This window comes from Streptomyces sp. NPDC096205 (assembly GCF_044763135.1).
Classification (GTDB): Bacteria; Actinomycetota; Actinomycetes; order Streptomycetales; family Streptomycetaceae; genus Streptomyces.
On sequence record NZ_JBIWFS010000011.1, the window covers coordinates 147,097 to 203,950 of the forward strand.

Here is a 56,854-nt window from a genome sequence, read left to right on the forward strand (position 1 = left end):
TGCGCCTGTTGCGTCTCACGGTCGTACTCCTACGTCGGTCGGCCCCGGGTCCTGTGTTCCCCTGGGGTCCCTTACGCAGCGAGAGGCCCGTGTGTTCAACGGGGAGCCTTCTTGTGGCGTACAGGGTGGTCAGCTGCGCCGGGCGGCGTCCTGCAGCAGCCTGTCGGTCATGTCGGTCGTCTGCCGGGCGGGAGGCGCCTCGGTGTCGACGTCGGTGCCGAAGTCGGAGTACTCCATCACGGTGCTGACCTTGGCCTGCCGTGCCGCCGGGCTTCCGCCGGGCTGCCCGGCGCCCTGGGCGGGGACGGTCATGTCGATCTGCTGGCGGCGGATGCGGCCCTGGTCGTCGAGCCAGAGGTGCATGGGCAGTGTGGGGCCGAGCTGCTTGCGCAGCGCCGCGCCGTTCGGCAGCCTGCCGAGGTCGACGGTGACCCGGTAGTGGGTGGTGTCGACGTCGTCGATCTTCTCCGTGCCGAGGGCGGTGACGTCCTTGTCGGTGATCGCCTTGGCATAGGCGGCGGACTGGGCGGGGTCGCCGATCGCGCCGTCGCTCACGTTCTGCTGGGCGCCTGCCTTCCGCAGGTCGACCTTGATCCAGGGTTTGCCGCCCGGGGTCTTCTGGCCCGGTGCCTTCAGGTAGAGGTTCTGGTCGATCACGCGCTGTTCGATGCGCCGGCCCTCGGCGGTGACGGTCATGACGCTGTCGCCCTCGTCGAAGTCGAGCGCGCCCCGGCCTTCCAAGGTCGCGGTCCGGCCGGCGCCGGCGGCTTTCACCTGCATCGTCATCCGCGCCGTCTCGGCCTCGGCGGTCCTGTCGTAGGCGGTACGCACGTCCGCCGTGCCCTGCTCGCGGGCGCCGGGGCTGCTGTCCGACGCCTTGCCGTTCCGGGCGTCCGAGTCGTCGTCGCCACCGCAACCGGCCAGCGTGGCGACCGCCGTGACGATGGCTAACGCGACCAGGCGGGTACTCGTTCCCTTGCTGCGCATGGGGTTTCCTCGCTCTCCTCACACCGGTCGGCCGCCTGTCGACCGACCGGTCTGTGGCTTCGGATTCCCCGCACATAAGTGAACACACCTACAGAAAAGGGTTGTTCGGCGTACGACGTTACGCGGCGGCGGTGAGAACCCAGGGTGCTCACCGCCGCCCGGGCGCACGGCCCGCAACCGCCTCAGGAGGCCGGGACCTCGTCGACGAAGGTCGTGCCCGCGCTGCGGTACGCGGCGACCTTCGCGGCGACCTGCGCCGGGGTGAGGACCTGGTTCTTGACGTGCAGGACGTAGTCGACGCGCTGGTCGTAGGCGCGCGCTGTCGTGGAGGTCTGGCCGCCCAGGTCGATCAGCCACTGGTTGAAGTTGATCGACATCGGGCGTTCGGGCAGGTACTGCGAGCCGTGGGTGCCGAAGAGCTGTCCGTCGATGTAGTAGGTGATGGCGTTGCCGTCGATGGTCACGACGAGGTCGTGCCAGCCCGCGAAGGACCGGCGGCTCTCGCTGTGCTGGTTGACGGCCTGCCAGGGGTCGGGGTTGTAGGTCTCCCAGGAGGTCGTGTAGAGGATGTTCGACGGCTCGCCCCAGCCGCCGTTGGGCAGGTACTCGAAGTCGTACTCGGCGTAGTCGTCGGCCATGGGCGCCTTGAGGTCGTTGATGGTGAAGAAGGTCTGGACGATGTGGTCGCCGTCGGGGCCGTACTTGGGCGCGTCGGAGAACTTCACGCGGGCCGCGTAGGTGCCGTTCTTGAACTTCATGTCCTGGGTGAGGACTTCGGTGTGCGTGGTGCTGGAGCCGGTGCCCGCGCTGGAGGTCTCCAGGTTCATGACGGAGTTGCCGCCCTCGGTGGTGAAGGTGACCTTGGAGGGGTCCCAGGCGGCGCCCGGCACGCCCGGCCCGCCGGAGTTGGAGCGCACCCGCCAGCCGTGGGCCGCGAGGGCCGGGTCGGTGTGGGAGGTGTAGCCGAAGTCGTCGAAGAGCGTGGCCCCGGACGGCCCCGGGTCGGTCGGGGTCGGAGTGGGCGTCGGGTCGGGGTTGTTGCCGCCGGGCGCGGTACCCCACACGGTCTGGCCGGCGAGCTGGGCGGTGACCTTGGTCCAGTCGCCGTACGAGGTCTGGGTGGCGCCGAAGGAGTAGTCGTCGCTCTGGGTCAGCGGCTGCCAGGTGGACTGGTAGAAGCGCAGCTGCATGTCCCCGGTGTCGGCGCCCGGGGCGAGGGACCCGGCCGCGGGGGTGAACCCGATCTCCAGGTAGCGGTCGGCCGTGGGGGTCGGGTTGGCGAGCGTGCCGAAGGTGCCGGTGATCACGGAGCAGCCCCTCACCGCCCAGGAGCAGGCGAAGCGGTACGAGGCGCCCGCGGAGTCGGCCTTGAAGTAGTACCGGATCTTCACCTGCGCCAGGTCGACCGCGGCCGAGCCGGTGTTGCGCAGCTTCAGCCACGGCTCGCTCTGGTCGGCGGTGGCACCGGCCGCCCTGGTGCGGTACTGGACGGCGAGTCCGTCTGCGGCCGCGGACGCGGTCGTGAGCGGCAGGGCGGCCAGCGCGGTGCTGCCCAGCAGGGCGGTCACGGCCAGGGCGGCCTGGGTACGGCGGCTGGTGGGACGGTTCCGCATGAGTTCTCCTCTCGGGAGGCCCCCGCGGGATGCGGGAGCCTTTGGGGGTGGCGAGTTATGTGCGCGAGGCGTGGTGCGGGCCGGGTGAGTCCGTGTGGTAGGTCGTGGGCGGCGCGACGCGAGGGACCGCCTCACCCCCGTCGCCGGTCGCCCGGCCCGCCTCAGCCCGCCGCGCCGAGCGACCGCCCCGGCGGACTGTCGTACGGCACGCCCAGAGCCCTCAGCCGCGCCTGGTGTCCGGTCAGACGGCGGTGGAAGTCCTGCCAGTCCCGGGCGGGATGCCAGACGCGTTCGGCCAGGGCGCACAGGCGCGGGTAGGTCAGGTACTCGATGTGCTCGGGTGTGGTGACGAACTCGGTCCACAGCTGCCCCTGCGCGCCGAGGACCCGGTCGGCGAGGGGCGCGAGGTCGAGCTGGTGCACGGTCCGCAGGTCGACGACGACTCCGGGCTGGGCGGGAGGTTCCTGCGGGCCGGTGCTGCGGGCGTAGTCGAAGTACGTGGTGCGGTGGTCGGCGTGCACGACCTGGTGTCCGCGGCGCGCCGCGGCCCAGGCGTGTCCGGGTTCGCGCCAGGTCATCACGGTGCAGTCCAGGGGCAGTTCGGTGCCGTTCTCGGCCCAGGCGACGGGGCGCCGGCCCGCGCGCACCACATGGTCGGCGATGCGCCCGAGGAACCAGCCGTGCAGGGCGCGGGGCCCGGGCAGTCCCTCGTGGGCGGCGCGGGCGAGCGCGGCCGGGCTGCGCTCCCACTCGTCGGTGGGGCACTCGTCGCCGCCGACATGGACGTACGGGGCGGGGAAGACGTCCATGACCTCGTCCAGGACCGTACGGAAGAAGTCCAGGACGTGGTCGCCGACGCCGAGGACGTTGGGGCACACCCCCCAGTGCGTCCAGACGTCGAGCCGCCGCTCGGGGTCGTTGCCGAGTTCGGGGTGGGCGGCGAGCGCGGCGCGGACATGGCCGGGGACGCCGACCTCCGGCAGGACGGTCACCCCGCGCCGGGCCGCGTGAGCGACCAGGTCGATGAGTTCGGCGCGGGTGTATGCGCCGCCGTGCGGCCTTCCGTCGAAGCGGGTGCTGCCCGCCGGTCCGACCATCGACTCGGCCCGGCGGCCGCCGACCTCGGTGAGCCGGGGGTAGGCGGCGACCGGCATCCGCCATCCCTGGTCGTCGGTGAGGTGCAGGTGCAGCACGTTCAGCTTGTGCAGCGCCAGGAGATCGACGTACCGCCGCAGGTAGGACACCGGCTGGAAGTGCCGGGCCACGTCGAGCATCGCGCCGCGCCACGGGTACAGCGGTACGTCAGTGATCTCCACCCCGGGCAGTTCGAGGGACGTGACGCGCCGCGGTGCGGCGGACAGAGCCTGGTACGGGAGGAGTTGACGGACCGTCTGCACCCCGCGCAGCAGGCCCAGCGGGCGGGCGGCGCGCAGCAGCACGCCGTGCGGTCCGACCGTCAGGCCGTAGCCCTCTTCGCCGAGCCCGGCCAGGGTGGGGTCCACGGCGAGGACGAAGGCGCCCTCGTCGGAGTGCTCCAGGCGCAGCCCCATAGGCGGCTCCAGATAGCCGCGCAGCAGGGCGGCGGCCGGTTCGGCGCCGGGCGTGACGCGCAGCCGGGTGCGGGCGTCGAGGCGGAAGCGGCCCGGGCGCGGGGAGAGCTTGCGGGGGCGGGGTACCAGGGTGAACTCGGGCCGGTGGCTTGGGCGTTCCACGAGAGAGGTCTCCGCTCGGCAGGGGACGGTCAGACGGGGTTCAGCCCTTGACGGAACCGGCGGCGAGGCCGCTGGTCACATGGCGTTGCAGCGCGAGAAACACGACGAGCGCGGGCAGCGCGAAGAGGGTGGAGGCGGCCATGGTGGCGCCCCAGTCGGTGCCGAACGTGGACTGGAAGGAGGAGAGCCAGACGGGCAGGGTGCGGCTGTCCTGCTGCTTGATGATCAGGAAGTTGGCGTACGTGAACTCGTTCCAGGCGGTGATGTATCCGAACAGTGACGTCGCCATGAGGCCCGGGGCCAGCAGCGGCAGGGCGACCCTGCGGAACGCGCCCGGCCGGGTGCAGCCGTCGACCTGCGCGGCCTCCTCCAGTTCGGGCGGGATGGCGGCGATGAACCCCCGCAGCACGACCACCGTGAACGGCAGGGTGATCATGAAGTAGACGAGGGTGAGGGTGGGCAGCCGGTCGAGCATCCCGGTGTCGCGGGAGATGATGTAGACGGGGATGACGAGGGACTCCCAGGGCGCCATCTGGGCGATGAACACGGCCAGAATGAACTGCCGTCGGCCCCGCCAGCGCAGCCGCGCCACCGCGTAGGCGGCACCGAGGGCGACGACCAGCGCCAGGAGTACGGCGCTGAGGGTGACGAGGACGCTGTTGCGCCAGAACAGGGCGAATCCGTCCGCCTCGACGGCCCGGCGGAAGTGGGCGAGGGTCCATTCCCGCGGGATCAGGGTCGGGTCGTAGGACTGGATGTCGCGTGACGGCCGGAACGCGGTCGCCACCATCCAGTACACGGGGAACAGGCAGAGCACGACGGTGAGGGCGGCGGCCGCGTTCAGGGGCAGTCTGCGGATGTGGCGCCGGGTCGTGGTCACAGGTGCTCTCCCTCCTGGCGGAACAACTGGCGGAAGTAGAAGGCGAGTACGCCGCTCATCAGCAGGACGGTGAGCATCGAGGCCGCGGAGCCGAGGTCGTAGCGCTGGCCGGCGAGCGCGGTCTGGACGGCGTACACCGGCAGGATGGTGGTCGCGTCGCCCGGTCCGCCGCGGGTCATCACCCAGATCTGGACGAAGGCCTTGAAGGTCCAGATGACCTCCAGCGACAGCACGAGCATGAACAGGGGCCGGACCAGCGGGAAGGTGACCGAGCGGAACACGCGGACTGCTCCGGCGCCGTCGATGCGCGCGGCCTCGTACAGCTCGCCCGGCACCGTCGTGAGGGCCGAGTACAGGGTGATCGCGGCGAACGGCACGGACTGCCAGACGATGAGCAGGACGACGATGGCGAACGCGGCGCCGCCGTGCGCGAACCAGGGATAGCTCTCGTACGACGTGAAACCCAGGCCCGTCAGCAGCTCGTTGACGATGCCGAACTCGGAGTGGAACAGCCACTGGAACACGGTCGTCGCGGCCACCACCGGCACCGCCCAGACCAGGACCAGGCTGCTGAGGACGGCCGTCCGGGCGACCCTGCCCAGGCGCTCGGCCATCAGCGCGACCAGCGTGGAGAGAACCATGATGGCGACGACGTTGACGGCCATGAACAGGAAGGTGCGGCGTACGACGTCCCAGAAGCGCGGATCCGACAGCAGGGTCCGGTAGTTGCGCAGACCCACGAACTCGGCGTCACCCAGGATCAGTTGCCGCAGCCGGAAGTCCTGGAAGGAGATCACCACGGCGCGGGCGAGGGGGTAGAGCAGCAGGTACAGCATGCCCAGGACCGCGGGCGCGACGAGGAGGTACGGCCACGCGGAGGCGCGGTCGGCGGCGGCCCTGCGGCGCGGGGCGCCGGCCCGAGGGGTGCGCCGTACGGGAGAGCGGGGCGCGTACCGCTCGCGGACGGTGGACACGGCTTCTCCTTGCGGTGAAGGGGAGTTCAGGAGGCGCTGTTCAAGGTGGTGGTGATGGTCCGGGACGCCTTGGCGGCCTCGGACCGCGCGTCGCGGCCGGTGAGGACGGCCGTCATGTAGTCCTTGATGGGGTTGCGCGCCTCCACGGCGGCCCACTGGGGCGTGTTGGGAGTGGCGTGGCCGTTGGCGGCCCCGACGGCCATGGCGGCGGCGCCGGGGTCTGCGGAGACTGCGCCGGCCAGGGTGGTCTTGTTGGGTACGTAGCTCATGGCCGCGGCGAGCTTCTTCTGCCAGGCGTCACCGGTGAGTTCCTCGATGAAGGTGTACGCCTCGCTCTGGTGCCGGGCGGCGGCGGGCACGACGAGGTCGGAGCCGCCGGTGAAGACGGCGCCCGGGGTGTCGGGGGTCTTGCCGGGGATGGGGAAGAAGCCCAGTTTTCCTTCGAGTGCGGGGTTGTTCTGCGTCACGACGGCGGCGCCGCCGGGGGCGGCGATGATCTGGGCGATCCGGCCCTTGGCCATCACCTCGGCCTGGGGCGGCTGGGCTTCGTCGGAGTCCTTGGGGCCCTTGCCCAGGGCCTGGAGACGCCGGTAGAAGGCCATGGCTCGCAGCGCCTCGGGGCTGTCGAGCCCGCCCTTCCAGGTGCCGCCGGACTCGACGGCGAGGTCACCGCCCTCGTCCCAGATGAACCCGGCCAAGGCGTACCAGTTCTGCCCGGGCAGGTAGATGCCCTGCGTCCCGGCGCGGTCGAGCTTCTCGGTCGCGGCGATCCACTGGTCGCGCGTCCTGATGCTCGCCGCGTCCACTCCGGCCTTCTGGAACAGGTCGGCGCGGTAGATGACGACACGGTTGGCGGCGTAGTACGGAATGCCGTACTGCCTGCCGTCGTACGCGCCCGGCTCGGCGAGGCCCTTGAGCCAGCTCTCGCCGCCGAGCTCCGGCACCTTGTCGGTGAAGTCGGTCAGGCCGCCGCTCTGGGCGTACTGGGCGACCTGGGTGTTGCCGACCTCGATGACGTCGGGGGCGTCGTTGCCTGCGAGGGCGGCGGTCACCTTCTCCCCGATCCCCTCCCACTCCTGGATCTGGATCCGGACGTCGATGTCGGGGTGGGCCTTCTCGAAGCCCGCCTCGAACTCCTTCTGGAAGGCGTCCGAGACGCTGTCACGCATCAGCCAGACGTCGAGGGCGGTCCTGCCGCCGCCGGCGCTGTCCGACGTGCTGTCGGAGGAGGAGCAGGAGACCAGCAGGGTGCTCAGCAGCAGGGCGCCGAGCAGGACGGGGGAACGGTGACGCACGATTCACCTCGGGGAGTTGACCAGTTGACCACTTGGTGTTGACCAGTCGCGACGAGAAGGAAAATGGCATGGACCAATGAGGGCGTCAACCCCCTTGCAGCCAAGGGCCTTTCACCGACGAGTGGCACAATTCAGCCCCGATCGCACGGCCGCTCAGCCCACAGCCCCATTGACCAGCAGACCAGTTAAGATGACCAGTACGTGTCAGGGCCGGTCAGTCCGCCGAACGAGAAGGAAAGGCGCCCATGGAGATCGACGCCTCCGGTGCGATGCTGAAGCGCGAGCGGGTCCGCGAGGCGATCCTCGAGCTCATCGAGGCACGCCGCCCCGGGGACGCCATTCCCTCCGAGCGCGTGCTGAGCGCGGAGCTCGGGGTGTCCCGTCCCACGCTGCGTGCCGCGGTCGACGAACTCGTCGTGGCCGGACTGCTGGTGCGCGAGCACGGCAGGGGCATGTTCGTCGCCGAGGCCAAGATCACCCAGGAACTGGTCTCGGACCGCAACGCCTTCACGCTGCCGCAAGCCGGCGGCACGTGGACCAGCGAGCTGCTGGAGTTCCGCACGGTGGCCGCCGGGGCCCGGGTGGGACGCAAGCTGCGCATCTCACCGGCCGCGGAGATCCATTACGTGGCCCGGCTACGGCTGGTGGACGGCTCCCCCATGGCCATCGAGCACCTGCATGTACGGGCCGACCTGGTGCCCGGCCTGAGCCGGGACGAGCTGGAGCAGGGCGACCTGTACGAGCACCTTCGGGACCGGCACGGCGTCCAGGTCAGCGAGGCCGTCCAGTCGATCGAGCCCACCGTCGTCACCCGCACGGAGGCGGACCTCCTCGACGTGCCCGAGCTCTCCCCCGCCCTCCTCTTCGAACGCCTCACCTCCGACACCCGCAACCGGCCCGTGGAGTACGTCCATTCCGTCTACCGCGGCGACCGCTACCGCATCGTCTCCCGCCTGTCCCTCGGCCCCCGCACCCAGACCCCGGCCACCGGCGAAGGCCACCACCCGGGAATCCCCCCGGGCGACTTCGCCGGCGGCGGCGCGGTGAGCTTCTCGACACACGGCGTCGTGCAACAGGGACTTTGACGGCGTCGGCCCGGCGGAAGAACACACGCCCAGCCGGGTCCCTTGCCCCCGAGTGCCCCCAGGAGGGGCCCACCACACGCGCCGCAGTCAGACCAACGCGGCCAGCGCCGCCGTGGTGACGGCCGTGTCCGCGCGGGCGTGGATGATCAGGTGGGTCCCGGCGGAGTCGGCGTTGGCCTCCAGCACGCGTCGGGCGGGGGCGCTGGAGGTCACGACCGACAACAGCACACCCAGCGCGGTGCAGGTCCGGTGGACGAGGAGGACGGCGCTGAGTGCGGCGCCGGTCGCGGCCCGGTCCTCGAGGATGATCACGACGGGCGCCGGGTGATAGGCACGGACGAGCCCGTCGATCTCCGTCACCAGCTCGGCCCGCCCGTCCGTCCCAGGGTCGCTGTCCACCCTGATCACGAGCACATGCTGGTCCAACGTATGCGACAGCATCCCGGCCTCCGGTTCACGCCTTCGACACCTCTGTCCACAGGCCGACTACCCCGCACGGCCGCCCGATCACACGATCACGTCCAGCACCTGGAGATCTCTTGACCTGGAAAAGAGACCAGCGCCCGCCGCACGGGCGACGGCAGGCGCTGGTCTCCTTCAGCCGGGAGTCGGCCCCCAGGTCAGCAGGGGTTGATGTTCAGCTTGAACGTGCTGGTGGTGTTGCGGATGTCCTGCGCGTTGTCGCTCAGCCGCAGACAGTTGAAGGTGGCCTCCCCGACGGCCGGACCCTGCCCTTCCTCGGGCTTCTCGTTGGCCCAGAGGCCGAAGCCGGACTTGGCGTCCCAGGTGTCGCCGCTCTTGCGGGCGCCGGTGATGGAGATGTCGGTGAAGACGGTGTCCTTGATCGGGAACTGGGGTTGTCCGCCGCTGTAGTTGGTCTGGAACATGATGCCGCTGTAGGTGGGGTCGACGATGTCGACGTCGTTCACGCGGATGCCCTGGAAGACCTTCGAGGCGGAGAAGATCCAGATGCCGGGGAAGGTCTGGTTGCCCCAGAAGTGGCCTCCCGCGCGGACGATGGAGATGTTCTCGAAGGTCGTGGGGTCGGTGCCGAAGCCATTCATCGGGTAGCCGAAGTCCAGGGAGGAGATGGTGATCCCGGAGTAGACCAGCGTGTCGGCGACGTGGATGTTGCGGAAGGTGTTGTTGTAGCCGCCGTACACGGCAACGCCCGCGGCACGCCAGGTCAGGGTGGTGCTCAGGTTCTCGTAGACGTTGTTCTTCATGTCCGCGCCGCCCGCGTCGATCGCCGAGAACAGCGCGAAGCTGTCGTCACCGGTGGCCCGGGCGTCGTTGTTGACGACATGGTTGTCGGTGGAGCCGTTGGTCATGTTGATGCCGTCGGCGAACAGGTTGCGGATGCGGGAGTTGCGGATCGTCATCCGGTCGGTGTTGGCGCCCCAGTACAGGCACACCATGTGCTCGTTCCAGATGTCGTCGATCGTGATGTCCGAGACGTTCGAGAAGTCGAAGACCTTGCCGGGCCCGTCGATGCGGGAGGTGTAGTTGCCGAAGTAGGCGAAGCCCTTGAACAGCGAGCCCTTGGCGGTCGCGTCGGCGCGGAAGCCGATGTCGGTGTTGCTCTGGGTGCTGGGGGCGTGGAACTTCGTGTACCAGGGGCCGGCGCCGACCACCTGCACGGGCTTGCCGTACACCTGGAACTTGCTGGAGGTCTGGTAGTCGCCCGGCGGCAGGTAGACGCCGACGAGTTTGCCGGTGGTGTCCATGCGCACCCGGTCGAGCGCGTTCTGCACGTCCTGGTGGGTGAAGCCGGCCGGGACGGCGTACGCGGCCGGGTCCGGGTTCGCGACCGGGGCCGTCTTCTCCAGGTCGACGAAGTCGATGGCGTAGTGGGCGGCGCTGTTGGCGGCGTCCTTCTGCAGCCGGATCCTGCTGCCGGCGGGCACGTTCTCGTCGAGCAGGATGTGCGCCTCGTCGTAGATGTGCCGCGGCGCGCCCGCGCCCGGGTCGTTGCCCGGCCCGGTCTCCGCCCCGTACAGCCAGGCGTATTTGGAGGTCAGCGGTACGGCCTTCTTGAACACGCCGTCGACGTACAGGTTGAGGGTCGTGTCGATACCGCCGCCGCCCGGGGCGTCCGGGACGGAGAAGCGGGTGACCAGGGTGTTCGTCTCGGCGCGGGTGGTGAACTCGACGTACTCACCGGTCGCGTCCAGGGTCACCGCCTTGCGGCCGGAGGCCTCACCGGCGATGTCGCCCACGGTCCGGTTGGGTCCGACGATCCTCGCGCCGCCTCCGACGGTGCCGTCCTCCGCCTCGTACGTCGTGTACGGCATGTTCGCGCCGCGGCCGACGAACAGGGGCTGTGTGGAGGTGTTGTTCTCGCGCTTGACCGGCAGTTCGTTGGTGTCGGCGGCGACGGTGGTGCGCACGGTGTACGAGCCGTTGGCCGCGGTCCAGGGACCGAGCGTCACCTCGGCCGTGGCACCGGCCGCGATGGTCCCGGAGTGGGCGCCGGTCAGGGTCCTGACCGTGGCGCCGCTGCCGTCGACCAGGGTGAGTGTCACGCCGTGGCTACCGGCGGCACTGGCCTCGGTGCCCTGGTTCCGCACCGGCACCCTGAAGGTGACGGCGTCACCGGCGCTCGGGCTGGACGGGGTGGTGCTCACCGGGCCGACCACCAGGTCAGAACTGGCCACCGGCTTGACCACCAGGGCGGTGGGCCGGGTGTAGGTGTTGTTGGTCTCGTTCTGCTCGACGACCACGTTCGCCTTGTCCGCGACCGCACTGAGCTCGTACGAGCCCGCGTCACGGGTGCCCAGTGAGGCCGTGACCGTCGTCTGCGCTCCCGCCGCCAGGGCGCCCACCTGCGCGGTGGCCACCTCGGTGCCGCCCAGGCGCACCGCGAGCGTGCTCGCCGGAGCGGCGGCCGGACCGTCGTTGCGTACGGTCGCCGATACGGTGATGTCGTCCGACTCGACCGGCGCGGCGGGGGACGTGGTCAGGCCGGTGACGACCAGGTCCGGGTTGGGTGCCGGGACGCCGACGACCTGGAACTCGGCGAGCTGGCCCGCCGGGGCGCCGGTGTTGGCCGTGAACCTCAGCCGGACGTCGGCCACACGGCCGGTGACCGGGACGGTGACCGTGTTGCCGTTCGCCGGGCTGAAGTCGTAACTCCTCGCGGCGACAAGGCTGGTGAACCCGGAGGCGTTCTGTTCCCGGCCGAGGACCTCGATCGTCTGGGAGCGGGCGGACCACGCGTTGTCCGGGTTCAGCTTGAGCACCAGCCGGTCGAGGTCGGCGTTGGCGCCGAGCTTGACGGTGAGGGTCTGCGGGTAGCTGCCGCCCGCGCCCTCCCAGTAGGTGGCGGTGTTGTTGTCGTTGGCGTTCGCGGCGACGTAGGTGTGCACCGTGGAGGAGGCGTCGATGGGCTTGCCGACGGCCAGGTCGGAGCCGGTGCCGCCGGTGCCGTTGCGGGTCACGCTGTTGCTGTCGCCCGAGCGGTTGCCGGCCGCGTCCTTCGCCCGGACGCGGTAGGTGACCGTGCTCGTCACGGGCTGGCTGTCGGTGTACGTGGTGACGTTCCCGGCCACGGTCTCGCGCAGGACGCCGTTGGCGTAGATCTCGTAGCCGCTCACCCCGACGTTGTCGGTGGACGCGGTCCAGGTGAGTCTGATCTGGCCGCTGGTCGGCTCGGTGAAGGCCAGGTTCGCGGGCGCGGTCGGGGCCTGGGTGTCGCCTGAGTCGCCGATGCGGGTGACGGTGTTGCTGTCGGCGGACTGGTTGCCGGCCGCGTCCCGCGCTCTGACGCGGTAGGACACCGTCTGGTTGGTGGGCCGGTTGTCGGTGAACACGGTGACGTCACCGGCGACGCTGGTCAGCAGCTCGCCATTGGCGTAGATGTCGTAAACGGTGACGGCCACGTTGTCGGTGGCCGCGTTCCAGGTGAGGCGGATCTGGCCGGTGGCGGGCTGCGTGTAGGCCAGGTTCGCGGGCGCGGTCGGGGCCTGGGTGTCGCCGGTCGCCGGGCCGTAGATCTCCAGCTCGGACAGCTGGGCTGCGGGCTGGACGGTGTTGGCGGTCACCAGGACGCGGACGTAGCGGGTGGTGGCCGTGTCGAGGGTGATGGTCGCGGTGTTGTCGTCGGCCGCGTTGAAGGTGTAGGCCTGCGACGCCTTCAGGTCGGTGAAGTCGGTGCCGTTGGTGCTGCCCTGGAGCTTCAGGGTCTGGCTGCGGCTCTCCCAGCCGGCCGGCAGTTTCAGCACGACGCGGTTGACCGCCCGGGTGACCCCGAGGTCGGCCTGGATCCACTGCGGAAGGGCGTTGTTGGCGCTCTCCCAATAGGTGGCCCGGTTGCCGTCGTTCGCGTTGCCCGCGGTGTACACCTGCGTGTAACTGCTGGCTGTCAGCGGGCGGTTGGCGGCAAGGTTGGTGGAGGACTCGTCCGCCGAGTGCACCTCCAGCTCGGAGAGCTGGGCCGCCTGCCAGCCGGTGTTGGCGGTGATGTCGACACGGACGTACCGCGTAGACGTGGCCGGGAACGACACGGTGACGGTGTTCCCCGTGCCCGGGGCGAAGGCGTAGGTGGCGGAGGTCTTCAGCGTGGTGAAGCTGGTGCCGTCGGCGCTGCCCTGGACGGAGAGCGTCTGGTTCCGGCTCTCCCAGCCGGCCGGCAGCTTCAGGACGACCTCGTCCACGCGGGCGGCCGTCCCGAGGTCGGCCTGCACCCACTGCGGCAGGCCGGACCCGGAACTCTGCCAGTACGTACCCTGGTTGCCGTCGGTGATGTTCGCTGCGCCGTACTCGGAGTGGGAGCTGCTCGCCGACGCGGTGTCGCCGAGCGCGATGTTCGCTCCGCCCGCCGCATGGGCGGTCAGCAGCGGACCGCCCAGTGCCAGCAGGCTTGTCGTGATCGCGGCGCTGAGCCACCGGGATCTCCATATGCGGGTGTTCATCGGACCTCGCAGGGGGTGGGGTTCCATCTGGCAGTGATGGTGCAGAACTTGCGTGCGATCGCTCGGAAAATTGCGGGAGCGAGCCGGCGATGTCACCAAGGGGAGGGGGCCGGCGGTGTGACCACCGGGGGCCGGTCCTCGCAGGTGAGGGTGTTGGGCAGCAGCCGGTCGGTGAGCCAGCCGCCGTCGTTGCCGCCGAGGTCGGTGAGGCTGAACTCCGAGCCGGTGGGCGGGAAGTTGAACGAGCCGCAGTTGTTCACGCCGACGGCGCCGACATTGCGGGCGTCCACGTTCTCGAAGGTCGCGGAGCCCTTCACGCGGGCGCTGACGACCGAGGTGCCCGTACCGTCGACACGGATGTCCTTGAAGTGGACCGCCGGGATGCCGTACCGGTCCTTCACGCCGTAGTCGCTGACCAGCATGATCGCGTTGTACATGCTGTCGAGGTAGTGGTCGCCGGTGACCCGGACATCGGCGTCGATGCCGCCGTCGAGGGCGTAGAGCCAGAGCGCTCCGAGTCCGATCCGCCAGTTGAGTTCGAGGGTGCCCGCCCGTGCCGTGGTGTTGTCGGTGAAGCGGAGCCGGCCGGTGAACGGTTCCGCGCCGAAGCGGGACCCCGCGTGCAGCGCGCTGCCCTCGCGGACGGGGTCGGCGACGAGGTTGCCGCTGACGGTGTTGTCCCGGCCGCCGTAGATCGCGATGCCGTTGGCGAGGGTCGGCGACTGGACGGTGTTGCCGGAGAAGACGTTGTTCGTGTCGGCAGTGTGCTGCGACCACATGGCGAGGCCGTCGTCACCCGTGTTGCGGACGAAGTTGTTGTGGACCAGCGAATCGGTCACGCCGGTGTGGAAGTTGAGGCCGTCGGCGATCTGGTCGGCGATGACGTTGTCGGTGATCCGTGTGTTCGTCATGGGGCCGTCGAACCACAGGCCCACCTTGGTGTGGTGCAGATACAGACCGCTGACGGTGGAGTCGCTCAGCGCGCCGCCGATGGCGTTGACCTGGTCGTCGTCGATGCGTTCACGGACGTCGCCCTCGATGGCGAAGCCGGACAGATGCACGTTGCGGCTGCCGCCCTGCTCCGCGCTCCTGCCGTACAGGCCGACTCCGGTGTGGTGAGAGCCGTCGAGGGGGATCTCGCGGCCCTTGAGGACGGTGTGCCAGTTGCCTGCGCCGGTGAGGGTGACGTCGTCGACGACGATGTGCCGGTCGACCCGGTAGGTGCCGGGCGGCAGGTACACGGGCCGGTCCGTGCGACGGGCGACAGCGATGGCGCGCTCGATCGCGGGCGCGGCGTCCCGCCTGCCGTGCGGGTCGGCGCCGAAGGCCCGGACGTCGATGCCCCCGGGCACGGCGCGGGGCGGTGCGACGAGTTCGGTGTCGAGCAGGTCGATCACCGTCCAGGCCGCGTGGCTGTCGACGGGCATCGTCAGGCGTACGCGCTCGCCCGAGCGGTAGGTGCGGCCGAGGTGCAGGCGCTGTTCGTCGTAGAAGTGGGTGGGGCGGAAAGGCTTGCTGATCTGCGGAGCCGGCGTGGTCCCGGCGGGGACGCACGCGCACTCGGTGATCCACCAGTCGGGGTGCAGCAGGTCGGCCTGGGGGTCGTTGGTGAACGGGTACTGGTTGTACAGCCAGGAGTACTGCGAGGTCAGCGTCATGGTCCGGCGGTGCCGCCCGTCGACGGAGACGTCGAGCGGTGCGGTGATGCCTCCGCCCTCGGGGGCGTCCGGGATGCTGTAGCGCACGGTGAGCGCATTGGTGGCGCGCGGCAGCACGAACTCGACGTACTGGCCGGGCGTGAGCCGGACCGCCTTCCGCCCCGACGCCTCCGAGGGGAGGGTGTAGGGCGTGCGGTCGGGGCCGATGACCCGGCCGTCGGTCGTGGCGTTCTCCGCTTCCTGTTCGTCGAAGGCCACCTGGGCACCGCGTCCGGCGACGAGCGCCGGGTCCAGTGCGGCCCGGGTGACGACAGGCTGCGGGGCGGACGCGGCAGCGGTGCTGAACGCGGTGCCCAGGCAGACAAGGGCGCAGGCCAGGGCGGTGGCTCTGACGGCTGTGCGGGCGCGGCTCGGGGACATCGGGGCTCGCTTCTGTCTCGTGGGGGAAGGAGGCCGTCGCAGGTCAGGTGCGCAGCCAGACGGCGGTGTCCGCGGGCAGCGTTCCGTCGGCGTGCAGCGGCCCGCTGGCCAGCAGCAGACCGTCGTACGGCGGTAGCGGTACGGGACCGTCGGAGAGGTTGACCATGCACACCAGGCCGTGCGGGCGGGCGAAGGCGAGGACGCCGTCGGGTGCGGCAAGCCAGGTCAGGGGCCCGTCGCCGAAGCCCGGCGCGGTGCGGCGCAGGGCCAGGGCCTGCCGGTAGAGGGACAGCATGGACTGCGGGTCGGCGCTCTGCCGGTCGCGGGCGTACGCGGACCAGCCCTCGGGTTGCGGCAGCCAGGGTTCGCCCTGTGAGCCGAAGCCGGCGTACGGCGCGTCGGCGTTCCACGGCAGGGGCACGCGGCAGCCGTCGCGGCCGGGGTCGGTGCCGCCGGAGCGGAAGTGCATGGGGTCCTGGATGCGGTCGAGGGGGATGTCGGCCTCGGGCAGGCCGAGTTCCTCGCCCTGGTAGAGGTAGACCGAGCCGGGCAGGGCGAGGGTGAGCAGGGCGGCCGCTCGGGCGCGTCGGGTGCCCAGGTCCAGGTCGGTGGGGGTGCCGAAGGCCTTGGTGGCGAAGGCGAAGGCGGTGTCCTCGCGGCCGTAGCGGGTGACCGTGCGGGTGACGTCGTGGTTGCACAGCACCCAGGTGGCGGGGGCGCCGACGGGGGCGTGTTCGGCGAGGGTGTCGTCGATGGAGCGCCGCAGCCGCTCGGGGTCCCAGGGGCAGGTGAGGAAGTTGAAGTTGAAGGCGGTGTGCAGTTCGTCGGGGCGCAGATAGCGGGCGAAGCGTTCGGCGTCGGGCAGCCAGACCTCGCCGACGAACACGCCGCCGTACTCGTCGGCGACGGCACGCCAGGAGCGGTAGATGTCGTGCAGCTCGTCCTGGTCGATGAAGGGGGCCGGGTCGACGCCCTCCTCGTAGTCGGCGAGTTCCGGGTCCTTCACCAGCAGGGCCGCGGAGTCGATGCGTACGCCGGCCACCCCGCGCTCGAACCAGAAGCGCAGGATGTCCTCGTGCTCCTGCCGTACGGCGGGATGGGCCCAGTTGAGGTCGGGCTGCTCGGGGGTGAACAGGTGCAGGTACCACTCGCCGTCGGGGACGCGGGTCCAGGTGGTGCCGGCGAACTGGGACGGCCAGTCGTTGGGCGGCAGTTCGCCGTGCTCGCCGCGTCCGGGGCGGAAGTGGAAGAGGTCGCGTTCGGGGCTGCCGGGGCCCGCGGCGAGGGCGGCCCGGAACCAGGGGTGTTGGTCGGACACGTGGTTGGGGACGATGTCGACGATGGTGCGGATGCCGAGTTCGCCCGCCTCAGCGATGAGCTTCTCGGCCTCGGCGAGCGTGCCGAAGGCGGGGTCGATGGTGCGGTAGTCGGCCACGTCGTAGCCGCCGTCCACCAGCGGTGAGAGGTACCAGGGGGTGAACCAGACGGCGTCGACGCCGAGTTCGGCGAGGTGGGGCAGTCGGGCGCGGACACCCGCGAGGTCCCCGGTGCCGTCGCCGTCGCCGTCGGCGAAGCTGCGCGGATACACCTGGTAGATGACGGCGTGGCGCCACCAGTCGTCGGTGCGGTGCGGGGTGGGCGCTCCCACGTGACGGTCCTTTCGGGCAGGGTGGATCTTCGCCGCCGGTCCGGACAGCGGGGCGTCGGACGGACCGGCGACGAAGGCTTCGGTGTCGGAAGGTCAGGCGTCGGTGTCCAAGGGCCTCAGCCCTTGAGGCCGCCCGCGGTCAGGCCGCTCATGATGTTGCGCTGGAAGACCAGGAAGATGAGCAGCGTGGGCAGGGAGGCGATGGTGAGGGCGGCGATCAGGACGTTCACCGGTACGCCGTTGGACAGCGAGTAGATGCCGACGTTGAGGGTCTGCTTGGCAGGGTCGGGCAGGGTGAGCATCGGCCAGAGGAAGTCCTTCCAGACCCCGACGATCGCGAAGATCGACACGACGCCGAGGATGGGCCGCGAGATCGGCAGCACGATGGACCACAGGACGCGCGTCGGGGACGCGCCGTCCATGGCGGCGGCGTCGAGGAGTTCCTTGGGGATGGAGTCGAAGAACCGCTTGAGCAGGAAGATGTTGAAGGCGTTGGTGACCGACGGCAGCCAGATCGCCCAGGGCGTGTTCAGCAGGTTCCGCTCGACGATCGGCACGTCCAGGACGGTCAGGTACTGCGGTACGACGAGCACGGTCGCCGGGATCATCAGCGTGGCCAGCATCATGCCGAGGATCGCCTTGCCGAACACGGGCCGCAGCTTGGACAGCGAGTACGCGGCCGCCACGTCGAGGACCAGTTGGAAGGCGAGCGCGCCGAAGGCGTAGAAGAGGGTGTTGCCGAGCAGCTTGGCGAGGTCCATGACCTCCCAGGCGCGGCTGTAGTTCCCGGGCGTGAAGGACCCGGGCACCAGCGTCGGGGGTGTCCGGACGACTTCCTGCGCGTCTTTGAAGCCGCTGGAGATCAGCCAGTACAGCGGGCCGAGGAAGACCAGCGTGAAACCGCCGATGACCAGGGTGAACACGGCCCAGTAGAGGGCCTTGCCACGGGGTTTGGCGAGCTGGGCCGGCGAGATGAGCGTACGCGTGGACATGGTGGTCTCCCTGGCCTACTCGTCCTCGGCGCGGCTGAGCTTCACGTACGCCGCCGAGAACCCGGCGAGCAGTACGAGCAGGAGCAGGCCGAGGGCCGCCGCGGCACCGTAGTTGTTGAAGTTGAAGGCGTACTGGTAGATCAGGTAGACGACGGTCGTGGTGGAGCCCTCGGGGCCGGCGCCGCCGGTGAGCAGGAACGGCTCGACGAAGACCTGCATCGTGGAGATGATCTGCATGAGCAGCATCAGCGACAGGATCAGCCGCGTCTGCGGGATGGTGACGTGCCAGATCTTGCGGAAGAGCCCGGCCCCGTCGAGTTCGGCCGCCTCGTACAGCTCGCCGGGGATGCCCTGCAGGGCGGCCAGGTAGATGAGGGCGGCACCGCCCATGTTCATCCAGGTGGAGGCGAGGACGACGGAGAGCATGGACAGGTCCGCGTCCTGGAGCCACTGCTGTTCGGGCAGGTGGAGGAAGCCCAGCAGCTCGTTGAGCAGGCCGTAGCCGGGGTCGTAGAGGTACTTGAAGAGCAGCACCGAGGCGACCGGCGGGAGCATCACGGGCAGATAGACGAGCAGGCGGAGGTAGCCCTTGCCGTGGTGGAACTCGTTGATGACGATCGCGACGACGAACGGCACGGCGAAGCCGAAGACGAGGGCCAGCACGGTGAAGAGCAGGGTGTTGCGCCAGGCCTGCCAGAAGGCGGGGTCGTTGAAGACGGTGGTGAGGTTGTCCAGGCCGACCCAGGTGGTCTCGCCGCCCTCGGTCTTCTGGAAGGCCAGGAAGAACTCCCTGATCATCGGATACCAGGAGAACACGGCGAAGCAGACGACCGCGCCGATGAGGAATCCGTGCGCCGTCAGATTGCGTCGCAGGCTCCTGGTGAAGGCGCCGCCGGAGGGGGCGCGGGAGGTATGGCGTGGCTGCGGAGGGCGGGGAGGTCCCACCTTGCCGGGGGTCAGGCTGGGGGCCGACATCGATGCTCCTCGGTACGTGGTCTGCCGGGCGGGCGGCCGGCGCGGCCTGCCCGCCCGGGGCGGGTCACTGGTTGGCGAGAACCTGGTTCACCTGTGACTCGGCCGTGTCGAGGAGCTCGTCGATGTCGGCGTCCTCGTTGGTGAGGATGCCGGACATGACGTTGTCGAGGACCTTGTAGATCTCCTGCGCCTTCGGCGGCTCGGCCTTGCCGGGCACCGGGTTGTCCATGAACGCCTTGAAGTTGGCGACCGGCATGGTGGCGTTGGCGACGCGCGCGGCGTCGTCCTTCTGCTTGGACTCACCCAGCCAGAAGTTGGGCTGCGGCACACCGACCGGGAGCTTGTCGGCCTTGGTGCGGGCCCAGTCGAACTGGCCCTTGCCGACGGTGAGGTTCTTGAAGTTCAGCCAGGCGACCGCGGCCTTGACCTTGTCGCCTGAGATGCCCTTCTTGATCATGTAGTTGTTGCCGCCGGCCAGGGTGTTCTTCTCGCCGGGGATCGGTCCCATGCCGAAGTTCTCGTACTTCGCGCCGAGTTGCTGGACCATGTACGCGATGTCGTCCGGCGCGGCGAGGAACATGCCGAGCTTGTCGGTGGCGATCTGCTTCTGCAGGTCGCCCCACTTCAGCAGCTGGGTCTTGCCCATGCTGTCGTCGTCCCAGCGCATGGCGTGGAGGTTGGCGGCGACCTGCTTGCCGAGGTCGTCGTTGAACGCGGCCTTCTTGCCGGTGGCGTCCACGATGTCGCCGCCGAGGCTGTACATGTGCGCGGTGAAGTGCCAGCCGCCGGTGTTGCCCGCGCTGTACTCGCCGAAGCCCGCGATGCCGTCCCCGAGGCCGGCGATCTTCTTGGCGGCGGTACGGACCTCCGCCCAGGTGCGCGGCGGGTTGTCGGGGTCGAGACCGGCCTGCTCAAAGAGGGTGCGGTTGATGAGCAGGCCCATCGTGTAGTTGCTGGTGGGCAGGCCGTAGAGCTTGCCGTCGTGCTTCAGCGAGGCGAGGACGTTCGGGTCGATGTCCTTCAGGGCCGGGACGGTCCTGTCGTTGACGTAGGCGGTGATGTCCTCGGCGCCGTCGTGGTCGAGGACCTGCGCCAGGTCGGTGAAGTAGGTGTAGAACACGTCCGGCTGGGACTTGGCCTTCAGCATCGCGGTGAAGCGCGGGGGTTCCAGGCACTGGCCGGGGGTGGAACGGCCCTCGATGGTGACGTTCGGATACGTCTTGTTGAACTCGGCGACGTCCTCCTTCCACTCCTTCAGCTCCGCCGCCTTCGCCGCCGGGGGCATGCAGTCGATGGTGATCGTCACCTTCGTCTTCGGGTCCAGCGGGGCGGAGGGATCCGACGAGCCGCTCCCGCCTGCGGCACCACCGTCGTCGTCGCTGCTGCTGGTGCCGCAGGCGGCGAGCGCGCTCAGCGTCAGTGCGGAGACGAGGGCGACCGCGCTGGCGCGGCGGGTACGGCGGAGCCGGGCACTTCTCATGGGTGGTCCCCTTCGGGCATGTACGTGGACGTCACCCCACCACCGGACGGCGGATGCGCTGTGGGGCGGGGCACACTCAACCACCGCCAACAGATGAACGCAATATCTCGCGCACGGTTTGCAAATCCTCGACAACGGGCCGTCAGTTGGCCGTCGGAAGCGGTGTCCGAGACTCCGCCACGGACCCGCGCGCCGCCCTACTGTGGGCCGGGCGCTGCCCTGTCGTCCGACCAGCGAGGAGCCTCGAGGCCGTGAACGTCGAGATCGATCCGCTCGTACGCGAGACCGCCGCCCGGTTGGGAGCCGGCGTCCCCTACGCCTTGAAGGCGGTCGCCGGGCTGCCGGCCGACGACCCGGACCTGGGCCGGCCCTCGGGCCTTCCCGGCATCCTCACCGTGACGCTCGACGGCGACATGGTCGAGGACTGCCCGGCCCTGGCCATCGGCTACATCCGCGAGCCGGACCGGGTCGAGATCCGGTACGTGAGCGCGGTGCCCTCACCCGAGCCCGCCACCGTCGACAACGAGGGTGCGGAGCAGGTCCGGTCAGCCGACCCGGCCACCGATGCGCTCGTGGTGCGGGAGGTCGCCGACGCCTGGCACCGCATCATCCACCGGCTCCTCCAGGACGCCCCGGACTCCTACGCGGCGCTCCGCGCCGGCGCCACCCCCGCCGACCTCGCCGCCCTGGAGGACGCCCTCGACACACGCCGTTGCGCGGAACCACGTCACCGTCTGGAAGCCCACCTGGATCCCGGTCATCACCCATGGCGCGGCCGACCGCACGTCCGGGCTGTACCTGGACAGCGCGACCGGCTACCTGGGCCGGCGGTCCCGCTACCACGAACCTCCTGCCGAGGAACTCGACACGCTGGTCACATACTTGGAAGGGGCTGCCGACATGCTCTGACCGTGTCGCCCGCCGAGGCGCCGGAAGTCGCTCGGCGCCATGAGTCCGGCCCTCTGCTGTTGAATGAGCCGCATGAATGAGGCTGCTGTTCTGCGACTCCGTCAGGCCGTCCGACGCATTCAGGACGCCACTCGGGACCGTGGCACCACGGGGCGCGGCGCGGAGGAGGCGGACGACGTCGCCGGTACGTTCGCCACGGACGGCGCGCTCGGCTTCGACCCGTTCCCTTTCCTCCGGGCCCTGCACGAGGCCGGTTCGCACGCGCTGGTCGTCGGACAGGTCGCCGGCATCATGCACGCCTCCACGGAACTGACCGGCGACCTCGACCTGTTGTGGGACGGCACACCCGAGGAGGCACGCGCCCTGCGAGCGGCCCTGACCGCGACAGGCTGCTCCCACCTGCCCGATCTCGACCGGCCGGAGGCGGCCTACCAGGTGACCGGCGCCTCCGGAGACCTGTGCACACCGGCCCTGCCCTGGGGCGACATGGACGTCGCCCCCTGCCTGGACCGGGCGGTGCACGCCCACGACCCGGCGGGTTTCACCGTCCGCTACGCCGCGCTGGACGACCTGATCCGTATGCGGCGCTCCCTCGGCCGTCCCAAGGACCACCGACGCGCGGACGAACTGGAACGCCTGCACGCACGCTGACCCTCAGCACGCCGCGAACGACCAGAAGACGCCGACCTCTTCGTCGTTGACCGCGATGAGCCCCAAGTCACCGAAGAAGTCCAGGCCGTTCAGGTACTCGGAGGTGAGGAAGCCGTGGGAGCGGGTGTCCTGGAGGCCGGCCGCGACGAAATCCGGGGCCGGATCGGTGGCGGCGGCCGTCGCGTTGGTCCAGTGGCGCGCAGTGGGGCCGTACCGGTCGAGCAGGGTTCGGGCGTCCGCCAGTACGGCGTCCCGGTCCGGGCGGGAGCGGACGGGGGCCGGTTCCGTCTGCCACTCCTCGGCCATGACGGCGAGCGCGGCCACCGCCGCCCGGGGCTCCAGGGGATGGAGGTGGTCGGGGAACTGCGCTGCGGCCGGGGGTGCGAAGGGATACGCCGGCACCGAGTGGCGCGCGGTGTTCCTGCGGTCCGGGTCGAGCCGGATCCAGCCGCGCGGGTCGGGCACCGTCCGGTGCATGACGGCGAGCACGTCGTGCGCCCAGTCCTCGTGCCGCCGGGGTCCGGTGGCCGCGAAGACGTACACGTCGTCGAGGAGGCGCAGTGCCGACGCGTTCCAGGGGCAGCGGCGGCTGCGGAACTCCACCAGAAGGCCGCCGACTTCGCGTCTGAAGGCATCCTCGGGGCTGCGCGGGAAGCTCAGCAGCCGGCCGAGCGCCCAGGTTAGGAGTGCGCCCGGCCCCTCCCCGGCACGAGCGGCGACCTCCTGCGGAAGCGCCACGTCAGCCCCGTCCCACAGTGCCTCCAGGTGGGCGTCGAGCAGGTTCAGGGCGGTCCGGTCGGTGGGCATCGGGCCACTCTAGGCGGTCTCCTCCGGGTCAGGTTCCGGTGCCGGGTGGCGTGGCACCGGTGTCCCGTGGGTGACGCGGAGTTTGGACTGGCCGTGGGGCAGGCGCTCCCAGTCGTCCATGAACCGTGCCTCCAGGCCGTGCCTGTGCGCCAGCCGTACGAGGGTCTGTGTGCGGTAGTAGAAGTCCTCGCGCAGCACCTGGTGCTCGGTGCCCTCGGTGCGGTCGAAGGTGAAGTCGAAGAAGCCGCCCGGCGCCAGGACGCGGCCCACATGGCCCAGGCATTCGTCGATGACGTCCAGCGGCGAATGGGAGAACACGCTGTGCGCGTGGACCACCGTGAACCAGCCGTCGGGGAGGAAGTCCAGTCTCAGGTCGTCCACCGGGGTCAGATACGGCACCTTGTCCTGGAGCCCGTAGCGCACCAGCGTCTTCTTCGCCTCGATCAGGATGTCGGGCGAGATGTCGATGCCGTAGTAGTGGCCCGGCTCCAGATGCCGGATGAACCGCCAGCCCGCGCGCAGGTTGCCGCAGCCGATCTCCAGCATCCTGTCCTCGGGCCGCAGTCCGTGGCCGAGCAGGTAGTCGAACTGCATGCGGCCGATCTCCAGCCACCGCTCCTGCGAGGGGTTGCCGCCGGTCGCCGCCTGTGGGCTGCGGGCCGTGTCGCTCGCCATCACCGCCCGGTAGTACGCCACATGGCTGCCGCGGTGCTTCAGCCGCAGCCACCCGTCCCGGGCGGCGCGCCGCGCGTACGGCACCACCCGGCCCGGGTGCCGCAGCGCGTACCGCAGCCGGTAGCCCAGCCGCGCCCGGTTCCGCGACGCACGCGCCTCGGGGGTTCCCGGCATGACACCTCCCTGCTCCGACACCGGCGTGACACCTCCACACTCCACCGTGCACCCGCGGGCGCCGACCGGCAGCCCGGGCCGGTCCGTGCGGGCGGGGCGGGCACTCGCACGGGGGTGGCGGTGCACCTGTAGCCCGACCTGGGCGGGGCCCTGTCACCGGGATCTCGTAGGCTCCGGGCCATGAACGACGGGGAATCCGGCAGACGGGTCATCGACGGCCGCTTCGAGCTCGAGGCGCGCCTCGGTGGCGGCGGTATGGGCATGGTGTGGCGGGCGCGCGATCTGGTCCTGGACCGGGCCGTGGCGCTCAAGGAGGTACGGCCGCCCGACCCGGGGCTCGCCGAGTACGACCCGCACGGCGCGGCGATGCTGCGGGCCCGGGTCCTGCGCGAGGCGCGGGCGCTCGCCCGGGTCGACCACCCCAACGTGGTGACCATCCACCATGTGGTGGACGGCGGGGAGCACACCTACCCGTGGCTCGTCATGGAGCTGGTGACCGGCGGCTCGCTCCAGGACCGGCTCGCGAAGGGACCGCTGACGCCCGTCGAGGCCGCCCGGCTCGGCCGCGAGGTACTGGCCGCGCTGCGCGCCGCCCACCATGTCGGCATCCAGCACCGGGACGTGAAGCCCGCCAACGTCCTGCTGAGGCCCGACGGACGCCCCGTCCTCACCGACTTCGGCATCGCGGCCATCAGGGAGTCGACCGCCCTGACCGCGACCGGGTCCGTCATCGGCACGCCCGACTACATGGCACCCGAACGCATCTCCGGCGCCGAGGGCGGCCCCGGCTCCGACCTGTGGTCGCTGGCGATGATGCTGTACGTCGCCGTCGAGGGGCATCACCCGCTGCGCAGGGGAACGACCCTGGCGACGCTGGCGGCCCTGCTGAGCGAGGAGCTTCCGCCGCCGCAGCGGGCCGGTCCGCTGACCGGCTTCCTGACCGCCATGCTGGTCAAGGACCCGGCCCTCCGGCCGGACACGACGGCCGCCGACCGCATGCTCGCGGAAGCGGTGGCAGGCCGCGACGCGGCCCCGAGCACTCCCCACGCGTCGGACACTCCGTACGGGACCACCTCGTACCGGCTGACGCCCCCGTCGGGACCGACACCCACCCCGCCCGCCGGGTCCGCCCCTCCCGCCGGGTCCAGCCCTCTCGCCGGGTCCGCCCCGCCCGGAGGGTCCAGCCCCTCCGCCGCGTCCGCCCCGGCCGGCTTCGGGCCGCCGCCGGCCGGCTTCGGACCGTCGGCTCCGCAGGACGCCGTTCCGGGCCCCTTCGCCCCGCCCACCTTCTCCCCGGCAGGCCCCACACGGCCGACGCCGCCACGACCGGGCACTCGCGCGCGGAGCCGGGTCGCGATCGCCTCGTCCGTCGTGGGGACGGTGCTGGTGGGCGTGCTGGTGTGGACCCTGCTGCCGGACGGAGGCGACAAGGGCGATCGGACAGCGGGCGACAAGAGCGGTCGGACAGCGACCGGCTCACCCGGCTCGTCCTCCACCACGCCCGAGGAGTCGACTCCCCCACCGCCCACGGCGTCCGGTACGGCATCGACGCCCCAGATCGACGCGAAGACCGGTCTGCTCACCCCGGACGGCATCCGGACGGCGGTGAAGGAGATCAAGGCGGCGACCGGCACGGATCGCGCGTGCGACTTCAGCGTCTATCCGGAATACGTGTCCGCGGAAATCATGGTCAAGGGCAGCGACACGAAATACGACAGCTACACGTACCGCCCTGGTGAAGGTGTCCAGAAAGGAATCATCAGCGACTCGATCATCGGCGGCGAACGCCCGTTCCACCTCGACGACTTCGACTGGGACGTCCTGCCCGCGCTGCTGGAACGGGCCGAGAAGGACCTGAACGTGCCACAGCCGACCATGCGTTACGTCCTGGTCCGCCCGCCCGACGACACCTTCGACACCCCGTTGGCATTGGCCGTCTATCTCACCGACGAATACGACGCCGGCTACTTGGAAGCCGATCTGAAAGGCAAGGTGACCCGCGTGATGCCGGCCGAGGACTGAGCGGCGTATTCACGTCATGGTGACAGCCGTTCATTGTGGAATGCGAAACGAATTCCCCGGTGGCCGTCGCCGCGACGCGCTCCTAAACTGAAGGGGATTCTGCCTGCCGGCCGGCGAAGCCGCCTCTTCCGCAGGTCAGGCCCCCGACAGGGCGGGCGCCGACACCCGGAGGCCAGCATGACCGCAATCGACGAAAAATGGGCTCAGATCCAGTGGATCGGCCCCCCGTTCGACGCAGGAGCAGGAAGCGGAGAGGGGCCGAACCCCGACGGTCGCGGCTCGTCACGCGACTTCGCGAACGGTTCCATCTACTGGTCGTCCGGCACGGGCGCCCATGAGGTCCACGGGGACATCCGGCTCAAGTACGCGCAGCTGCGCGGATCGAGCGGATTCCTCGGCTATCCGGCGACCGACGAGCTGGGCTGCCCCGACGGCGTCGGGCGTTTCAACCACTTCGAGGGCGGCTCGATCTACTGGACTCCGCAGACCGGCTCGCACGAGGTGCACGGCGCGATCCGCGACAAGTGGGCGAGCATGGGCTGGGAGACCTGCTACCTCGGCTACCCCGTCTCCGACGAGATGGGCCCGAGCCCGGACCAGCGCGTCAGCCGCTTCCAGCACGGAGACATCATCTGGTCGCCGCAGGCCGGGGCGGTCGACCGGCACTCGCAGACCATCGACTGACCGCGAAGGGCACACGACGCGGAAGAGCCCGGTCCGTGGGGTCCGGGCTCCTCGGGGCGGCGACGGTCTCAGCGGGCCTGTTCCGCCCGCTCCTTGATGCCGCGCAGGGTGTTCTCCATCCCGGTGAGCCATTCCTTCTGGCGACCGGTGATGATCTGTTCCTTCAGCTCGGGGCTGCTCTCCACGATCAGCGTGAGGCCGCTGCGTCCCGGGCCGAAGGCGGCCGTCTGGCGCAGCCGCGTGCCGTCGCCGTCGGGAGCCAGGTCGAAGCGCCAGAAGGCCAGTGCCTGGGCCGGTTCCCGTGCTGCGTCCCCGAACAGGCCGTCCTCGTCCAGGACCGCCCAGGCGAACGCGCGGTGTTCGTCGAGCTCCACCACATGGGACACGGTCCGCCACTCCGCTCCGGTGTGATGGCGGTTGTGGCCCTCGAAGCGCGCCCCGAGCGAGGGACGGTCCACGCCGTCGAGCCAGGCCACGCGCTGCAGCTCAGGGCTGTGCCGGGCGGGAAGGTGGATGTCGGTCACCAGCTCCCAGACCTGCGGCGCAGCCGCATCTACATATAAGTCGCAGTGCACTTGCGGAAGTTCGACCCAAGTCATGTCGCCCTCTCGGTGTGGTTGGGGACGCCGGCCCCGACGACCGACGCCCAGGCCCGCCGCCAGCAGGCTAGTCGAAAGGGGCGTACACGGGCCTTCGGCTACATGACGCTCTGCACGTGATCCTCGGCACCCGCCGGCTCCGGCTCCTCATCTCAGGTACCCGTGTCGGTCAACACCGGTTCGATCCGGAAGAGTTCACGGCCGACCTGGCCGACGAGGCCGTGGTCGTAGACCATCAGCTCCGGGGCGACGCCTCCCTCCACCGGGCTCTTGGGTACCTGCACCTGGCCGCGCCAGCGCACCGCGCCGCTGTCGAGGTCGAGGCCCACCAGGTTGCCGGAGGGGTCGAGGTAGTACGCCACCCGGCTGTCGAGGTCGACCGCAGCCTGGGAGGACAGTTCCCGCATCATGGGGTCGCGCGGGTCCTTGCGCAGGGTCAGTCCGAGGTCGCGCGACCAGAGCCGCTCGCCGCTGTCGGCCGCGTAGGCGACGGCACGGTCGGCCCGGGAGAAGGCCAGCACGATGCCGTCCGCGACCACGCCCATCGGCATCCCCTCGACGCGATGCTCCGACACCTTGCCGGAGCTGAGCTCGACGCGGGTCAGCGTGGCGGGTCCGGGCTCGCCGAAGTACTGCTGCCCCTCGGTCAGACCGCCCAGCAGTACGGCGTCCCCGTCCGTGCCGAGGTACAGCCTCGGGCCGTCGACCGTGGCGACCGTCCGCGGCGTGCCGGTTTCCGGGTCCAGCCGGACGACGGTGCTGCGCTGCGGGGCCTTCTCGCTGTCCGGCGAGCACATCAGGTAGGGCACGCCGTCGACGGCGTCCCGGTCGCAGTCGGCCTGCTTCCACGCATGGGTCCACAGGGTGCGGCCCGTCTTGTCGTCCAGCGCGGCCACGCTCTTGAAGGTGGGGGCGTTGGCGAGGATCCCGCCGTCGAACAGCACGGCGGAGGACCGGCCTCGGCTGTCGTCGGCCAACTGGTGCTTCCACAGCACCTCGTTGCTGCCGGCATCGACGGCGACGAGGTCGGTCCGTGCTCGGGGCTTGCCCGGCGCGTGATCGGCGTACGTGTACAGCACCCCGTCGCGGACACCGGCCAGCGCTCCCGCCGGTGTCCGGTCGGTGTCACCGCCCTCGGCCTTCCGCTCCCACACGATCTTCCCGGTACGGGCGTCCACATGGATGCCGTCGTACTCGGGGCCCCGGCAGTACACGGCACTCGGACCGGTGGTGCAGGCGTCCCAGGCCGTGCCGGGCAGCGTGGTCTGCCACAGCAGGTTGCCCTGGTCCGTCGTCCCCGAGGCCGGTGGCCGCGCCCCGTTGTCGCCGCCGGGGCCGGTGGCCAGGACCGCGCCGAAGGCGACACCGGCCAGGCCGAGGGCCGCGCCGGTGACCCGTACGACATTGCGGCGCCGGCGGCGGCGCACGATGCGGTCGGCGATGCCCGCGGGCGCGCCCTGGTCGTCGGGGGTCCAGTGGTGCAGGACGTCCCGGATCGCGCGGTCGAGCTGGTCGGCGTTCATGTGTGGGCTCCCTTCGGGACGCTGTTGCTCAAGGCGGCGCTCTGCACGGGTGCGCCCAACTCCGGGGCGAGACTGCGCAGTCGGGCCAGGGACCGGTGGGTGGTGCTGCGTACGGTGCCCACCGAGCAGCCCAGGACGCTCGCCACCTCCGTCTCGGACAGGTCCTCGAAGTAGCGCAGCACGAGCATCGTGCGCTGCCTCGGGGTGAGCCGGGCGAGCGCCTGGGCCACGCTGATCCGCAGATCGGCGGCGGCCGTGCCGTCGGCGACGCCGAGGTCCTGCGGCGGCGCGGCGAAGGTCGCCTCGCGGTGCGGTCGGCGCAGTCTCCAGCGGCTGATCTGGTGCCGGTACATCACCTTGCGCACATAGCCCTCCGGGTCGTCGACATGCCCCCAGCGCCCCAGCGCCTTCATCAGGGCGATCTGCACGAGGTCCTCGGCCTCGTGCCGGTCACCACCGGTGAGCAGGTTCGCCAGGCGCAGCAGAGTGCTCCACCGTGCGTCGACAAAATCCCGGAATCTCTCGTGTTCCTGCGGGTCCATGGGCCCTCCCGTTCGCTGACGTACTCAAGGACGCGCGGGCCGTTGACGATCTATGTCTGCCGCTCGGAACTTTCTTCGGCGGGTCACAGCGAGGGGACTGCGGCGCGTACGGCGCCGTGCACGGCCCGGGCCAGCCGGGCGCCCCACAAGGAGCGGGGCCCGGCGAACGCCACGGTCTCCTCGCCGACTTGGGGGATGCGGGCCGCGACGCACACGGCGTCGGTAGGCGTCCCCGAGCAGTCGTATCCGGCGTCGAGCAGTGCCTGGACCTTGGCCTCCGTGGCGGTGGCGACGGCGTTGACCAGCGCCGCGTCGGTGAGGGGCACGGGGACGGCGACGACGATGTTGACCGTGCCCGGGGGCACCTGACCGGCGACGCCCTCGGCCGGGGAGGCGGCCCACCCGCGCACACCGAGCCCGGCGGTGGCCACCGCGTCCACGCCGCCGTCGTGGGTCCGGCCGTACGCGCCGACGTCGGCGGCGGTCATCAGCCCGACCCCCGGACCGCGGGCACCCGCGTCCGCCGCCAGTTCCGCCAGGTGCCGGTCCGGGTCGGTGCGCCGGTAGCCGTGGGAGACCTGGGCGTTGAGCACCCACGACCGCTCCCCCAGGCCGCCGCCCAGGACCGCGCTGCTGATCATCCGCCAGCCGCCGCCCGCCATCCAGAGCAGCGCGCGCAGGCTCTCGCCGTCCTCGACGCGCGCCAACTCCTGGACTTCGAAGGGGCCGGTGGCGGTACAGGGCGGGACGACGGTGCTCACCGGTCGGGTTCTCCTCGGCGTGGCAGGGACCGACCGATCCTATGCGGCGCCGTCCGGGGCCCGTCCGGCAGGAGGCGGTTGAGCGAGCGGGTCAGCCGCCGGTACGAGTGAAGGTGCCCAGCCCCTCGGCGTCCAGGTACTCGACGGTGAAGGACTTGCCGTCCGGGGTGAAGGTGACCCCGGTGAGGCCGACGGCGTTCTCCCCGGCGGTGCGGAAGCTGAACGTGTCGCCGTCGTAGTGCGTGAGGCGGTACGACTGGGGCTTCGGGCCCAGACGGAGCGTCAGGGTGTCGTCCTCGCCGGCGACGACCTGGGCCCGCCCGTAGTAGTCGCTTTCGTACGTGCCGGTGTAGGCGTCGGCGTCCTTCCCGGGCGCGGCGTCGGACGGCGGGTGGGCGTAGTCGGTCTTGGACCGGCCCTCTTCCTCCTGCTGCTGGTAGACGGCGTCCACGAGGGGGATCCAGTCGCGGCTGACCTTGCCCGTCTGCGCGATGTCGAAGAAGTCCAGGGCGACGGCGTCGGCGACCCCGACCGGTGAGGTGTTGCTCAGGACGACGATGCCGAGCTGCTCGCCGGGCAGCATCGTGACGTTGGTGTGCGCGCCCTGCGCGAACGCCCCGGTGTGGGAGAGCCTGAGCCGGCCCTCGTCGTCGTAACTCACGTTCCAGCCCAGGCCGTAGAAGCCGGTCCGGCCGGCCGGGGCGTGGGGCGGGCTGGCGACCGACTCGGGCCAGTGGGTGCGCTCCAGGGCGTCGGCGTCGATGATCTGCCGGCCGTCGAGCTTGCCGTTCGCGAGCTGGAGCCGCAGCCATTTCGCCATGTCCCGGGCGTTGGAGCTGACGCCGCCCGCGGGGGACTGCGCGTCCGGCTCGCGTACGAACTCGGGCTTCCAGGTGCCGTCGGCGGTCTTGACGTGGCCCCAGGCCCGGTTGGAGGCCTTGGCGTAGTCCTCGAAGCGTGAGCTGGTGGAATCCATGCCGGCCGGCTTGTAGAGGGTGTCGGCGGCGAGCTTCTCCCAGGACACGCCCTTCTCGTCCGCGACGGCCTGAGCGGCCGCCGTCAGACCGAAGTTGGTGTAGGCGTAGCTGGCGCGGAACGGCGTGAGGGGCTCGTAGCGCAGATGGGACAGGATGTACGACCGGTCGTAGCCGAGGTCCTCCAAGTGGTCCCCGGCGTGGTCGGGGAGGCCGCTGCGGTGCGCGAAGAGGTCCGCGACCGTCACATGGGAGGTGACCCACGGGTCCTTGAGGCGGAAGTCGGGCAGGTTCGGGGCGACGGGCTTGTCCCAGCCTTCGACGCCCACGGCCCCGGAGACGACGGTTGAGGCGATCGGCTTGGACACGGACGCCAACTGGAAGACGGTGTCGGCGTCCACGGCGGCCTTCTCACCGGCCTTCCGGACCCCGTACCCCTTCTGGAAGATCACCTTGCCGTCGTGGACGACCGCGACGGCCACACCTGGCGTCCCCGTGCGCTTCATGGCCGCCCGGACCACTCCGTCGAGCTGGTCCACCGCCCGCTGCACCTCCGCGTCGTCCAGCTGGGGCGGCGGCTGCGGCGGGGGCGGCGAGGGCCCCGGTGCGGCGGCTCCCAGCAGCGCCGTCAGCCCGGCGGTGGCAATCCATGCGAGAGTGCTCACCTTTCCATTGAACGGCTGACGGCGCGGTCTGTCGCGCGCTGCCGGGGACTCTTCCCAGTGCCGCCTCGATTACAGGCCGAGAGCCCGACCGGCGACTTCCGTCCCCCTGACACGGGCCTCGATCTTGGCGAAGGCGATGTCGCGGGAGGTGGAGGTGTCGTCGGCGTACGGGGAGAAGCCGCAGTCGTCGCAGGTGCCGAGCTGCTCGACCGGGATGTGCCGGGCGGCCGGCAGGACGCGGTCGCGTACCACTTCAGGCGTCTCCACCACCGGGTCGATGGGGTCCGGCCCGCCGACGAACACCCGGATGCCGGGCCGCAGTTGGCCGGCCCTGGCGGATCATCAGGACGTGGGTGAAGCCGGGGGCGATTTCCTCGACGTGGAGCGTGCCCCAGGGAGAGCCGGCCGTACTCGGCCATCGACGACCGGTGTCGACGGCGTGGTAGAGGTACACCTCGCGCGGCTTGCGACCGCGCTGGGGGTGCTGCTGGACAGCGTCGCCGTGCGGTGGGAGCGGGTGCGGAACCGAGAGGAGGGGGAGCCAGGTGGAGCGGGCGGACAGGGACGGAACGTCGGCGGGGACGGCGGCCGTGCCCGCGGAGGCGCGGGGGCGGCTCCATGCCGCGCTCGCAGCGGGCGCACGGGGGCGGCTCCATGCCGCGCTCGCAGCGGGCGCACGGGGGCGGCTCCATGCCGCGCTCGCAGCGGGCGCACGGGGGCGGCTCCATGCCGCGTTCGCAGCGGGCGCGCGGGGGCGGCTCCATGCCGCGTTCGCAGCGGAGGCGCGGGGGCGGCTCCATGCCGCGTTCGCAGCGGAGGCGCGGGGGCGGCTCCATGCCGCGTTCGCAGCGGAGGCGCGGGGGCGGGTGCAGGCCGCGTTCGCGGTGCTGACGGCCGGGTTGCTGCTGTTCCACCGGGCGGTGCCCAACTCGGTGGGCCGTCTCGGCAGTCTGCTGGAGGCGTTCCTGCCGTGGCTCGGCCTGGTGATCCCGGTCCTGCTCGTCCTGGGGTTGGTGCGCCGCTCGGCCACCGCGCTGGTGGCCCTGCTCCTGCCGGTGGCGGCCTGGACCCACCTCTTCGGCGGGCTGCTCCTGCCCGCGGGGCGGCCCGGCCCGCACGACCTGCTCGTGGTCCAGCACAACGTCAGCGACACCAACACCGACCCGGCGGGCACGGCCCGCGCCCTCGCCGGCGCCGGCGCCGATCTCGTCGCGCTGGAGGAGCTGGTGCCCCCGGCACGGTCGGTGTACGAGAGGACCCTCGCCCCGGACTACCCGTACCACGCGGTCCGGGGCACCGTCGGCCTGTGGTCGAAGCACCCGATCGGCGAGGTCCGGGCCCTGGACATCAGGCCGCGGGGCATCGCGGGCGCATGGAGTCGCGGACTGCGCGCCGTGGTGCGCACACCGCACGGCGAGATCGCGGCGTACGTCGCGCATCTGCCCTCGGTCCGCATGCGGGCGAGCGGCTTCGCCTCCTCCCTGCGGGACGAGAGTGCCGGCCTGCTCGGCGAGGCCGTCGCCGCGGAGGAACTGCGCACAGTGATCCTGATGGGCGACCTCAACGGTTCGGCGCACGACCGCGGGCTGGCCCCGCTCACCTCACGGATGAACGTGGCGGAGCGCGGGTTCGCCCTCAGCTTTCCCGCGGCCTTTCCGCTGGCCCGGATCGACCAGGTCATGGCCCGCTCCGCGACCGTCGCAGACCTGCGCACCCTGCCGGCGACGGGCAGTGACCACCTCCCGGTCGCGGCGCGGATCACCCTGTGACCGGTCGGGTCTTCCCGCTCACCAGGCCAGTTCGTCGATCAGTGCGGTCGGGTCCGGTTCGTGCGTACGGCCCAGGATCTGTTCGGCCCAGATGACCTTGCCCGTGGCGGCGTAGCGGGTGCCCCAGCGGTCGGCGAACTGGGAGACGAGGAACAGGCCGCGGCCTCCTTCGTCGGTGGTGGCGGCGCGGCGCAGACGGGGTGAGGTGTTGCTGCCGTCCGAGACCTCCAGGACGAGGGTGCGGCCGAGCAGCAGCCTGACGCGTACGGGCGGGGCGCCGTAGCGGATGGCGTTGGTGAGGAGTTCGCTGAGGATGAGTTCCGTGGTGAAGGACGACTCCTCCAGGCCCCAGTCGTCGAGGCGGCGGCTGACCTCCGTACGGATGCGGGAGACGGCCATGACGTCGGACGGTACGTCCCAGGTGGCGACGCGGGACGGGTCGAGCAGCCGGGTGCGGGCGACCAGCAGGGCCACGTCGTCGCTGGGGCGGCCGTGCATCATCGACTCCATGACGGCGCGGCAGGTCTCCTCCGGTGTGCGGTCGGCGCCGACGACGGCCGAGCGGAGCCTGTGCAGGCCCTCGTCGATGTCGCTGCCGCGGTCCTCGATGAGTCCGTCGGTGAACAGCACCAGCCGGCTGCCCTCGGGCAGGTCCAGCTCGCCGACCTCGAAGGGGTGCCCGCCGACGCCCAGCGGCGGCGACAGCGGGAGGTCGGGGAACGTCACCCGGCCGTCGGGGTCCACCACGGCCGGTGCGAGGTGTCCGGCGCGGGAGAGGGCGCAGCGCCCGCCGACCGGGTCGTAGATGGCGTACAGGCAGGTGGCTCCGGTGACCGGGGCGTCGTCGCTGTCACCGTTCGCCGTACGGGTGTCCAGCATGGTCACCATCTCGTCGAGGTGGCCGAGGAGTTCGTCGGGGGCGATGTCCAGCGAGGCGAAGTTCAGTACGGCGGTGCGCAGCCGGCCCATGGTCACGGCCGCGTGCAGCCCGTGCCCGACGATGTCGCCGACCACGAGCGCCACCCGGAAGCCGGGCAGCGGGATGACGTCGAACCAGTCGCCGCCCACGCCGGCCTGCGCGGGCAGATAGCGCCAGGCGATCTCCAGCGCGTCCTGCTCCGGGACGTCCCGCGGCAGCAGGCTGCGTTGCAGGGTGACGGCCATGGCGTGCTCGCGGGCGTAGCGGCGGGCATTGTCGATCGCGACGGCGGCCCGGGCGACCAGTTCCTCGGCGACCGCGACGTCCTCCTCCTCGAAGGGAGGGGAGCCCTCGCCCCGCCAGAAGTTGACCATGCCGAGGACCACGCCCCGGGCTCGCAGGGAGACGGTGATCAGCGAGTGGATGCCGTACTCGAGTGCCTGTTGCGCCCCTTCAGGGTCGTGGGCCCGCCAGTCATGGGCGCTGTTCAGGTCGGCGACCCGTACGGCCTTGCCGCGGTGCAGCGCCGCCACCATCGGGGTGTCGGCCACCACGAACTGGATCAGGTCTCCCACCGGCTGCAGCGGATGCCCGCTCTGCCGCCCGCTGAGCGCTGTGCGGCGCATCCGCCGGACGGCGCCGGTGGGCTCCTCGCCGCGCAGGACGGAGTCGAGGAGTTCGACGGTGACGAAGTCGGCCATGCGGGGGACCGCCACCTCGGCGAGTTCCTCCGCCGTCCGCCGGATGTCCAGCGTGGTGCCGATGCGTACGCCCGCCTCGTAGAGGAGGGTCAGCCGTCCCCGCGCCTCCTCGGCCTGGCCGGACAGGGCCCGCAGTTCCGTGGTGTCGCGGAAGGTGGCCACCACTCCTGGGGCGCCGCCGAAGGGCTCGGTGAGCCGGGTGTTGACGGCGAGCAGCCGCTCCCCGGCCGGGAGCAACTCGTCGGAGACGGGCTCGCCCGACCCCAGCAGCCTGGTCAGGCGGGGGCTGAGCCCCAGCTCGGTGACGGGCCGCTGGTCGGCGCCCTCGGGGAGGTCGAGGAGCCGGCGTGCCTCGTCGTTGGCGAGCATCAGGCGTCCGTCGCCGCCGACGATCAGGACGCCCTCGCGGACGGCGTGCAGTACGGCGTCGTGGTGCTCGAACATCCGGGTCATCTCTGCCGGGCCGAGACCGTGCGTCTGCCGGCGCAGCCGGCTGCTGACCAGGGCCGTGCCGACGGTGGCGAGCGACAGCGCGCCCGCCGCCACGACCAGCATCATCGGGACCTGGTCGTACAGCACCTGCCCCAGCGTGTCGAACTGGATGCCGGCGCTGACCATGCCGACCACGCGCCCGTCGCCGTCCCGCACGGGCACCACCGCGCGTACGGCGTCGGTGGGCTCGCCATGGAACGTCTCGGTGAAGGTCTCCCCCGCGGCGGCCCGGGCCACGCCCTCCGCCTTGGTGCCGATCAGCTCGGGCCGGGGGTCGGTGAGCCGCACCCCGTCCTTGCTCAGCACGGTGATGAAGTCGACGCCGGACTGCCGCCGGGCCGCCTCCGCCGCCGCCTGCAGCCGTGCCGTGGGATCCGGCGACATGAGCGCGGCGGCCGTACCGGGCGGATGCGCGAAGCCCTCCGCCACGGCCAGGCACCGGTTCTTGGCGCCCTGCTCGGCCTCGTAGCGTCCCTGGACCACCAGGGCCGCGACCGCCGCCGCGATCAGCACCAGCACGATGAGGACCTGGAGCAGGAAGACCTGCGCGGCGAGCGTACGGACGCTCAGGGACGGGGGCAGGTGACGCCCGGGGGGATGCTGCGCCCCCGGACGGCGGGACGACTCGGAGGAGCGGCGTCCACCGAACGGCGCCGCTCTCGTCCAGGACCGGCGGGAAGGACCGATCATGTCCCATTTCTAGCACTATGCCGAGTGTGCGGGCGAATGCTGCGGTTGGCCGGTCCGGAGTGCGAGGTCAGCCGAAGTCGGGGATGGGGTGGCCGGAGGTGAGGGCCGCGGCGATGCGCTGAGCAATGGTGTGGGCGCTGTGGCCGTGCGGGGCGTTGCGGCCCTGTGCGGTCGACACGGCGATGGCCAGGCGCTCGGACGGCAGGAAGGTCCATCTCCGCCCGGGCCTGCCGGGCGATCCGCAGCACGTCACGTGCCGGGCCGTGCTCGGGCGTACGGGAGTCGACGCGCGGCCGGCGGTCGCCGCCGTCACCCGCCGCGCTGCCACCGGCTGTCACCGCCGTACCGAGCACGACGAGTGCGGCGACGGCGGCGAGGCGCGACCGTGTCCGTGTCCGTGTCCGTGTCAGGGAACGAGTCGCTTTCATGCCCCGGGGACAGCCGACCCGCACGGACGCCACCCGTCAGGCGCCTGTTGCCGCAGGCCGTGTCAGTGCAGGATCTCCGCCCGCATCCGCTCATTCGGGGTCGCGATGTCCCAGTAGTGGGCGGTGCCCCGCGCGTCGCTGTAGACGCCGGTGCCGCCGGTGACGGCCATGTCGAGTTCACTCGCTCCGCTCGTCCAGAGCGACTGCATGGTCAGTGAGCCGCGCTCGAGTTCGATCGTGATCAGGCACTGCGTCGTGCGCTTCTCGCCCTCGAGGTGGACGACCTGACACGATCCGCCGCCGCGTCCGACGCGACGGCCGTCCTGAAGGGCGTTGCCCGAGTAGACGTCCATGTCGCCGAGGCTCGGCCCTGCCGGGCCGAGGTCCGTGGCCGCGTACTGGTCGTTCTGAATGGTGAGGTCGAGGACTTCGACGTGACGCCCTTCCTGGGCGCCGGCGCCGGCGTCGGCACTGCCCGCGGCGCAGACACCGACGACCGCGGCGACCAGTGACACGGCGGCGAACCTCGCGAGCGTGGGGCGTGTGGTGACCATGGTGAATCCCTCCCTGTGAAGCCTGTGACGTCCTTGCGAACACCCTTGACGTTATGTCTCGCGAGTCATCCCGTCTAAGATCAATATCGCTATGCCGTCATGTCCTCTGAGGCATGGCTCACGACCGGGGGTCGGCCTGCGGGGCAGCGGGACGGCACCCAGCTCGGCGGCGGTTCCCCGAAAACCGCAACGCCCGCATATTCGGAGTCCGCGTGGGAAACCGGCCCGGTGAGGACGCGCGGAAGGGGTTCGACATGAGCCAGGGCAGCACCGGTCCTCAGCACCTCCCCCAGCCGCTGCGGGCCGTCGCCTCCGGGCTGAGCCGTCTGCCGGGTGCGGGACAGGTCGGCAGGGTGGCCGAAGGCGCGCTGGACCGGATCGGGGCGGTCTCTCCCCGCGGGCGCCGTATGGCGGTCTACGCCGGAGCCGGAGTGCTCGGCGTGGCCGGCGCGGTGGAGTGGCCGGTCGCCCTCACGGGAGCGGCCGTCGCATGGCTCACCCAGCCACGGCCCCAACAGGGCGAGCAGCAGCAAGAGCAACAGCAACAGCAACAGGACGAGGCCGCCGACCCCTCGGGCCCCGGCGACGACACGGCGGAGCCGCAGGAGGCGGCGGGCGACGAGCCGGCGCCCACCCACTCCAACTCCCACTCCCACCACGAGCACGTGCACGAGACGGCCGCCAAGGTCGGCGACCCGGCCACGGCATCGGCCCTCAAGCAGGTCGCGGAAGCCTCCGCCCACCACGACCCGGCAGGGCCGGGAGCATGACCTGCCCCGCCGCTACGTGCCTCACAGCGCGCTCTTGTTCCGCCACTCCTCCCACGGCACGTTCCACGCCCCGAAGCCGTTGCCCGGGTCGACCACGCCCTTGGTCTCCTTGCCGGTGATCTCGAAGGGATCGCCGGGCCGTACCTGCGCGTAGAACCAGGCCGCGTCGGCGTCGCTCATGCCGATGCAGCCGGAGCTGTGGTTGGTGTTGCCGAAGTAGGCGGCGTTCCAGGGGGCGGCGTGCGCATACATGCCGGACCAGGTCAGGCGCATCGAGTAGTCGACCATCTTGTCGTAGGCGTCGCCGAGGCCGACTGTCTCGGAGTTCATGTTGATGGTGCCCTCCTTGGCCATGAGGACGGCCGTTCCCCGCCAGGACCGCTTGTCGCCGCCGGGTGTGCCGCCGGAGACCGGGATACGGCGGACGGTCCGGCCGTCGCGTACGAGCGAGAGCCGGTGGCTGTCGAGGTCGACCTTGACGATCTGCCGGGTGCCTATCGTGAAGGTCGTCGTGTAGTCGCGGACGAACCAGCCGCCGCCGGCGCCCGAGTCGGTGCCGTTCAGCTCGGCGTCGAGCGTGACCTTCGTGCCCGGCTTCCAGTACGTGTGGGGGCGCCAGTCGACCCGGTCGCGGCCCGACCAGTCGCGTATCCAGCCCCAGGACCCCTCGGTGCCGTCCGACGTGGTGACCTTCAGCTGCTTCTCGACCTCGGCCCGGTTGCGGACGGGGTTGTCGAAGACGAGGGAGATCGGCTGGGCGATGCCGACGGTGGAGGCGGTGCCCGGTCGCCAGTCGACCTTGTTGACCTTGTCGGCGGCGGCCGTCGTGAAGGAGGACCTGGTGGTCCTGGTCGTCCCGGCCTGCGTGCGGGTCGTCGCGGTGACCGTGTACGCCGTGCCGGGCGCGGCCTTGCGGTGGGAGACCCACGATCTGCCGCCGGCCGCGACCTTTCCGTCGAGCCGGTCGCCCTCGTCGTCGGTGACGGTCACCGAGGTGAGGCTGCCGCCCGTGGCGGTGACCGTGACGGGCTTGCCGGGCGTGGCCTGCTGTCCGGTCGGGGTGACGGTGACCGTGACGGGACGGTCGTCGGCGCTCCTGGTCGCCTTCGCGTCCGACGCGGCGGGCGACGCGGTCGACGAGCACGCGGCGAGCGGCGCCAGCAGGGCCGCGGCGAGGGCGGCGCGGACATGTGTGCGGTGCAACGGGACCTCCGTGACGAACGGATCGATGAACAGATCGATGAAGCGGATCGATGAATGGATCGATGAATGGATCAATGAGACGGACGTGCCAACGCACTTGGCGGACGATCGTGACTGTAGAGCCGGAAAACGCCTGGTCAGCCGCTGCGGGCCGATGTGACGGCGACTGGTGAGGAACGGTCATGGTCCCGTCACATTCGCCGGACGGAGCGGTCATGGGCCGCTGTGAGCATCCTCTGCGTCCCCGCGACAGCCCCGGGGAGAAGGAGAGGCTCAGTCCGTGTCAGCACTGCTCGTACCGCCCGCACGCAACGGGTCCCTCACCCTGGGGACCATCAGCACCGAGACCTACCGCGCCTTCCTCGCCTCCCCCGCCGGCGCGGCGCTCGGCGCCGGCTTTCTGCAGTGCCCGTCGTGGGCCGAGGTCAAGGAGGGCTGGCGTGCCCAACTCCTCGGCTGGGGGCCCGATCCGGAGGCCGGTGACCTGACGGGCGTGGCTCTGGTGCTGCTGCGGCAGTTCCCCGGCACCCGTAGGTACTTCGCCTACCTTCCCGAGGGTCCCGTCGCCGACTGGACGGACCCGGACATGGACGGCTGGCTCACGCCCCTGCTGGACCATCTGCGCCGCACGGGCGCGTTCGCCGTCCGGATCGGCCCCTCCCCCGCCTACCGGCGCTGGGACGCCGCGCTGCTCAAGCCGCTGACCGGGCCGGGCCGTCGGCTGGGCGACGTGCTGGCCAGTGAGGTCGACCCTCTGGGTACGGCCGTCGCCGAGCGGCTGCGGGCCCGGGGCTGGCGGCGTTGCGGAGGGGACGGGAGCGGGGACGACGGGGACGCCCAGCCGCGCCATGTCTTCCGGGTGCCGCTCGCCGGCCGTACCACCGAGCAGTTGTGGTCGGGGCTCAACCAGGAGTGGCGGCGCAATGTCCGCCGTGCCCAGAAGGAGGGCGTGGAGGTGGTGGTGGGCAGCGCCGCCGAACTCCCCGAGTTCTACCGGCTGCTGGGCATCACCGAGCGGCGTGACGGCTTCCGGCTCGGCCGCTCGCTCGCGTACTACGAGCGTCAGTTCGCGGCGCTCAACACCGAGGAGCCGGGCCGGATGAGGCTGTACCTGGCCCGGCACGGCGGGGAGATCCTCGCGGCCCACACGATGATCGCGGTGGGGCGGCGGGTCTGGTACCAGACGGGCGCCTCGGCCGACCACCGCCGCGAGGTGCGGCCCTCCAACGCCCTGCAGTGGCGGATGCTGCTGGACGCCCACGCCCTCGGCGCCGACGTCTACGACATGCGCGGGGTACCCTCCACTCTCGACCCGGACGAACGTGCGTACGGACTGCTGCGGTGGAAGCTCGGCACCGGCGGACAGGTCGTCGAGACGTTGGGGGAATGGGAGAGACCCTTGGGCGGCACCGCCAACCAGACGCTGTACCGCGCCTTCCAGGCGTACCTGAACCGCCGATGAGGGCGACGACAGCCGCCCCGGCCGGCGAGCAGGTCCCTGAGAAGCCCGCCTCCGCGGCGCGCAGCAGCGCCGTCATGGCCGCCGGCTCGATCGTCTCCCGGGGCACCGGTTTCGTACGGTCCGCCGTGGTGGCGGCGGCGCTGGGCACCATCGGGCCGGTCCCCGACGGGTACGCGGTGGGCAACGCGCTGCCCACCATCGTCTACATGCTGCTGCTCGGCGGCGCGTTGAACGCCGTGTTCGTGCCCGAGCTGGTCAAGGCGGCCAAGGAGCACGCCGACGGCGGCGCCGCGTACACCGACCGGCTCGTCACCGTCTGTGTCGTCGCGCTGCTGGCGCTCACCGCGGTCGCGGTGTGGGCGGCCCCGGCGATCGTCGACGTGTACACCGACTACATCGGTGAACAGGCGGCCATGACCACCGCGTTCACCCGGTACTGCCTGCCGCAGATCTTCTTCCTCGGGCTGTTCACGCTGCTGGGGCAGGTGCTCAACGCGCGCGGCCGGTTCGGAGCGATGATGTGGGCGCCGGTCCTCAACAACCTCGTCGTCGTGAGTGTGTTCGGCGTCTATCTGGCCCTGGCCATGGGCGGCGGGGACACGCTCACCGCGACCGAGACCGCCGTGCTGGGGTGGGGGACGACAGCCGGCATAGCCGTCCAGGCCCTCGCCCTCGTCCCGGCGCTGCGCGCGGCCCGGTTCCGCTGGCGGCCCCGCTTCGACTGGCGCGGCAGCGGACTGACCCGCCCGCTGCGGTCGGCGGGCTGGCTGGTGCTGCTGGTGCTGGCGAACCAGGCCGCCTACTGGGTCACCACCCGGCTGGCCACGACCGCGGGCCTCGACGGGGGCCCCGGCTACGGGGCGTACAACAACGCCTATGTGCTGTGGGCCGTGCCGCACGGCATCATCACCGTGTCCCTGGTGACCGCGCTGCTGCCCAGGATGAGCGCGGCCGCCGCCGACGGGGACACCGCCGCCCTGCGCCGCGACGTCTCCCACGCCCTGCGCGCCTCGGCGTCCGCCGTCGTACCCGCCGCCTGTCTGCTGTTCGCGCTCGCCCAGCCGCTGATGGCTCTTGTCTTCGGACACGGCAGGACCAGCGCGGGCGACACGGCGGCCATGGCCGGCATCCTGATGGCGTTCGCGCCCGGACTGATCGCGATGTCCGGCCAGTACGTGCTGTCGCGCACCTTCTACGCGCTCTCCGACACGCGTACGCCGTTCCTGCTCAACCTCGTGATCGTCGCGCTCAACGCGGGCCTGTCCATGGCCGCGGCCCAACTGCTGCCCGCCCGCTGGGCGGTGACGGGCATGGCGGGGGCGTACTCGCTGGCGCTGTGCGCGGGCTGGGCGGTGACCGCCCGGGTGCTGAGCCGTCGTCTCGCCGTCACCCGTCCGCTGCGATCGGCCGCCGCCGGCGCTCACGTACGGCTGCTGGCCGCCGCCGTACCCGCCACCGTGCTCGGGTATCTGGCGGCGCTGGGAGCCGCGGGTGCCGGCGCCCTGGCCGCCGCGGCCGCCGGTGCGGTCGTCGTCGTGTCCGTCTTCGCCCTGCTCGCCCGTCCGCTGCGGCTCAGGGAACTGAACGCGCTGATCTCCGGTCTACATCGGCGAGTCACCCGCACCCCCTCACCCCCCAGGGAGAACCGCTGATGCCCCGCGTGCTCCTCATCGAGGACGACCCTTCCGTACGGGAAGGGGTCGAGCTCGGTCTGCGCCGCCGCGGCCACGAGGTCCGGGTGGCCGCGACCGGGGAGGCCGGCCTCGCCGCGCTGGCCGAATTCCGTCCGGATCTGCTGCTGCTGGACCTGATGCTGCCCGGGATGAACGGCGTACAGGTCTGCCGGCGGGTCCGTGAGCACAGCCAGTTGCCGATCATCATGCTCACCGCGCGCGGGGACGACTTCGACGTGGTCATCGGTCTGGAGGCAGGGGCGGACGACTACATCGTCAAGCCCGCGCGCACCGAGGTGATCGAGGCGCGGATCTGCGCGGTGCTGCGGCGTATCGACCCCGCAGGCACGGACCGGCCTGCCGTCGAGGTGTACGGCGAACTCGCCATCGACCGGGCGGGGTTGAGCGTCACCAAGGGCGGGCACCGGCTGGCGCTCGCGCCGTCCGAGCTGAAGCTGCTGCTGCATCTGTCCGCCGCCCCGGAGCAGGTGTTCAGCAGGCAGCAGTTGCTGGAGCATGTGTGGGAGCACAGCTACCACGCCGACGCACGGCTGGTCGACGCGTGCGTCGCACGGCTGCGCGGCAAGATCGAGGACGAGGCGGGCAGCCCCCGTTACGTCCAGACGCTGCGGGGCTTCGGCTACCGCTTCGGGCCGCTGTGAGCCGTCCCGAGCGCCGGGCGCGGGCGTTCGGGCTGCGCACCCGGCTGGTGCTCGCCTTCCTGCTGGTCGCCGCCGTCAGCGCGGGCACCACGGCCGCGCTGACCTACCGCGAGGCCCGCAACGCGCTGCTGAAGACCGCCCAGGACACCGCGGTCTCCTCGTTCCGGGACCAGGTCCAGCAGACCGGCTGGACGCTGCCCGTGCAGGAGGAGGGCCTTGAGCTGGTCCTTCAGGACATCGCCCGCAAGGGCAAGCCGCATCCGTGGGTGGTGTTCGCGGAGTACGGCTCGGTGCGCGCCTCCTCCGGTGAGAACCGCGTCTCCACCGTCATCACGCCCGAACTGCGCCGCGCCGCAAGGGCGGACCCCGGCGGCAGCTTCGAGCGGGTCGTCAAGGACGGTGTGCCGTATCTGACCATCGCCATGCCCACCGTCTTCAAGACGGGGGCCGAGGGCGTGCTGCCCAGTGGTCTCATCATCTACGCCGTCATGCGGATGACCGACGAGCAGATCAACGTCGACGCGCTGCTGACGGCCGCCCGGGACGGTGCCCTGCCGGGGCTCGCCATCGCGCTGATCCCCGGCCTGCTCGCCGCGCGCAGCGTGCTGCGTCCGGTGCGCGAACTGCGCCGGGCCGCGCAGAGCATGGGCAGCGGCCGGCTCGACACCCGCATCCCGGTGCGGGGCAGCGACGAACTCGCCGACCTGGCCCACACCTTCAACGAGTCCGCCGGCCAACTGGAGCGTTCCGTACGCGAGCTGCGCGAGGCGGAGGCGCGGGCCCGCCGGTTCGCGTCCGACGTCTCGCACGAGCTGCGCACTCCGCTCGCCGGGATGCTCGCCGTCACCGAGGTCCTCGACGAGGAGGCGGGCCGGCTGGACGCCGACACCGCCCGGGCGGTCCGGCTGGTGAGCAGCGAGACCGGCAAGCTCGCCGTGCTCGTCGAGGACCTGATGGAGATCTCCCGCTTCGACGCGCGTGCCGCCGAGCTGAACGCCGACGAGGTCGACGTGGCGGAGGCCATCCGCAAGACGCTGCAGAACCGCCACTGGACCGACGGCCGGGTCCGCACCGAGCTGCCGGACGGCATCCGGGCCCGGCTGGACCCACGCCGCTTCGACGTCGTCGTCGCCAACCTCGTCGGCAACGCCCTGCGGCACGGGGGTGCACCCGTCACGGTGCGGCTGCGCGGTGAGGCGCGCTCGTCGGGTCCGCCCGTGCTGGTCACCGAGGTCATGGACAGCGGGCCCGGCATCCGGGCCGAGGTGCTGCCGCATATCTTCGAGCGCTTCTACAAGGCCGACGCGGCCCGCACCCGCTCGGCGGGCAGCGGCCTGGGGCTGGCGATCACCCTGGAGAACGTGCGGCTGCACGGCGGAACGATCCGCGCGGGGAACCTGCCCGGCGGTGGCGCCGTCTTCACCGTCGAGATACCGCTGCACGCGGAGGGGGCCGGCGGATGAGGCATGCGCGCACGTTCCGGGGGGCGGGTGCGGTCGCTGTCGTGGCGGGTGCGCTGCTGCTCGGCGGCTGCGGCATCCAGGAGACCGAGGTGATCGGGGCGGGCAGTCCCGCCACGGTCGAGGCCTTCGGCGGCCGCGACAGGCTGCTGTTCTTCCGGTCCCCCGACGGCGGGCTGAATCCCGTGATGCTGGTGAACGAGTCCGCGATCATGATCGGTCCCGACTACGACGAGTCGGGTACGAAGGGCGATGTCTACAGCAGCGGGGAGGACCGCCCTGTGCCGACGGACAAGCTGATCATGGCGTTGCTGGCCGGCCCGAGGGAGGAGGACCGGGCAGCCGGGCTCACCACCTCGCTGCCCCGGCCCCGCCGCGGCGGCATGGCGCAGGTCGAGGTCGCGACGGGCGGGCAGGTCACGGCTCGCGTGCCGATCGCGCTGGGCGCCCTGGACCGCACGGCGCTGCGCCAGCTGGTCTGCACGATCGCCTACAGCCAGGACTCCACCGGCCGGAGCACCGTACGGCTGATCGGGTTCGACGGCGTCGCGCAGCAGGACACCTGCGCTCTGGACCCCGCATGATTGCGGGCGGCTCACCCCACGCCTGAACTGCGCACCGCCGCCAGCGCGGCGCCGAGCTCCGCCACCGCGCGCGGGTCGGTCAGGGAGCGGCCGGTCAGTTCCTCGACGCGGCGCAGGCGGTAGCGGACGGTGTTGGGGTGGACGAAGAGGGTCCCGGCGGCCTCGGCGGCGGAGCCCGCGGCGGCGAACCAGTGCTCCAGGGTCTCCAGGAGCCGGGCCCGATCCACGACCGGCAGGTCCAGCACGGGTTTCAGTACGGTCTCCACCAGATGGGCCGCCTCGGCCGGTGCGGCGGCGACCAGCATGGCCAGGGGGTTGTCGTCGAACCGTGCGACGCCGGGCCCGGAGCCCGGCAGTCCGGCCAGTGCCAGGCGGGCGAAGCGCAGGGCCTGCGGGGTGTCCCGCAGCGAGGCGAAGCCGGGGCTGAGGCCGACGCGGGCGCGGGCCCGGCGCAGAATGCGGACACAGGTCTCCTCCGCGTTCGGCGCCGTCAGGGCGACCATGCCGATCTGCTGGTCGGGCAGCAGCCGCCAGGCGGAGGGCAGTTGGGCCTCGCGCAGGGCGCTCTCGATGCCGGTCAGGGGTTCCGCGCCGGGTGCGGTGGCCGCCGCGACGGCGACCGCGTAGGGGCCCTGCTCGGGCAGACCGAGCTCGCGGGCGGCCTCCCACAGCGTGGTGCGGTCGGCGATGACACCGGTGAACAGGGCCTCCACCAGGGCCGAGCGCCGCGCCTCGCGCTGCAGGGCCAGCTCCGCCGAGGTCTCCCGGTGGGCCGCCGCGACCGCCTCGGCGTAGCGGCCGAACAGCGCCCATACGTCCGCCGACCGGGACACCAACTGGGCGTCGGTGACCTCGGGATGGGTGCGTGACTCCTCGACGATCTCCGTCCACAGCAGCTCGAAGCCGACCCGGTAGGCGTGCAGGGTGTCGGCGAGCGGCATGCCCTGTTCGGCGCGGATCCGGCCGGTGTCGCGGGCCGGGCTGGGGTCCGCGGCGTCCGTGCGGCTGAAGTGGCTCAGCACCAGGTCGGCGTTGGCCGTGCAGGAGCGGCGCAGGGACTCGTAGGGGATCAGCGACTCGTCCCGGTACGCCTCGACGTCCGCGCGGATGCGCTGCGCGATCCGGTCCCCCAGTTGGGGCAGACGCGCGTGCAGCGCCGAGGCCACTCCGGAAAGGTCCATCGCCCCAGCGTAATGCCCCCTCTTTGTGCCCGGGAACAATCACGGCCGGAAGACGCTGTCCGGCCACCCATAGGCGGGCGGCGGGGACGACAGCACCATGTCGTCGACGTTAACTGCGCATTTCGACGACACGCTTGGTTGTCGACGACACCCTTGGTTTTCTACGACCCCTTGGTGGAGGCGGACGATGGGCAATCTGGCGGAGTTTCTGGTGGCGACGGCGGGGCGGCAGCCCGAGCGGCCCGCACTGCGCTTCGGCGGCCAGGTCATCTCGTACGCCGAGCTGGACGAGGCCAGTGCCCGGGCGGCGGCGCTGCTGCGGGCCGAGGGCGTGCGGCCCGGCGACCGGGTGGCGCTGATGCTGCCGAACGTCCCCCAGTTCGTCGTCCTCTACTACGGCGTACTGCGCGCCGGCGGGATCGTCGTACCGCTGAACCCGCTGCTGAAGGCGCGCGAGACGGCGTACCACCTGACCGACTCGGGGGCGGCGCTGCTGTGGGAGTGGCATCAGGCTCCGGGTGAGGGCGCCCAGGGCGCGGCGGACGCCGGGGTGCGGCATATCGCGGTCGAGCCCGAGGCCTTCGCCGGGATGCTGGCCGGGCACGAGCCGCTGACCGAGGTGGCGGCGACAGCGGGCGATGACGTGGCCGTGCTGCTGTACACCTCCGGCACCACCGGCCGGCCCAAGGGCGCCGCCCTCACCCATGCGGGGCTGCGGCACAACACCGAGGTCAACATGACCTATGTGCAGGAGATGACGCCTGAGGACGTGGTGGTGGGCTGTCTGCCGCTGTTCCACATCTTCGGCCAGATCTGCACGATGAGCGTGGCCCTGAGCAGCGGCGCCTCGCTGACCCTGATCCCCCGCTTCGACCCGCAGACCGTGCTGGAGGCGATCGAGCGGGACCGGGCCACCGTCTTCGAGGGTGTCCCCACCATGTACGCGGCGCTGCTGCAGCACCCGTCCGAGGCGGACGTGTCGACGCTGCGGATGTGCATCTCCGGCGGGGCGTCCCTGCCGGTGGAGATCCTGCACGGCTTCGAGCAGCGCTTCGGCTGTGCGGTCCTCGAAGGATTCGGGATGTCCGAGACCAGCCCGGTGGTCACCTTCAACCACCCCGACCGGCCTCGCAAGGCGGGCTCCATCGGCACGCCGATCAAGGACGTCGAGGTGCGGCTGCTGGACGAGCAGGGCAAGGACGTGGCGCCCGGGGAGATCGGCGAGCTGGCGGTGCGCGGGCCGAACGTGATGAAGGGCTACTGGAACCGGCCGGAGGAGACCGCGGCCACGATCCAGGACGGCTGGCTGCGCTCCGGCGACCTCGCACGGCGCGACGAGGACGGCTACCTGTACATCGTCGACCGCAAGAAGGACATGATCATCCGCGGTGGCTACAACGTGTATCCGCGCGAGATCGAGGAGGTCCTGCACGAGCACCCGGCCGTGGGCCTGGCCGCCGTCGTGGGCGTGGCGCATCCGCACCTGGGCGAGGAGATCGCCGCCGCGGTCGTCCTGCGGCCCGGCGCGCAGGCCACCCCCGACGAGCTGCGCGAGTTCGTCAAGGAGCGGGTGGCTGCGTACAAGTACCCGCGCGAAGTATGGCTCGTGGACAAGCTGCCGACCGGCCCGAGCGGCAAGATCCTCAAGCGGGAGATCAGCGCCCCCGCGGGCTGACACTCGGCCGGCGCTCGCGGGGATGTTGAGCACCGGCGCAGAGGCGTACTGAGTACGCGCACTCAGGCTGCGGTGATCTTCGGCTGCGAGAGTCGTGGACAGACCGAACGACAGGAGAACGATCGTGTCCACGCCTCTCGGCATCCGCCGCGCCCTCACCGCCCTCCCGCCCCGCGGCCTGCGCACGGCCGGCGTCGCCCTGGCCGGCGCGGCCGCGGTCGCGGCCCTCACCGGGTGCTCCGCGCTGGAGTACCAGGAGGACCTCTGCATGGCCGGCCACTACCCCGTCCTCGCGGTCAACGACAGCGGTTCGGACTGCGTCCCCGACGACGAGCAGCCGCCCACGGGCTATGCGCGCTACCCGCAGGACAAGATGCACCGGCACGTCGGCGACAAGTGGGACGTCTTCTGGTACACCCACACCCTGGACGAGAACGGCGCCGTCATCACCACGCCGGACGCGTCGTAGGCGCCAGGCCGCCGTCCCCTCACTCGTCCGGGTGAAACCGGGGGCTCCCGCTCCGCTCCCCCGCATGGTCGGCGCCGTGCGGGAGATGACTTGGGCAAGGAAGCCGTGCAGGTGGCGGAGGGAGCCCGGGCATGAGCGAGGTCGTCTTCACCGCCGATTTCACCTCCGAGCGTCAGTGGGTCGCGGGGCGTTCCTGGGCGTATCCGGACGGCGGGCCCACCAACCCGGGTGACAACAAGCTCGACCATCTCACGGCGGATCCCGCCTACTCCCGCAACGGCACCTTCCGCGCCACACTCCGTTCCGACGGCCTGTGGGACACGGGCCTGCTGACCACCGAGGAGAGCGCCGACGGTTTCATGGTGCGCACCGGGGACGAGTTGGAGGCCCGGGTGCGGCTGCCCGTCGAGGTGGGTGCCTGGCCGGCGATCTGGACCTGGCGGGACGGCGGCAACGAGGTCGATGTCTTCGAGTACCACCCGGACAACCCCGATCTGCTGGAGTTCACCAACCACGTCCGGGGAGGCGTGAGTTACGTCCACGACGACGCCGTCAGGCCGGGCGGTGTCATCGACCTGGACGTGACGTTCGGCCGCCGTGACGTGGTCTGGCGGCTCAACGGCAGGGAGGTGTTCGCCGACGGCCGTGGTGTGGGGCGGGACTGGCGGGCCTTTCTGATCGTCAACCTCTCGGTGTCCGCGGGGCGTTACCACCCCTCGCCCGATGACGAGGTGAGCGAGTTGTCGTACGCGGTGGAGAGTCTGGTCGTCCGCAGGCCTCGCAAGCCGTGGTGGTCGTAGGGGACGGAACTCCCGACCGGCACCGGCGCAGTCGACCGAGCTCCCTCCCGACATGCAGCACCGTAAGCGGGCATATCGACACAAAGAGTAGTAGAACTGTGGCATCTCGGTCAGAAGCGGAGGCCTGACGTCTCGGCCACCGGTGAGGCGTGCCCGGCCCGGACGCACCCTCTGCTGGCCGCCGCGACCGTGCCGCACGCCTAGGGGAGCTCGTGTCGGAGCCAACCGTCACCGTCGTCATCGGCGCCTACAACGCCATGCCGTATCTGACCCGCTGTCTGGAGTCGGTCGCCGAGCAGGCGCTGGGGCCGTACACCCTCGAGTGCGTGGCCGTGGACGACGGCTCGACCGACGGCACCGGCAAGGAGCTGGACAGCTTCGCCTCCGAGCACCCCGGCTTCGTGCGGGTCGTCCACCAGCCCAACTCGGGCGGTCCCAGCGCTCCGCGCAATGTCGGGATCGGCCTGGCCCGGGGGCGCTACGTCTTCTTCCTCGACGCCGACGACCACCTCGGTCCCCACGCCATGCGCCGCATGGTCGACATGGCCGAGCGCAACGGCTCCGACGTGGTGCTGGGCAAGTACGTGGGCGTCGGCTGCGACGTGCCCCACTCCATGTTCGCGTCCGACCAGGACGTCGTCGACCTCGCCACCTCCCGTGTCTGGAACCTGTTGACACCGCACAAGCTGTTCCGCCGCTCCTTCCTCCTGGAGCGCGGGCTGCGCTTCGAGGAGGACATCCGCATCGGCGAGGACCGGCTCTTCGTCACCCAGGCCTACCTCCAGGCCTCGGCCGTCTCCGTGGTGGCCGACGTCGACTGCTACTTCAAGGTCAGGCGGGACGACAACGGCAACATCAGCAGCAGTTGCGGCTCCGCCGACGTCACCAGGCGCTTCGAGACCGCCCGGCGAATCATGGCCGCGATCGGCGCCCACAGCGAACCCGGCCCCGTACGCGACGCCGCGCTGCTGCGGACCTTCCGGGGCGGCCTGCTGGACTCCTTCTCCTGGCGCTTCCCGCAGCTCACGGAGGACGAGCAGCTCGCCGCCATGGCGATCGCCCGCCAGGAGATCGAGCGGTTCTACACCCCGCAGCTCGACGCCCGGATGACCGCACCGCACCGCATCTTCGCCCACTGCGCACGGCACGGGCTGCGCCGCGAACTCCTCGACGTCATCGAGTTCCTGAAGCAGGAGCGGAGCAAGGACGGACGCCGCCACGCGGTCGTCGTCGACGGAGGGCGCGCGTACGCGGCCTACCCGTACTTCCGCAACCGGACCACCGCGATCCCCGACTCCTGCTACGACATCACCGACGAGCTGCACCAGGAGGACCGGCTGGACGCCCTGGAGTGGCGGCAGGCCCGGCGCCGCACGGTGCTCCGGCTGGGCGGCCACGGGTACATCGAGGGGGTGCCGACCCGGGAATCGGCCACCGAGCTGGTGCTGCGGCTGCGCGACGACGGCCGCGAGGTGCGCGTCCCCACCCGCGCCGTGCCGTCGGCCGATCGCGAAGGCGGCTTCATCGCCGAGATCGACTTCACCCGCGCGGAGAACGGCGGCTCACTGACCCCGGGCGTCTGGGACGTGTACCTCGACGTCCGCACCCAGGGCCTCTCCACCCGACGCCGGTTCGGCGCCCGCAAGGCCGAGGGCGTGGCCCCGCCCCAGGTCGCCACCACCAGGGACCGCACGATCAAGCCGTACTGCACCGCGTACGGCAATCTCAGCCTGGACGTGACCGCCGCGCAGCGGAAGCAGCCGACGCGAGTCGTCCGCAGAGCGCTTCGCGGCATTGCCCGGCGCCTTCGTGCGGGGCAGCTGCGTGAGCTCGCGCGACCACTACGGTGACGAACCGTCAAGCCTCACCATCCTCCGTCGAAGGAGGCGGCGAGCGCCTGGGGCGAGTGTGCGGCGCTGGTCGTGTTCGCCACGGCGACGACGAGGGCACCGGGCGGTGCGAGGCGGAGGCGGCTAACGTCCCGGCGAGCGGCCGGTCTGTGGGGCCGGCCCCCGACTCGGGGTGGGGCCGACCCCAGTCCTGAGGGCCCGCCAGCGCGGGGCGTCGTCGTCAGGGACGTCCGGGGAGGCGAAGTGGAACGGTACGCCGAGGTGGTCGGCCAGCGCCCGGCCCGCCTCGGCGGCAGCAGGGCCAGCCGGGCGGCCGTGGGAGCTGCGGTACACGGTGGCCAAGTGACCTTCGCCCTCGGGGCCGTCCAGGACCGCGATCAACACAACGAACCAGTCGTGGACGGTGTCGCCGTCCCACACCGCCTCCACCGCGGCCACCCGGCCCGGCAGAGCTGCGACGCGGGCCACAAGCGAGGGGAGGTCCAGCGGATCGGGCGGCGTGCGCCGCACCTGGTCACCGAGAGCCTCGTACCGCGCCTGAACCACCCCCTCCGCCTCCTGCAGCCCCACCCCCAGCAGCCGCAGCTCCTCCCACACCCACCTGACCGCCGAGATCCGACGATCACGCAGCACATCGGCGTCGACCGCTTCGCGGGTGCGCTCCTCCAGATAGCCCCACCAGCCGCTCACTGGGGCACCGGCCGGGGTGTCATGGCGTACGTCATGATCCGACCCTAGGCCGACGCGTGGGTCGCGAGCCAACCGTTTCGCTGGGCCTCGCTGAGGACCGTGAGGAGGCCGAGGAGGGTGAAGTCGTGGTGGGCGATGCGGCGCCGGCCCCCGTCAGGGAGTGCGGAACCCCCGGAAGGTCACCCGCGTGCGTGTGCTGAAGCCGAGCCGCTCGTAGAGGGCGATCGCGGCGGTGTTCGCCTCGGCCACGTGCAGGAAGGGGCGCTCGTCGCGGGCCAGGATGCGTGCGGCGAGCGCGCCGACCAGGCGGGCGGCGTGGCCCCGCCCGCGAGCTTCCGGAGCGGTGCAGACGGCGCTGATCTCCGTCCAGCCGGGAGGCCGCAGCCGTTCGCCGGCCATCGCGACCAACGTGCCGTGCTCGCGCACGCCGAGGTAGGTGCCGAGTTCGTGGGTGCGCGGCTGGAAGGGGCCCGGCCGGGTGCGCGCGACCAGGTCGAGCATCTCCGGAACGCTGTCCGGCCCCAGTTCGACCAGGTCGGTGCCGGGCTCCGTCCCCGGAAGGTCGTCCCCAGCGCTGCCGGACCAGATCATCTGACGGCCGTCGAGAAGGAACACCGGCTCCCAGTCCGACGGCGGCACCGCCGGAGAGCTGAACAGGTCCGCGAGCTCGCCCGGCCCCAGCAGCCGGGCGAGGTCGGCCCACTCCCCCGCGTCCGGGTCGGCCGACACCGCGCAGAAGGTCGCCACGTCCGGCACATAGCGGGCGGCGCCGCCGAGCCGACGGGCGAGATGTGCGTGGTGCCCGCGGAGTGACCGGCTCACCGGGTCGTCGAGCACCTCGGTGTCGCTGCCCCTCATCGTGCTGTGCCTTGCCTCTCAATGTCGTTTCATGTCGCCGCCACGTCGAACAAGGTAGCCGTCGATGCGGCTCATCCGTTCCTAGGCCTCCACCGAGACGCGGAGCCCCCCGAGGAGGTCAGTGCCGTTCCGGGTCGAACTCCAGCACCTGGGTGAGGCGGATGTTGTTGCCCGAGGGGTCGCGGAACGATGTGTCGATGCCGTACGGCTGCACCGTCGGCGGGTCGTTGAACTCGACGCCCCGGGCGGACAGTTCGTCGTACGCGGCCTTGCAGTCGTCGGTCTCCAGGAACAGCGTGCCGCCCGCGCCCTTGGCGACCAGGTCCGACAGCTGGGCGCTGCTCGTCTCGTCCAGCATCGGCTCCTTGGGCACCGGCATCAGCACGAGCGCCGGGCCGTCCCCGCCGGGCGGGGCGACGCACAGCCACCGGAAGTTCCACGCCTCCATGGTCACGTCCGCCCTCACCTCCCAGCCGAGTTTCCGGGTGTAGAAGTCGAGCGCCTCGTCCTGGTCGTGCACCCAGAACTGCGCGTTGGCGATCTTGATCGTTGTCATGGCTGCTCCTCGGTCGACTGCCTGGAGTCGACGCTAGGCAGCCGGTGACCCGGTGTCTTCTCGAAACGTGCGGTTCCGCGGCCGACCGTACGCCATCGCCACACAGCGCGGGATGCGCACATGCCGTGCGGCGGGCGGGTGTGCCGCCCGGTAGGCCTGCGGGGTGGTGCCGTACATCCTGCGGAAGCTCGTCGTGAACGATCCGATGCTCCGCGCGCCGACGGCCACGCCGACCGCGGCCACCGTCCAGTCGGTCGACACCAGCAGGGCGGCGGCCCGTTCCAGGCGGCGGGTCAGCAGGTACTGGTGCGGTGACTCGCCGAACGCGGCCTTGAAGCAGCGGCTGAAATGGGCCGGCGACAGCGCGGCGGCCGCGGCCATGTCGGCGACGGTGAGGTCCTCGCAGTAGCGGGCGTCGGCGAGATCCTTGGCGCGGAGCAGATGACGAGCGATCGGAACACGGGCCACGCATCCCATTGTGCGGACGCCTGACGCGGGGTCCACTCCGTGCTCGTCATGCCGTACGACGTCCTGCCTTGTGCAGGAAGCGCCGCAGGCGGGTCTCCGGCCAGGTGTTGATCACGTCGTCCGCGGTGAGCCAGCCGCGCTGCGCCGTGCCCACGCCGTAGCGCATGTTGGCCAGGTGGAGGACGGAGTGGGCGTCGCTGTCGACGGCGAACCTCACCCCGTGCCGCCGGGCCCGCAGGATGTCCTCGTCGCGCAGGTCGAGCCGGTCGGGGTGGGCGTTGATCTCCAGGGCCGTACCGGTGCGCGCGCAGGCGGCGAAGACCGCGTCGAGGTCGGCGTCGATGCCGGGTCGCCTGCCGAGGATGCGGGTGGTGGGGTGGCCGATGATGTTCACGTACGGGTTCTCGCAGGCCCGTACGATCCGCCGGGTCTGCTCGTCGCGGCTCTGGTTGAAGTGCGAGTGCACCGAGGCCACGCACAGGTCGAAGCCGGCCAGGAACTCCTCGGGCCAGTCCACGCCGCCCTGCGGGTCGATGTTCAGCTCAACGCCGTGCAGCAGCCGCAGGCCGCGCCGCCCGCCCTGCTTGCGGTACGTGCCGTCGAGCTCGCGCACCTGCTCGCGCTGGGCGAGCATCCGCTCCCGGGTCATCTGCTGCATGTACAGGTCGGGCCCGTGGTCGGTGACGGCGTAGTAGGCGTAGCCCCGCTCGGCGGCCGCCCGCACCATCTCCTCCAGCGGCGCGAGCCCGTCGGTCAGGTCGGTGTGCGTGTGCAGGTCGCCGCGCAGGTCCGCCTCCGTCACCAGGTCGGGCAGCTCGTCGCGCAGCCCGGCCTCGATCTCCCCGCGGTCCTCGCGCAGGGCGGGCGGGATCCAGGGCAGGCCGAGCCGGGCGTAGACCTCCTCCTCGGTCTCCGAGGCGATCTTCTCCCCGCTCTCGGCGTCGAACAGGCCGTACTCGGACAGCTTCAGCCCTTGGTGCACGGCCAGCTCCCGGGTGCGGATGTTGTGGGCCTTCGCGCCGGTGAAGTACTGCAGCGCCGCACCCCAGGAGTCCGGCGGTACGACCCGCAGATCGACGGAGAGCCCCTTCACCGTGCGTACCGACGTCTTCGCCTGCCCGTGTGCGACGACCTCACTGACGTACGGCAGCCGTGTGAAGGCCTCCATCAGCGGTCCCGGCTTCTCCGCCGCCACGAGGACGTCGATGTCGCCGATCGTCTCCCGCATGCGACGCAGCGACCCGGCGTAGGTGCAGCGGCGGCAGCCGGTCACGCCGGACAGTTCCCCGACGATGTCGTCGGCGAGGTCCATGGCCACGTCGAGCAGCACGCGGTCGCCGGAGGACCTCAGGAGTTCGACGCCGTGGAGGATGTTCTCCTCGGTCCTGGGCCCGAAGCCCTTGAGGTCGCGCAGTTTCTCGGCGTGGATCGCGTCCACCAGCTCCTCGACCGAGGAGACGCCCAGGGTCTCGTAGAGGGCGAGTGCCTTCTTCGGGCCGAGGGTGGGGATGGCCGTCAGGCGTCGTACGCCCGCGGGGATCTTCGCGCGTAGCTTCTCGACCGCGGACACGCTGCCGGTGGTGAAGTACTCGGTGACCTTGTCCGCGATCGACTTGCCGACGCCTGGGATCTCCCGCAGCCCCTTGGGATCGAGCGTGGACACGTCGGCGTGGTAGCCGCCGATCGCGCGGGCGGCCTTCTCGTAGACGCGCGCCTTGTACGCCTCTCCGCCGGTGATCGAGATGAGGTCCGCGTACTCCCGGAACAGCTCCGCGACCTCGTCGTTGGACCGAGCCATGCCCTCCGAGTAGGCAGGCGGCGTCCGGTTCATTCATGCCGGCGCACGCTCATCGGTACCGGGCCTCCCCGCCCGTACGGTCGTGCACGGCGGCGTCGAAGTGGAGCGGACGGCGTGCCCGGCAACGGGGGCCGACCGTAAAACACTTGTGCCGCTGCGTGAGGTCGGCTTGAGTGCGTGCCCGTGACCGCCTTGAACGATCTCGTACGGCCGGACCGCTACCCGCGTGCGTCGCGCTACGACCCGGCATGGCTCGTCGGCCTCGACATGGGGCCCCACCCGCTGTGGCTCCTGGAGGACCTGGCCCGGGACCTCGATCTGCGCCCCGGGATGCGGGTCCTCGACCTCGGCTCCGGGAAGGGCGCCACGTCGGTGTTCCTGGCCCGTGAGTACGGTGTGAAGGTCGTCGCCGCGGACTGGTGGATCCCCGCGGAGGACGCGGCCGCCGTCTTCGCGGAGGCGGGGGTCGCCGACCGGGTGACGGCCGTGCGGGCGGAGGCGCACGTGCTGCCCTTCGAGCCGGAGAGCTTCGACGCGATCGTGAGCATCGACGCCTTCGAGTACTTCGGCACGGCTGACGGCTACCTGCCGTATCTGGTGCGATTCCTGCGTCCCGGCGGCCAGTTGGGCATCGCCACGCCCGGCATGACCCGCGAGGTCCGCGAACTCGGCGCGATACCGGCCCACATCAAGCGCGTCGTCGGCTGGGAGGCCCTCGCCTGGCACACGCCGCAGTGGTGGCGCTTCCAGTGGGAGATCACCGAGCTCGTAGAGGTCACGTCCGCCCGTCTCCAGCAGGACGCCTGGCGCGACTGGCTGCTGTGGACACGGGCCTGCGCCGAGCAGCGGCCGGAGGGCCCGGGTGCCGACCAGCCGGTGATCGACATGCTCACGGAGGACGGCGGCGCGTACCTGTCCTTCGCCCTGGTGACCGCCCGCAAGAAGTGAGCCCGGCCGGGGCTTTCTCGCGGAGCCGCCGCTTCCCTGTACGGGGTCGGTAACACATCGAGGGGGGTTGCCGCCGGCGGTGAAGGGGTGCGGCACACTCGGCTTGTCGTCGCACAACACGAGCACCGCCCACGGCAGACCACGGGGGAAAGCCATGCATGCTCCTGTCCGCACTCGTCACGAGACCACGACAAGTCCCAAGAGGCGCAGGGCATTTGCCCTGGCGGCCACCGTGGTCGCCGCGGTGCTCGCGGCCACCGCGTGCGAACCGCAGTCCGCCGGCAAGGCGGACGGCTCCCGGCGGCCGTCGTCGGACCGACCGCGCACGACGGCCGCGGCCACGACTGCCGCGGCCACGCCGAGCGAGACGGCATCGCCCTCGCAGGGCGGCGACAGCGGTGCCGTCGCCGCCTGTGCGGGGTCCGAGGTGTCGTTCGCCGCGTCGAGCGAGGACGCGGCGGGTGAGGAGACCCGACACCTCCTGCTCACGCTCACCAACGCCGGTGACAGGAAGTGCACCGTCCACCACTACCCACAGGTCCGGGTCGGCGCCCACGCCAAGGAGCCTGTGAAGGT

The 56,854-nt window shown here is 71.3% G+C and carries 48 protein-coding genes and 2 pseudogenes (1 of these 50 cut by a window edge); 18 read left to right on the plus strand and 32 right to left on the minus strand.

Annotated features, from left to right (window positions below):
• Positions 1–129: 129 nt before the first annotated feature.
• From ACIQ6Y_RS34665 to ACIQ6Y_RS34690, 6 genes are all read right to left on the minus strand, one after another.
• The gene (locus ACIQ6Y_RS34665; RefSeq protein ID WP_404045429.1) at positions 130–987 is read right to left on the minus strand and encodes a hypothetical protein; all 858 of its coding nucleotides are present in this window, start codon (positions 985–987) and stop codon (positions 130–132) included.
• A gap of 182 nt (positions 988–1,169) precedes the next feature.
• Positions 1,170–2,600 carry a cellulose binding domain-containing protein gene (locus tag ACIQ6Y_RS34670; RefSeq protein ID WP_404045431.1) on the minus strand — a complete coding sequence of 477 codons (1,431 nt, stop codon included), beginning with the start codon at positions 2,598–2,600 and terminating at the stop codon, positions 1,170–1,172.
• Positions 2,601–2,761: 161 nt separating this feature from the next.
• Positions 2,762–4,312 carry a beta-N-acetylhexosaminidase gene (locus tag ACIQ6Y_RS34675; RefSeq protein WP_404045434.1) on the minus strand — a complete coding sequence of 517 codons (1,551 nt, stop codon included), beginning with the start codon at positions 4,310–4,312 and terminating at the stop codon, positions 2,762–2,764.
• Positions 4,313–4,352: 40 nt separating this feature from the next.
• Positions 4,353–5,192: a carbohydrate ABC transporter permease gene (locus ACIQ6Y_RS34680; protein WP_404045437.1), complete on the minus strand. Its 840-nt coding sequence runs from the start codon at positions 5,190–5,192 to the stop codon at positions 4,353–4,355.
• Positions 5,189–6,166, minus strand: a complete 978-nt coding sequence (locus ACIQ6Y_RS34685) for a carbohydrate ABC transporter permease (RefSeq protein ID WP_404045440.1) — start codon at positions 6,164–6,166, stop codon at positions 5,189–5,191. Before ACIQ6Y_RS34685 ends, ACIQ6Y_RS34680 begins: the two co-directional genes overlap by 4 nt.
• A 26-nt stretch (positions 6,167–6,192) precedes the next feature.
• The gene (locus ACIQ6Y_RS34690; RefSeq protein WP_404045967.1) at positions 6,193–7,422 is read right to left on the minus strand and encodes an extracellular solute-binding protein; all 1,230 of its coding nucleotides are present in this window, start codon (positions 7,420–7,422) and stop codon (positions 6,193–6,195) included.
• Positions 7,423–7,706: 284 nt separating this feature from the next.
• Between ACIQ6Y_RS34690 and ACIQ6Y_RS34695 the strand changes: the two genes are divergently transcribed.
• Positions 7,707–8,546 (plus strand): GntR family transcriptional regulator, encoded by an 840-nt coding sequence (locus ACIQ6Y_RS34695; RefSeq protein ID WP_404045443.1) that lies wholly within the window; start codon positions 7,707–7,709, stop codon positions 8,544–8,546.
• Positions 8,547–8,633: 87 nt separating this feature from the next.
• Here ACIQ6Y_RS34695 and ACIQ6Y_RS34700 read toward each other — a convergent pair whose 3' ends face one another.
• From ACIQ6Y_RS34700 to ACIQ6Y_RS34730, 7 genes are all read right to left on the minus strand, one after another.
• The gene (locus ACIQ6Y_RS34700) at positions 8,634–8,954 is read right to left on the minus strand and encodes a hypothetical protein (protein WP_404045445.1); all 321 of its coding nucleotides are present in this window, start codon (positions 8,952–8,954) and stop codon (positions 8,634–8,636) included.
• A 212-nt stretch (positions 8,955–9,166) separates the two neighbouring features.
• Positions 9,167–13,459 carry a discoidin domain-containing protein gene (locus ACIQ6Y_RS34705; protein WP_404045448.1) on the minus strand — a complete coding sequence of 1,431 codons (4,293 nt, stop codon included), beginning with the start codon at positions 13,457–13,459 and terminating at the stop codon, positions 9,167–9,169.
• Between the two features lie 92 nt (positions 13,460–13,551).
• On the minus strand, positions 13,552–15,537 hold the full coding sequence (locus tag ACIQ6Y_RS34710; protein ID WP_404045450.1) for a glycosyl hydrolase family 28-related protein: 1,986 nt from the start codon (positions 15,535–15,537) through the stop codon (positions 13,552–13,554).
• A gap of 43 nt (positions 15,538–15,580) precedes the next feature.
• Positions 15,581–17,185: a glycoside hydrolase family 13 protein gene (locus ACIQ6Y_RS34715; protein ID WP_404045452.1), complete on the minus strand. Its 1,605-nt coding sequence runs from the start codon at positions 17,183–17,185 to the stop codon at positions 15,581–15,583.
• A gap of 116 nt (positions 17,186–17,301) precedes the next feature.
• Positions 17,302–18,177 (minus strand): carbohydrate ABC transporter permease, encoded by an 876-nt coding sequence (locus ACIQ6Y_RS34720; RefSeq protein WP_404045455.1) that lies wholly within the window; start codon positions 18,175–18,177, stop codon positions 17,302–17,304.
• A gap of 15 nt (positions 18,178–18,192) precedes the next feature.
• Positions 18,193–19,152, minus strand: coding sequence for a carbohydrate ABC transporter permease (locus ACIQ6Y_RS34725; RefSeq protein WP_404045457.1), 960 nt, complete (start codon positions 19,150–19,152; stop codon positions 18,193–18,195).
• A gap of 64 nt (positions 19,153–19,216) precedes the next feature.
• Positions 19,217–20,632, minus strand: a complete 1,416-nt coding sequence (locus ACIQ6Y_RS34730; RefSeq protein WP_404045460.1) for an extracellular solute-binding protein — start codon at positions 20,630–20,632, stop codon at positions 19,217–19,219.
• Positions 20,633–20,883: 251 nt separating this feature from the next.
• On the opposite strand from ACIQ6Y_RS34730, the gene ACIQ6Y_RS34735 reads away from it, so the two are divergent.
• Together ACIQ6Y_RS34735 and ACIQ6Y_RS34740 are read left to right on the plus strand one after the other, a co-directional pair.
• Positions 20,884–21,621 carry a hypothetical protein gene (locus ACIQ6Y_RS34735; protein WP_404045463.1) on the plus strand — a complete coding sequence of 246 codons (738 nt, stop codon included), beginning with the start codon at positions 20,884–20,886 and terminating at the stop codon, positions 21,619–21,621.
• A complete protein-coding gene (locus ACIQ6Y_RS34740; protein WP_404045466.1) occupies positions 21,614–22,192 on the plus strand; it encodes a hypothetical protein in 579 nt (192 codons plus the stop codon). Before ACIQ6Y_RS34735 ends, ACIQ6Y_RS34740 begins: the two co-directional genes overlap by 8 nt.
• A 3-nt stretch (positions 22,193–22,195) precedes the next feature.
• On the opposite strand, the gene ACIQ6Y_RS34745 is transcribed toward ACIQ6Y_RS34740, so the two are convergent.
• Entirely contained in the window at positions 22,196–22,999 is an 804-nt protein-coding gene (locus ACIQ6Y_RS34745) for a hypothetical protein (RefSeq protein ID WP_404045468.1), read from the minus strand.
• Between the two features lie 9 nt (positions 23,000–23,008).
• Positions 23,009–23,848: a class I SAM-dependent methyltransferase gene (locus ACIQ6Y_RS34750; protein ID WP_404045471.1), complete on the minus strand. Its 840-nt coding sequence runs from the start codon at positions 23,846–23,848 to the stop codon at positions 23,009–23,011.
• A 180-nt stretch (positions 23,849–24,028) separates the two neighbouring features.
• Between ACIQ6Y_RS34750 and ACIQ6Y_RS34755 the strand changes: the two genes are divergently transcribed.
• Both ACIQ6Y_RS34755 and ACIQ6Y_RS34760 read left to right on the plus strand, forming a co-directional pair.
• Positions 24,029–25,870, plus strand: coding sequence for a serine/threonine-protein kinase (locus ACIQ6Y_RS34755; protein WP_404045474.1), 1,842 nt, complete (start codon positions 24,029–24,031; stop codon positions 25,868–25,870).
• Positions 25,871–26,047: 177 nt separating this feature from the next.
• Positions 26,048–26,554, plus strand: a complete 507-nt coding sequence (locus ACIQ6Y_RS34760) for an LGFP repeat-containing protein (RefSeq protein ID WP_404045477.1) — start codon at positions 26,048–26,050, stop codon at positions 26,552–26,554.
• A gap of 68 nt (positions 26,555–26,622) precedes the next feature.
• On the opposite strand, the gene ACIQ6Y_RS34765 is transcribed toward ACIQ6Y_RS34760, so the two are convergent.
• From ACIQ6Y_RS34765 to ACIQ6Y_RS34795, 7 genes and pseudogenes are all read right to left on the minus strand, one after another.
• Positions 26,623–27,153 (minus strand): SRPBCC family protein, encoded by a 531-nt coding sequence (locus ACIQ6Y_RS34765; protein WP_404045479.1) that lies wholly within the window; start codon positions 27,151–27,153, stop codon positions 26,623–26,625.
• 152 nt (positions 27,154–27,305) lie between these two features.
• On the minus strand, positions 27,306–28,676 hold the full coding sequence (locus ACIQ6Y_RS34770) for a PQQ-binding-like beta-propeller repeat protein (protein ID WP_404045481.1): 1,371 nt from the start codon (positions 28,674–28,676) through the stop codon (positions 27,306–27,308).
• Entirely contained in the window at positions 28,673–29,218 is a 546-nt protein-coding gene (locus tag ACIQ6Y_RS34775; RefSeq protein WP_404045484.1) for a SigE family RNA polymerase sigma factor, read from the minus strand. Before ACIQ6Y_RS34775 ends, ACIQ6Y_RS34770 begins: the two co-directional genes overlap by 4 nt.
• 83 nt (positions 29,219–29,301) lie before the next feature.
• A complete protein-coding gene (locus ACIQ6Y_RS34780) occupies positions 29,302–29,979 on the minus strand; it encodes an adenosylcobinamide amidohydrolase (RefSeq protein ID WP_404045487.1) in 678 nt (225 codons plus the stop codon).
• A 91-nt stretch (positions 29,980–30,070) separates the two neighbouring features.
• Entirely contained in the window at positions 30,071–31,618 is a 1,548-nt protein-coding gene (locus tag ACIQ6Y_RS34785; protein WP_404045490.1) for a serine hydrolase, read from the minus strand.
• A 69-nt stretch (positions 31,619–31,687) separates the two neighbouring features.
• Positions 31,688–31,933: pseudogene (locus ACIQ6Y_RS34790) on the minus strand (5-methyltetrahydropteroyltriglutamate--homocysteine methyltransferase); the annotation flags it as partial.
• Positions 31,932–32,006 (minus strand): annotated as a pseudogene (locus ACIQ6Y_RS34795) (ABC transporter ATP-binding protein); the annotation flags it as partial. The pseudogenes ACIQ6Y_RS34795 and ACIQ6Y_RS34790, both read right to left, overlap by 2 nt.
• Positions 32,007–32,163: 157 nt before the next feature.
• On the opposite strand from ACIQ6Y_RS34795, the gene ACIQ6Y_RS34800 reads away from it, so the two are divergent.
• Positions 32,164–33,387, plus strand: coding sequence for an endonuclease/exonuclease/phosphatase family protein (locus ACIQ6Y_RS34800; RefSeq protein ID WP_404045493.1), 1,224 nt, complete (start codon positions 32,164–32,166; stop codon positions 33,385–33,387).
• A gap of 18 nt (positions 33,388–33,405) precedes the next feature.
• Here ACIQ6Y_RS34800 and ACIQ6Y_RS34805 read toward each other — a convergent pair whose 3' ends face one another.
• The 3 genes from ACIQ6Y_RS34805 to ACIQ6Y_RS34815 all read right to left on the minus strand — a co-directional run bounded on the left by ACIQ6Y_RS34805 (position 33,406) and on the right by ACIQ6Y_RS34815 (position 37,171).
• Entirely contained in the window at positions 33,406–36,189 is a 2,784-nt protein-coding gene (locus ACIQ6Y_RS34805) for a SpoIIE family protein phosphatase (RefSeq protein ID WP_404045495.1), read from the minus strand.
• Positions 36,190–36,256: 67 nt separating this feature from the next.
• Positions 36,257–36,517 (minus strand): hypothetical protein, encoded by a 261-nt coding sequence (locus ACIQ6Y_RS34810; protein ID WP_404045498.1) that lies wholly within the window; start codon positions 36,515–36,517, stop codon positions 36,257–36,259.
• Positions 36,518–36,679: 162 nt separating this feature from the next.
• Positions 36,680–37,171, minus strand: a complete 492-nt coding sequence (locus ACIQ6Y_RS34815; RefSeq protein ID WP_404045500.1) for a hypothetical protein — start codon at positions 37,169–37,171, stop codon at positions 36,680–36,682.
• Between the two features lie 254 nt (positions 37,172–37,425).
• On the opposite strand from ACIQ6Y_RS34815, the gene ACIQ6Y_RS34820 reads away from it, so the two are divergent.
• A complete protein-coding gene (locus tag ACIQ6Y_RS34820) occupies positions 37,426–37,941 on the plus strand; it encodes a hypothetical protein (RefSeq protein ID WP_404045502.1) in 516 nt (171 codons plus the stop codon).
• Between the two features lie 21 nt (positions 37,942–37,962).
• Here the strand turns inward: ACIQ6Y_RS34820 and ACIQ6Y_RS34825 are convergent, their stop codons facing one another.
• Entirely contained in the window at positions 37,963–39,144 is a 1,182-nt protein-coding gene (locus tag ACIQ6Y_RS34825; protein ID WP_404045505.1) for an Ig-like domain-containing protein, read from the minus strand.
• A gap of 280 nt (positions 39,145–39,424) precedes the next feature.
• On the opposite strand from ACIQ6Y_RS34825, the gene ACIQ6Y_RS34830 reads away from it, so the two are divergent.
• Genes ACIQ6Y_RS34830 through ACIQ6Y_RS34850 form a run of 5 tightly spaced genes read left to right on the plus strand, consistent with a single transcriptional unit; the run spans position 39,425 to position 44,985 of the window.
• Entirely contained in the window at positions 39,425–40,606 is a 1,182-nt protein-coding gene (locus ACIQ6Y_RS34830; protein WP_404045507.1) for a lipid II:glycine glycyltransferase FemX, read from the plus strand.
• The gene (murJ, locus tag ACIQ6Y_RS34835; RefSeq protein ID WP_404045509.1) at positions 40,603–42,258 is read left to right on the plus strand and encodes a murein biosynthesis integral membrane protein MurJ; all 1,656 of its coding nucleotides are present in this window, start codon (positions 40,603–40,605) and stop codon (positions 42,256–42,258) included. Before ACIQ6Y_RS34830 ends, murJ begins: the two co-directional genes overlap by 4 nt.
• Entirely contained in the window at positions 42,258–42,941 is a 684-nt protein-coding gene (locus tag ACIQ6Y_RS34840) for a response regulator (protein WP_404045512.1), read from the plus strand. The genes murJ and ACIQ6Y_RS34840 overlap by 1 nt, the downstream gene beginning before the upstream one ends.
• On the plus strand, positions 42,842–44,404 hold the full coding sequence (locus tag ACIQ6Y_RS34845) for an ATP-binding protein (RefSeq protein WP_404045515.1): 1,563 nt from the start codon (positions 42,842–42,844) through the stop codon (positions 44,402–44,404). The genes ACIQ6Y_RS34840 and ACIQ6Y_RS34845 overlap by 100 nt, the downstream gene beginning before the upstream one ends.
• On the plus strand, positions 44,401–44,985 hold the full coding sequence (locus tag ACIQ6Y_RS34850; protein ID WP_404045517.1) for a hypothetical protein: 585 nt from the start codon (positions 44,401–44,403) through the stop codon (positions 44,983–44,985). Before ACIQ6Y_RS34845 ends, ACIQ6Y_RS34850 begins: the two co-directional genes overlap by 4 nt.
• Positions 44,986–44,996: 11 nt before the next feature.
• On the opposite strand, the gene ACIQ6Y_RS34855 is transcribed toward ACIQ6Y_RS34850, so the two are convergent.
• Positions 44,997–46,166, minus strand: a complete 1,170-nt coding sequence (locus tag ACIQ6Y_RS34855; protein ID WP_404045520.1) for a PucR family transcriptional regulator — start codon at positions 46,164–46,166, stop codon at positions 44,997–44,999.
• Positions 46,167–46,353: 187 nt separating this feature from the next.
• On the opposite strand from ACIQ6Y_RS34855, the gene ACIQ6Y_RS34860 reads away from it, so the two are divergent.
• From ACIQ6Y_RS34860 to ACIQ6Y_RS34875, 4 genes are all read left to right on the plus strand, one after another.
• Positions 46,354–47,841, plus strand: coding sequence for a long-chain fatty acid--CoA ligase (locus ACIQ6Y_RS34860; protein WP_404045523.1), 1,488 nt, complete (start codon positions 46,354–46,356; stop codon positions 47,839–47,841).
• Positions 47,842–47,965: 124 nt separating this feature from the next.
• On the plus strand, positions 47,966–48,310 hold the full coding sequence (locus ACIQ6Y_RS34865; RefSeq protein WP_404045526.1) for an SCO0607 family lipoprotein: 345 nt from the start codon (positions 47,966–47,968) through the stop codon (positions 48,308–48,310).
• A gap of 131 nt (positions 48,311–48,441) precedes the next feature.
• Positions 48,442–49,110 carry a beta-glucanase gene (locus ACIQ6Y_RS34870; RefSeq protein ID WP_404045528.1) on the plus strand — a complete coding sequence of 223 codons (669 nt, stop codon included), beginning with the start codon at positions 48,442–48,444 and terminating at the stop codon, positions 49,108–49,110.
• Between the two features lie 212 nt (positions 49,111–49,322).
• Positions 49,323–50,960 carry a glycosyltransferase family 2 protein gene (locus tag ACIQ6Y_RS34875; RefSeq protein ID WP_404045531.1) on the plus strand — a complete coding sequence of 546 codons (1,638 nt, stop codon included), beginning with the start codon at positions 49,323–49,325 and terminating at the stop codon, positions 50,958–50,960.
• A 123-nt stretch (positions 50,961–51,083) separates the two neighbouring features.
• Here the strand turns inward: ACIQ6Y_RS34875 and ACIQ6Y_RS34880 are convergent, their stop codons facing one another.
• The 5 genes from ACIQ6Y_RS34880 to polX form a co-directional block, all read right to left on the minus strand.
• Positions 51,084–51,650, minus strand: a complete 567-nt coding sequence (locus ACIQ6Y_RS34880; protein ID WP_404045532.1) for a hypothetical protein — start codon at positions 51,648–51,650, stop codon at positions 51,084–51,086.
• Between the two features lie 153 nt (positions 51,651–51,803).
• Positions 51,804–52,508 (minus strand): GNAT family N-acetyltransferase, encoded by a 705-nt coding sequence (locus ACIQ6Y_RS34885; RefSeq protein WP_404045535.1) that lies wholly within the window; start codon positions 52,506–52,508, stop codon positions 51,804–51,806.
• A 118-nt stretch (positions 52,509–52,626) separates the two neighbouring features.
• Positions 52,627–53,064 carry a VOC family protein gene (locus tag ACIQ6Y_RS34890; protein WP_404045538.1) on the minus strand — a complete coding sequence of 146 codons (438 nt, stop codon included), beginning with the start codon at positions 53,062–53,064 and terminating at the stop codon, positions 52,627–52,629.
• Between the two features lie 33 nt (positions 53,065–53,097).
• Positions 53,098–53,541 carry a helix-turn-helix transcriptional regulator gene (locus tag ACIQ6Y_RS34895; protein ID WP_404045541.1) on the minus strand — a complete coding sequence of 148 codons (444 nt, stop codon included), beginning with the start codon at positions 53,539–53,541 and terminating at the stop codon, positions 53,098–53,100.
• Positions 53,542–53,578: 37 nt separating this feature from the next.
• A complete protein-coding gene (gene polX, locus ACIQ6Y_RS34900; RefSeq protein WP_404045543.1) occupies positions 53,579–55,330 on the minus strand; it encodes a DNA polymerase/3'-5' exonuclease PolX in 1,752 nt (583 codons plus the stop codon).
• A 183-nt stretch (positions 55,331–55,513) separates the two neighbouring features.
• On the opposite strand from polX, the gene ACIQ6Y_RS34905 reads away from it, so the two are divergent.
• Positions 55,514–56,278, plus strand: coding sequence for an SAM-dependent methyltransferase (locus ACIQ6Y_RS34905; RefSeq protein WP_404045546.1), 765 nt, complete (start codon positions 55,514–55,516; stop codon positions 56,276–56,278).
• Between the two features lie 232 nt (positions 56,279–56,510).
• On the plus strand, positions 56,511–56,854 hold the 5' portion of the coding sequence (locus ACIQ6Y_RS34910) for a DUF4232 domain-containing protein (RefSeq protein ID WP_404045549.1). The gene runs 265 nt beyond the window's last position; the window shows 344 of its 609 coding nt (coding positions 1–344); the start codon lies at positions 56,511–56,513; its stop codon lies off the right edge, out of view.

What these genes read in the sequence shown, in the direction of transcription:
- ACIQ6Y_RS34665 (WP_404045429.1), bottom strand. Translation starts at nt 987, where the DNA reads ATGCGCAGCAAGGGAACGAGTACCCGCCTGGTCGCGTTAGCCATCGTC.
- ACIQ6Y_RS34670 (WP_404045431.1), bottom strand. Translation starts at nt 2,600, where the DNA reads ATGCGGAACCGTCCCACCAGCCGCCGTACCCAGGCCGCCCTGGCCGTG.
- ACIQ6Y_RS34695 (WP_404045443.1), top strand. Translation starts at nt 7,707, where the DNA reads ATGGAGATCGACGCCTCCGGTGCGATGCTGAAGCGCGAGCGGGTCCGC.
- ACIQ6Y_RS34705 (WP_404045448.1), bottom strand. Translation starts at nt 13,459, where the DNA reads ATGAACACCCGCATATGGAGATCCCGGTGGCTCAGCGCCGCGATCACG.
- ACIQ6Y_RS34710 (WP_404045450.1), bottom strand. Translation starts at nt 15,537, where the DNA reads ATGTCCCCGAGCCGCGCCCGCACAGCCGTCAGAGCCACCGCCCTGGCC.
- ACIQ6Y_RS34720 (WP_404045455.1), bottom strand. Translation starts at nt 18,177, where the DNA reads ATGTCCACGCGTACGCTCATCTCGCCGGCCCAGCTCGCCAAACCCCGT.
- ACIQ6Y_RS34725 (WP_404045457.1), bottom strand. Translation starts at nt 19,152, where the DNA reads ATGTCGGCCCCCAGCCTGACCCCCGGCAAGGTGGGACCTCCCCGCCCT.
- ACIQ6Y_RS34730 (WP_404045460.1), bottom strand. Translation starts at nt 20,632, where the DNA reads ATGAGAAGTGCCCGGCTCCGCCGTACCCGCCGCGCCAGCGCGGTCGCC.
- ACIQ6Y_RS34740 (WP_404045466.1), top strand. Translation starts at nt 21,614, where the DNA reads ATGAATGAGGCTGCTGTTCTGCGACTCCGTCAGGCCGTCCGACGCATT.
- ACIQ6Y_RS34745 (WP_404045468.1), bottom strand. Translation starts at nt 22,999, where the DNA reads ATGCCCACCGACCGGACCGCCCTGAACCTGCTCGACGCCCACCTGGAG.
- ACIQ6Y_RS34750 (WP_404045471.1), bottom strand. Translation starts at nt 23,848, where the DNA reads ATGCCGGGAACCCCCGAGGCGCGTGCGTCGCGGAACCGGGCGCGGCTG.
- ACIQ6Y_RS34755 (WP_404045474.1), top strand. Translation starts at nt 24,029, where the DNA reads ATGAACGACGGGGAATCCGGCAGACGGGTCATCGACGGCCGCTTCGAG.
- ACIQ6Y_RS34760 (WP_404045477.1), top strand. Translation starts at nt 26,048, where the DNA reads ATGACCGCAATCGACGAAAAATGGGCTCAGATCCAGTGGATCGGCCCC.
- ACIQ6Y_RS34765 (WP_404045479.1), bottom strand. Translation starts at nt 27,153, where the DNA reads ATGACTTGGGTCGAACTTCCGCAAGTGCACTGCGACTTATATGTAGAT.
- ACIQ6Y_RS34770 (WP_404045481.1), bottom strand. Translation starts at nt 28,676, where the DNA reads ATGAACGCCGACCAGCTCGACCGCGCGATCCGGGACGTCCTGCACCAC.
- ACIQ6Y_RS34775 (WP_404045484.1), bottom strand. Translation starts at nt 29,218, where the DNA reads ATGGACCCGCAGGAACACGAGAGATTCCGGGATTTTGTCGACGCACGG.
- ACIQ6Y_RS34805 (WP_404045495.1), bottom strand. Translation starts at nt 36,189, where the DNA reads ATGATCGGTCCTTCCCGCCGGTCCTGGACGAGAGCGGCGCCGTTCGGT.
- ACIQ6Y_RS34815 (WP_404045500.1), bottom strand. Translation starts at nt 37,171, where the DNA reads ATGGTCACCACACGCCCCACGCTCGCGAGGTTCGCCGCCGTGTCACTG.
- ACIQ6Y_RS34820 (WP_404045502.1), top strand. Translation starts at nt 37,426, where the DNA reads ATGAGCCAGGGCAGCACCGGTCCTCAGCACCTCCCCCAGCCGCTGCGG.
- murJ (WP_404045509.1), top strand. Translation starts at nt 40,603, where the DNA reads ATGAGGGCGACGACAGCCGCCCCGGCCGGCGAGCAGGTCCCTGAGAAG.
- ACIQ6Y_RS34840 (WP_404045512.1), top strand. Translation starts at nt 42,258, where the DNA reads ATGCCCCGCGTGCTCCTCATCGAGGACGACCCTTCCGTACGGGAAGGG.
- ACIQ6Y_RS34850 (WP_404045517.1), top strand. Translation starts at nt 44,401, where the DNA reads ATGAGGCATGCGCGCACGTTCCGGGGGGCGGGTGCGGTCGCTGTCGTG.
- ACIQ6Y_RS34855 (WP_404045520.1), bottom strand. Translation starts at nt 46,166, where the DNA reads ATGGACCTTTCCGGAGTGGCCTCGGCGCTGCACGCGCGTCTGCCCCAA.
- ACIQ6Y_RS34860 (WP_404045523.1), top strand. Translation starts at nt 46,354, where the DNA reads ATGGGCAATCTGGCGGAGTTTCTGGTGGCGACGGCGGGGCGGCAGCCC.
- ACIQ6Y_RS34870 (WP_404045528.1), top strand. Translation starts at nt 48,442, where the DNA reads ATGAGCGAGGTCGTCTTCACCGCCGATTTCACCTCCGAGCGTCAGTGG.
- ACIQ6Y_RS34885 (WP_404045535.1), bottom strand. Translation starts at nt 52,508, where the DNA reads ATGAGGGGCAGCGACACCGAGGTGCTCGACGACCCGGTGAGCCGGTCA.
- ACIQ6Y_RS34890 (WP_404045538.1), bottom strand. Translation starts at nt 53,064, where the DNA reads ATGACAACGATCAAGATCGCCAACGCGCAGTTCTGGGTGCACGACCAG.
- ACIQ6Y_RS34895 (WP_404045541.1), bottom strand. Translation starts at nt 53,541, where the DNA reads ATGGGATGCGTGGCCCGTGTTCCGATCGCTCGTCATCTGCTCCGCGCC.
- polX (WP_404045543.1), bottom strand. Translation starts at nt 55,330, where the DNA reads ATGGCTCGGTCCAACGACGAGGTCGCGGAGCTGTTCCGGGAGTACGCG.